Source organism: Paraburkholderia ribeironis (assembly GCF_900019265.1).
Lineage (GTDB): Bacteria > Pseudomonadota > Gammaproteobacteria > Burkholderiales > Burkholderiaceae > Paraburkholderia > Paraburkholderia ribeironis.
The window spans coordinates 171,505-227,694 of record NZ_CYGX02000027.1; the positions used below are offsets into that span (position 1 = coordinate 171,505).

Sequence of the window (56,190 nt, forward strand, 5' to 3'; positions counted from 1 at the left end):
AGCACTGCGCGCCGCGCAGCGGATGATCGCCAGCGGGGCCGATCGTCTGCTGCCGAGCGCACATCATCGCGCGTTTGCGTATCTGCCGTTCGAACACGACGAAACGCTCGCCAGCCAGCGCGAATCGCTGCGCCTCTTCAAGCAGCTGCAAACGGAGCCGGGCGGCGAGTCTTACTACGGGTTCGCGGTCCGGCACGCGGAAATCATCGAGCGCTTTGGCCGCTTTCCACATCGCAATGCGGTGCTCGGGCGTTCGTCGACCGCCGAAGAAATCGCGTTCCTGCGCAAACCCGGTTCATCGTTCCAGGCGCCGCGCTGACGCGCCTGCGTGCCACGCGTGGCACGCGGCACGGCGGGCCGGCTGCCGGCGCTAGTCGTCGTCCGGCGTGGCGGCCGCCGGCGTGCGCTCGAACACTCGCAACAATTCATTCGTGTCGCCCGGCCGCGCGCCCGACCAGAACAGGCGCCAGTCGCCGGCCGGCGGACGGGCGTTGTCGCGACGGCTTTCGTCGATCAACCACGTGCACTCGGTGGTGCGGGGGTCCGTGGTCGGTCGATGTTCGATGCCGATGTAGTAGTAGAGCATCGGTGCCTCCGACTCGCCGAGACCGGTGCTCGCCATGCAGTCGCCATCGTTCCACTCGAAGTTCATTCTGGTGCCGAGCTCTTCGAACACCGAGCGGTAGCTCTTCGCATAGTCGAGCCAGGGCAGCAGCAACGTGCTCACCAGCCCCCACACGAGCAGCGCGCCCGCGCACCAGCTCAGCACGCCGCGCCATTTGCCGGTGTACTTGAAGACCGGCAGCAGCCACAGCCAGCCGAACGTCATCAGCAGCGCAGCCGCGATCAGCCCGGGTCTGACCGGCAGCACCCAGTCGAGCGGCAACCAGCGGCCGAGCAGGTGCAGCGACGCGTGCGTGTGCGCCGGACTGCTCATGATCGACCAGATGATCCACGCGAGCGCCGCCGCGCTGCCGAACAGCACGCGGCTCATGATGTCCCAGCCCGCATGCAGTCGCTGCGGCAGGCTTTCGACACCTTGCATCGCCAGCAGCGCGAGCGGCGCGATAAACGGCAGGATGTACAGTTCGCGCACTGTCGCCGAGCTTTGCAGCACGGCGAAGCCGGTGCCCGCGAAGATCACCGGCAAGGCCACGCGCGGATCGCGCCAGCGCCGCCACGCACCGCCGGCGAGCGCGGCCAGCGCGAGCGGCACTACCGGAAAGCCGACGCTCAGCACAGTGCGCAGCACGAACAGGCGGCTCTCGTTTTCGGAGCCGAGTTCCGCCACCGAAAAACCGAAGAAGCGCCCGATGTTGTTGTCCCACAGCCAGACCTTGAACAGCGCTTCGGAGCGCAGATAGAAGCAGATTGGCCAGATCAGCGCGAACGGCGCGCAGGCCAGCGCGGCGATGCCGAGCGCGCCGGCGAAGCTGCGGGTGCGGCAAGCCGGATACAGCACCAGCACTGCGCAGGTAGTCGCGCCGAACACCAGCGGCACGAACAGGCCCTTGGCCAGTAGCGAGACGCCGACGCCCGCGCCGAACATCGTCGCGCCGCTGACGATCGCCTGACGCCGCTGCCGTGCGTCGGCCGGAGCCAGGCGCGGGTCGTCGCGCAGATGCACGAGCACCAGTTCGAATAGTCCGCAAAAGCCGATCGCGGCGCCGGCCATCAGCGCCACGTCGGTCATCATGTCGTGCACGTGTTTGACGACCACGAGCGTGCTGGCGAACAGCGCAAGCGCGCCGATCACGCGCAGGTCGAACCAGCTCGACGCGGCGAGCGCGCGGCGCGCGACGCGCGCCGTGTAGTAAAGCGTCAGTCCGGCAAACAATGCGCTTGCAAGCCGCGCTGCGTCGTGCAGCGGCAGATAGCGGCCGAACATCCAGGCGAAACCGGCGGCGACCCAATCGTAGATCGGCGGCTTTTCGACGAAAGGTTGGCCGGCATTGGTCGGCACGATCAGATCGCCGGTGTCGAGCATGTGCTGGACGATGCCGAACGTATAGGTCTCGTCCTGCTTCCACGGATCATGGCCCAACGTGCCCGGCAGCAGCCACGCGCACAGGATCGCCAGCGCGACGAGCCAGAGCAGCGGACGGATCGCGGCGAGCGCGCGCCAGCGGCGGATGGCGCCTGCGGTGCGACCGGCGTTGTCGGCGCTACCGGCGCTATCGGCACTATCGGCGGCGGGGCCAGCAGAGGCGGCGGCACCGGACGGCGCGGATGTCGTCGCCGCGACATGGTCCGCGCGCCAGCGCGCGGAGGGTTTTTCTTGCATGAACAGTCTCTGGTCGCCGCACACGGCGGCATGGGCCGCGCACTGATGTTTTGGCTGTGGTTCTGGCTGTGCGTCACGTGCGGCTGCACGCGATCCGCAGCGATTGTAGTCCCGCAATATTACGGAGGTTTACAGGCGAGGCGCGACGAATTGTCGGTATAGGCGCGCTGGCGCTCGCTGGCGCTCATTGACCGTCGAATCGACGGGAATTCGTAGGGGGAGAAAGGGCGGGACGCAAAGGTGCGGCCGCAGCCGCACGTGCAGAACGGCGGTGCTCAGCGGCCGCCGGCAACGTCGAGCAGCGCGCCCGTCACGTACGACGCGGCGTCGCTCAACAGCCAGACGATCGATTCGGCCACTTCGTCGGCGCTGCCCGGACGACCGAGCGGCGTGGTCGCGCCGAGCTGGGCGGCGCGCTCGGGTTTGCCGCCGCTCGCATGAATCTCGGTGTCGATCAGGCCGGGGCGCACCGCGTTCACGCGCACGCCGCGCGGACCGAGTTCTTTGGCGAGACCGAGCGTCAGCGTGTCGACCGCGGCTTTCGAACCGGCGTAATCGACGTATTCGTTCGGCGAGCCGAGCCGCGCCGCCGCCGACGAAACGTTGACGATCACGCCGCCCGCGCCGCCGCGATCCGTCGACATGCGTCGTGCGGCTTCGCGCGCGCACAGATACGCGCCGAGCACGTTGACGTCGAACACGCGCTGCAGACGGGGGAGGTCCATGTCGGCAAGCTGGCTCGACGGCGCGACGATGCCGGCGTTGTTGACGAGCGCATCGAGCCGGCCGAACGTTTGCTGCAGCGTGTCGAACATCGCGATCACCTCCGCTTCGTTCGCGACGTCGCCGGCGATCGGCACCGCGCGGCCGCCGGCGCGCTCGACTTCGGCGACCGTGTGCTGGGCGGCGGCGAGATTGCGCGCGTAATTCACGCCGACGCACCACCCACGCGCACCGAGCAAACGCGCGGTCGCGCGGCCAATGCCGCGGCTGCCACCAGTGACCAGAACGGCCTTCGTCATCGCAACCTCGTCGTCAGGAAAGAGCCGGCGCGGCTGGCGCAACCGGCGTTGCAGATACTGTGGGAGCGCGAGCGCGAGCGCGGTGCGGTGGAATCAGCGCGGAACGCGCTGAAACCGCGCTCACACCGCGCTCACACCGCGCTCACACCGCGCTCACACCGCGCTCACACCGCGTCGCGCTTGACCGCCCACTTGTCGCTGCCGGGTGGCTGATAGCGTTGCAGCTTGCCGATCAGCGCGCCAGGCTCGGCATCGATCTGCACGATGTCGAAATAGGTCTGGCGCATGAAGCCTTCGTCCACGGTGTGCCGCAGCAGCGTGATCAGCGGATCGTAGAAGCCGTCGATATTCAGTAGTGCCACCGGTTTCTGATGGTAGCCGAGCTGCGCCCACGTGAAGACCTCGAAGAACTCTTCGAGCGTCCCCGCGCCACCTGGCATCGCGACGAACCCATCGGACAGGTCGGCCATCATCTTCTTGCGATGATGCATGTCGGGCACCACATGCAGTTCGGTCAGTCCGTTGTGGCCGACTTCCTTGTCGACCAGCAACTCGGGGATCACGCCGATCGCGCGGCCGCCTTCGGCCATCACCGTGTCGGCGATCACGCCCATCAGCCCAACCTTGCCGCCGCCGTAGATCAGCGCGAGGTCGGCTTGCACCAGCGCGCGGCCAAACGCACGCGCAGCTTGCGCATACAGCGGTTTGGCTCCCGCGGAGGAGCCGCAATATACACACACCGATTTCATGCTCAAACGTCCTTCGGTTCGTTGCGCGGCGCGGCGCCTTCCCTGGGCGGCAGGTAGTCGTAAAACTCGCGCTTGGGCAGCTTGCCGGACACGAGGTCGTCGAAGATCTGCCGCGAGCGTCCGCGCAGATAAGGCGCCATCAGCGACACGATCTGCACGCTCACCTGGTGCAGCTCCGCGCGAATGGCCTCCTGCTCGTTGTATTTGCGCGGATTCATCACGAACTGATACGACAGCCAGTACGTGCCGATCACGCCGACATTGGTGGCGATCACGTTCATCTCTGCGGGCGTGGCGACCATCTCACCGTCGGCGACGAGCTGCTCGCAGAACTGGCTCGCAAAGCGCACCTTGTGGCTGATGATCTGCTTGAAATGCGTTTCGAGCGTGCGATTGCGCGCGAGCAGGTCGTTCAGGTCGCGATACAGGAACCGATAACGCCACGTGAAATCGACCATGTACTGCAGATACGACCACATTTCGTCGATGGTCGCGCGATGGTCTTCGGGGAAACGCAGACGCTTTTCGATCTCCTGCTCGAACTGGCTGAAGATGCTGTTGATGATGTCGTCTTTGTTGCGGAAGTGGTAGTACAGGTTGCCTGGACTGATCTCCATTTCCTCGGCGATGGTCGTCGTCGTGACGTTCGGCTCGCCGATTTCGTTGAACAGCTTCAACGACAGTTCGAGAATCCGTTCGCGCGTGCGGCGGGGAGGTTTGGCTTCCATGTCGTCCGGCCCTGGTTACGCCGGGTTGGGCGCGCGGCGGCGTGCCGCTGCTGCGTGTTCCACCCGGATGCGGTTGGTATTATGAGCGCCCCCAAAACCTGTCGGTGTGCGACAGGCCCCCTGAGGGGCAAGAAAACTGAGGGGCCGCCCGGCGTTTTCTTGTGAGACTATCGGGCGATTATAAACCGAGCGTTCTAATACCAAGCGGCTAGCCAGGGTTTTCATGCGTTGCGCCGGCTCCCGCGCAGCCCCACGCCCTTCAATGTTTCAGGTCGACACGCTACGCGCGTGTCATCCCCATGCGTCAATCCAATGCACGACGAGCGGTCCGACGATCAGCAGCCACGTCATCACGCACATGCCGAGCGTGACCATCACGGCCGCGCTGCCGAGGTCTTTCGCGCGGCGCGACAGTTCATGGCGTTCGAGCGAAATCCGGTCGATCGCCGCTTCCACGCTCGAATTCAGCAACTCGACAATCAGCACCAGCAGCACCGAGCCAAGCAGCAGCACGCGCGCCACCGGCTCGACCGGCACCAGCAGGGCGCAGGGAACCAGGATCGCGGCGAGCGTGAGCTCCTGACGAAACGCGCTCTCCTCGCGAATGGCAACGCGAAACCCGGCGAGCGAATTTTTCATCGCGTGCCATGCGCGGGTCAGGCCGCGATTGCCCTTGTACGGATTGAACGGCAGCGGCGCGAGCGGATCGTCGGGGCTGAGCGGTTCGTGCGGCGTGTCGCTGGCGACGCGCTTCGCGTGACGGCCGTTCAAACCATGCTCGGGGTCGGCACGATCCGGTATGACGGGTTCGCTGACATCGCCAAACGGCTCGGCGTTCGCGCCATCGCGCTCGGCATCGACGGCGCGCAGCGCGCCGTTCGACGCGCGCCTTGCGGTGGATGGGCTGGGTCGCATGGACGGCTGCGTGCGTCGCATCACGCGGCGGCGCCTTCCTCGCGATACGACGTGTGCGGCAGCGGTTTCAGATGCGCGGCGAATTGCGCGGACGCCGCCGCCCACGAGTAGCGCTCGGCCCATGCGCGCGCCACGCTGCGATCGATCTTCAGCGCTTCGAGGCAGGCCTCGCGCAGATCCTCATGCATCGCGCCCGCGCCGCCGTCGCCGAGCACGTCGATCGGACCGGTGACCGGATAGGCCGCCACCGGTGTGCCGCACGCGAGCGCTTCGAGCAGCACGAGCCCGAAGGTGTCGGTGCGGCTCGGGAACACGAAGACGTCCGCTGCCGCGTACACCTTCGCGAGTTCGGCTTGCGTGAGCACGCCGAGATAGTTCGCCTGCGGATAGCGCGACTTCAACTCGGCGAGCGCCGGACCTTCGCCCGCGACCCACTTTGAGCCAGGCAGGTCGAGTTGCAGAAACGCCTCGACGTTCTTCTCGACCGCCACGCGTCCCACATAGAGGAAGATCGGCCGCGCCGAGTTGAGCACCTTCGAGTCCATCTGGTGAAAGATCTCCAGGTCGACGCCGCGGCTCCACAGCACGACATTCGTGAAGCCGAACTTTTCGAGGTCGCGCTTGACCACGGGCGTCGGCGCCATCACGGCCAGCGACGGCTTGTGAAACCAGTGCAGGAACTTGTAGGTCGCGGCGAGCGAAATGCCGAAGCGCGCCTGCACGTACTCCGGAAAGCGCGTGTGATAAGCGGTCGTGAAGGGCAGCTTGTGGCGCAGCGCATAGGCGCGTGCGGCCATGCCGAGCGGGCCTTCGGTGGCGATGTGCAACGCGTCGGGCGCGAAGCGGTCGATGCGCTCGCGCAGCTTGCGGCGCGGCAGCAGCGACAGGCGGATCTCGGGGTAGGTCGGGCAGGGGATGGTTCTGAATTCGAGCGGCGTCAGCAGGTCGACGTGATGACCGAGCGCGGTGAGTTCGCGCGTGGTGTTTTTCAGCGTGCGAACGACGCCATTGACCTGCGGTTCCCATGCGTCGGTGACGATCATGATCTTCATCGGTTTCGGCCCAGTGGAAGTTGAGGGGCTAGGCGGTCGCCCGGGCCTTCTGCGCGCCGGCTTGCGGGGCGCGCAGCGTGGTCCAGTAGATCACCTTGAGTTCGCCTTCGTACGTCTCGACGAGCGCCGACAGACTCTCGACCCAGTCGCCGTCGTTGCAATACAGCACGCCGTCGATCTCGCGCATCTCGGCTTTGTGAATGTGCCCGCAGACCACGCCATCGCAGCCGCGGCGGCGCGCTTCGTCGGTCATCACCTGCTCGAACGACGAGATGAAGTTCACCGCGTTTTTCACCTGGTGCTTCAGGTACTGCGACAGCGACCAGTACGGGAAGCCGAGCCGGCTGCGGATCCGATTGAACCAGCGGTTCAGGACCAGGATCATCGTGTAGAGCGTGTCGCCGAGATAGGCGAGCCACTTGGCGTGCTGGATCACGCCGTCGAACAGATCGCCGTGCACGATCCACAGGCGCTTGCCGGCCAGCGTGGTGTGAAACGCCTCGCCGCGCACGTGGATGTCGCCGAACGCGAGGTCGCAGAACTGGCGCGCGGCTTCGTCGTGATTGCCGGGCACGTAGATGACCTGGGTGCCTTTGCGCGCTTTGCGCAGCACTTTCTGCACGACGTCGTTGTGCGCCTGCGGCCAGTACCAGCCCTTCTTCAACTGCCAGCCGTCGATGATGTCGCCGACCAGGTACAGATACTCCGACTCGTTGTGGCGCAGGAAGTCGAGCAGATAGGGCGCCTGGCAGCCGCTGGAACCGAGATGGATGTCGGATAGCCAGATGGTGCGATAGCGGTGCGGGTCGGCGTGTTCGTCGTCAGGCTGGCCGGCGTGCGCGCTGAGCGGGGGCGCCACCGGCAACGGCAAGCCGTGCTGGCCGGGGTTCGGGTGCGGGCGGAACGCGACGGTGTCGACGCTCGGGCCGGTCTGGCGGAACAGGGAAGTCGCGGACGTCTTGGGGTCCATGGCTCACGCGTCGGGTTGCGGTGCCCGTATTGGGCCAGGCGCGCGTGACTGCGCCATGACAGTCATGAGAAGTTCTTATTACTGCGGGCTTGTTGTTGCGGGGTTAATGCGGGGGGCTTATTGCGGGGGGCGGGCACCACTTGCGCGGCGCAACGGTTCAGCGCGTGACTCCGATCACGCGTGTGCCGGCGAGCCGGTCATGCAGGAATCGCCGCTGCGGATCGAAGCGGCCAGTGGCGGCCCACAGCACGAACCAGAGCGCGGCGATCGCGAGCGTCTGCGGCAGGCGCAGTCCCAGCAGCGGATGCAGCGCGAGCGGCGGCAGGAACCACAGCCATGTGAGCACGTAGCGGACGATCGCCCGGCCGGTGGACAGCGGTGAGCCGTCGGCGGCGACGACCCGCAGGCGCCAGGTTTTCATCGGCAGGGTCTGGCCGCCGTGGGTCCAGAACCAGACGAAGTACAGACCGACCACGAGGCCGATCCATGCAGCAAGCATATTGTGATGGGTCAGCCCGTTGCGTTGCTGAGTCAGCGTGCTGAACAGATAGCCGGCGAAGAACACCACGCCGAACAGCAGCAGCGCTTCGTAGCCGAGCGCCGCGAGGCGCCGTCGGACGGTGGGGGCGATGCCGGGTGCGGCGGCTGGCGGTGGCGCGGTGGTCAGCGGCTGGGGCACGGCGTGGGCGGGGGGCGGGTCAGGAGCCGTTGAAGATCGACGGCGCTTCGGCCGGCGAGACTGGCACCGGCGTGGCGGGCACGAAGCTGCCCGCGGCCGGAATCCCCGGCATGGCGGCCGGGGCCGGCGGCGTGGCCAGTGGCACGGCGCTCGCCGCCGCCACTACGCTGCTTGCACCGTGCTCGCGCGCATTGACGAGGCGATCGAGTCCCTTGATTTCGTGGTGCGCCGACGGCGGCGCGCTGACGATGCTCGGCCGCCGCTTGCGCTCGCTGGCGGCCAACCGTTCCTTCTGTTCCTCGGGCAACAGCTGATAGGCCTGCCACGCGTTCTGACGGGCCTCGCGCGGCAATTCCTTCGACACCTGGTAGTTTTCACGTGCGACGCGCCGTTGATCGGGCGTCATGCGCACCCATTCGCTCATGCGGTCATGCAGGCGCTTTTGCGCGTCGGGCGACATCTTGGGATAGCGCGACGCAATCTTGATCCATTTTCGTTTGCGTTCGTCGCTGAACGAATCCCACTGGGTTTCGAACGGCGCGAGTGCGAGATGCTCGGCCGGCGTCAGGCGCGACCACGCCATTGGGCTGTTGCTGCCGGGCAGGCTGGGCAATTCGACGGCAAGCGCCGGGGCGGGCGCCCTGACGGCGGCATTGCCGCCCGCCGCGGGGCCGCCGGCCGGTGACAGGCTCGGGTGGAAGCGCGGATACGTGGCGGCGAACGACACCAGCGCTGCGATCGTGCATCCGAAAACAACGGCGAGGCCGCGCTTGTAACTCACCCGAAGGATCTCCCGCTCAGTGGGCGCGTGAAAGGTACGCGTTGAAACCGTGGTCAAGGTAGGCATTGAGCGGCAGGTCGTCGCTCAGCATCGCGGCATCGATATCGGCGAGTTCGGCGGTGCGCTGCTGGTCTTCCCAGTAGGCAATCCCGACAAGACTCACGATCAGTGCGACGAGCGGCCAGGCGAGCGCGAAGCGGCGCAGCGGCGAACGGCGGCGCCGCGGGAAATCGACTTGCGGCATACCGGCCGGCATGCCGGCGAAAGTAGGCACGAATACCGGCGCGCTCACGGTTTCGGGCTTCCTGCGGGCAAGCGCGGCACGGCGCGCCGCGGCGAGTCGATCGACGGTAGCGGACGGAATGCTGGCGGCGGTTTCGTCGAGCGCGCGGCGCACCTGGCGCGCGAACTCGAGTTCTTTGGTTTCGAGGGAGCTCATAGGGTGATTCCTTTGGCCTTGAGCGCTTGCGCCAGCGTGTGGGCGGCCCGCGAGCAGTGCGTTTTCACGCTGCCTTCGGAGCAGCCCATCGCGGCGGCAGTCTCGGCGACATCCATATCCTCCCAATAACGCATGAGAAACGCCTCCCGTTGACGTGCCGGCAACTTCTGGATTTCGTTGTCGATCAACTGCAAGACCTGTTCGCGTTCGAGCTTCTGCTCGTTGCTCTCGGCGCCGACCGAGCCTGGTTGGGCCTCGAAGGTCTCCAGCGGGTCGAATTCGTCGTCGTCGGCACTGCCCAGCGACGAGAACAGACTCACCCACGTATTGCGCACTTTGGCACGACGGAAATAGTCGTGCATCGCATTCTGCAGAATACGCTGAAACAGCAGCGGAAGTTCGGCCGCGGGACGATCGGCATATTTTTCGGCGAGCTTGATCATCGCGTCCTGCACGATGTCGAGCGAGGCGTCGTCGTCCCGCACGGCGTAGACCGTCTGCTTGAATGCGCGCCTTTCGACGCCCGCCAGAAAATCGGCGAGTTCCTTGTCTGATGCCATCCGTTTTGGGGTCGGCGCAGCGGAAGTGCGCGTAATCGGTCGAAAAATGTCGTAAAACTCGCGGATGCTAACAAACTTTTGCGCCGTCTGGGGCGAAAGGTGGTCCTGCCTTGCATCCGAATATCAGGACCGTGGTCGATTCCGGTCAATATCGGGACGTGGGGGCAGTTCGGCAGGCAATATTTGCTTGACCGCGTGCGCATCTGCAGCTATCTTCGCTGGTTCGCAACATAAGTGACTTGTCTCAATTGAGGTGTGGCCCAAGAAGCCCGCCTGTCAACTGGACGCGCCGCTTGAACCCGAGCCACAAGCCCGGCAGAGAGCACCCGATCAATTTTTTGCCGAAAATTCGAAAGGTGAATAAATGAATATGCCCAGCGCGGAATTCTCCACGTCGGATACGACTCCCCCTCACGAAGCTGACTCTATCGGCGCCACCGTGCTCATGAAGGCACTGGCCGACGAAGACGTCGAGTTCATCTGGGGCTATCCCGGCGGCTCGGTACTCTACATTTACGACGAGCTGTACAAGCAGGACAAATTCCAGCACGTCCTCGTGCGCCACGAGCAGGCCGCGGTCCACGCCGCCGACGCATATGCGCGTTCCACTGGCAAAGTCGGCGTGTGTCTCGTCACTTCCGGCCCCGGCGTCACCAACGCGGTCACCGGCATCGCCACCGCGTACATGGACTCCATCCCGATGGTGGTGATCAGCGGCCAGGTGCCGACCGCCGCGATCGGCCAGGATGCATTCCAGGAGTGCGACACGGTCGGCATCACGCGTCCCTGCGTGAAGCACAACTTCCTCGTGAAGGACGTGCGCGACCTCGCCGCCACCGTCAAGAAAGCGTTTTACATCGCCCGTACCGGCCGCCCCGGCCCGGTGCTGATCGACATTCCGAAAGACGTGTCGAAGGCGCCTTGCCAATATGAGCCGATCAAAAGCGTTTCGCTGCGCTCGTACAATCCGGTCACCAAGGGCCACTCCGGCCAGATCCGCAAGGCGGTCTCGCTGCTGCTGTCGGCCAGGCGCCCGTACATTTATACCGGCGGCGGCATCATCCTCGCGGACGCATCGCGTGAGCTGAACCAGTTCGCCGATCTGCTCGGCTATCCCGTCACCAACACGTTGATGGGGCTGGGCGGCTACCGCGCGAGCGACAAGAAGTTCGTCGGCATGCTCGGCATGCACGGCACGTACGAAGCCAACATGGCGATGCAGCACTGCGACGTGCTGATCGCAATCGGCGCGCGCTTCGACGACCGCGTGATCGGCGACCCGGCGCACTTCGCGTCGTGCCCGCGCAAGATCATCCATATCGACATCGATCCTTCTTCGATCTCCAAGCGCGTCAAGGTCGACATTCCGATCGTCGGCGACGTGAAGGAAGTGCTGAAGGAGCTGATCGAGCAGCTGCAGACGGCCGAGCATGGCCCGGACGCCGCGGCGCTCGCCGACTGGTGGAAGGACATCGAAGCCTGGCGCGCGAAAGACTGCCTGAAGTACGACCGCAAGAGCGAGATCATCAAGCCGCAGTACGTGGTGGAAAAGGCGTGGGAGCTGACCGACGGCAATGCCTTCGTGTGTTCCGACGTCGGCCAGCACCAGATGTGGGCGGCGCAGTTCTACAAGTTCAACAAGCCGCGCCGCTGGATCAACTCCGGTGGCCTCGGCACGATGGGCTTCGGACTGCCGGCGGCGATGGGCGTGAAGATGGCCCACCCCGACGACGACGTGCTCTGCATCACGGGCGAAGGCTCGATCCAGATGTGCATCCAGGAGCTGTCGACCTGCAAGCAGTACGACACGCCCGTGAAGATCATTTCGCTGAACAACCGCTATCTGGGCATGGTGCGCCAGTGGCAGCAGATCGAATACAGCAAGCGCTATTCGCATTCGTACATGGATGCGCTGCCGGACTTCGTGAAGCTCGCCGAAGCGTATGGCCATGTCGGCATGCGTATCGAACGCACGGCCGACGTCGAGCCGGCGCTCAAGGAAGCGCTGCGCCTGAAAGATCGCACGGTGTTTCTCGATTTCCAGACCGATCCGACCGAAAACGTCTGGCCGATGGTCCAGGCCGGCAAGGGCATCACCGAGATGCTCATGGGTTCGGAAGATCTATAACGACGGCGTATTTGCGTAAATCGAGCGCCGGCTTCGCCATGCACGCCTTCAAAAAAGGCGCGGGCGGACGAAGCGGCGCCGACCCGCTCGCAGACATCGACAAAACATCTGGAAGAAGCGAAACATGAGACACATCATTTCCGTCCTGCTGGAAAACGAACCGGGCGCGTTATCACGCGTGGTTGGTCTCTTCTCGGCACGCGGCTACAACATTGAAACCTTGACGGTGGCTCCGACCGAAGACCGTTCGCTGTCGCGCATGACCATCGTCTCCATTGGCTCGGACGACGTGATCGAACAGATCACGAAGCATCTGAACCGCCTGATCGAGGTGGTGAAAGTGGTCGACCTTACCGAGGGCGCCCATATCGAGCGCGAGCTGATGTTGATCAAGGTGAGGGCGGTCGGCAAGGAGCGTGAGGAGATGAAGCGGATGTCGGACATTTTCCGCGGCCGCATCATCGACGTCACCGAAAAAACCTACACGATCGAACTGACGGGCGCGGCCGACAAGCTCGACGCCTTCATCGAAGGGATCGACTCCACGGCGATTCTCGAAACGGTCCGCACGGGCAGCTCGGGCATCGGCCGCGGCGAGCGCATCCTGAAGGTTTGACGCGCGGGGCACACGTCTCGATCGCGAGGCCGGGCAGCGCGTCATGGGTCCGGCCGGCAACACACTTCGCAGTATTAGAATTTCATTGATTCACCGAATTTAGCCAAGGAACCGACATGAAAGTTTTCTACGACAAGGACGCCGACCTCTCCCTGATCAAGGGCAAGCAGGTCACCATCATCGGCTATGGCTCGCAAGGCCATGCGCACGCGCTGAACCTGAAGGAAAGCGGCGTGAACATCACGGTCGGTCTGCGCAAGGGCGGCGCATCGTGGAGCAAGGCCGAGAACGCCGGCCTGCAGGTCAAGGAAGTGGCGGAAGCCGTCAAGGGCGCGGACGTCGTGATGATGCTGCTGCCGGACGAGCAGATCGCCGACGTCTACGCGAAGGAAGTGCACGCCAACATCAAGCAGGGCGCGGCGCTCGCGTTCGCGCACGGCTTCAACGTGCACTACGGCCAGGTGATTCCGCGCGCTGACCTCGACGTCATCATGATCGCGCCGAAGGCGCCGGGCCACACGGTGCGCGGCACCTACTCGCAAGGTGGCGGCGTGCCGCACCTGATCGCGGTTGCACAAGACAAGTCGGGCGCAGCACGTGACATCGCGCTGTCGTATGCAGCGGCGAACGGCGGCGGCCGTGCCGGCATCATCGAAACCAACTTCCGCGAAGAAACCGAAACCGACCTGTTCGGCGAGCAGGCCGTGCTGTGCGGCGGTACGGTCGACCTGATCAAGGCTGGCTTCGAAACGCTGGTGGAAGCGGGCTACGCGCCGGAAATGGCGTACTTCGAGTGCCTGCACGAACTGAAGCTGATCGTCGACCTGATCTACGAAGGCGGCATCGCGAACATGAACTACTCGATCTCGAACAACGCCGAATACGGCGAATACGTGACGGGTCCGCGTATCGTGACGGCTGAAACGAAGAAGGCGATGAAGGCCGTGCTGACCGACATTCAGACGGGCGAGTACGCGAAGAGCTTCATCATCGAAAACAAGGCCGGCGCACCGACGCTGCAATCGCGCCGCCGTCTGACGGCCGAGCACCAGATCGAACAGGTCGGTTCGAAGCTGCGCGCGATGATGCCGTGGATCGCGAAGAACAAGCTGGTCGACCAGTCGAAGAACTAAGCGACTCGACGCAGAGGTCCGGCCCGGCGCATCGCCGCCTCGGCCGGACAAGTCAAAAAGCCGCCCAGGGGTGCTGAACCCGGGGCGGCTTTTGCTATCCTACGGTTTTACAAAAATACAGAAGCCATCCATGAATTACCCTCATCCGATCATCGCGCGAGAAGGCTGGCCGTTCATCGCCATCGCGGCCGTCGTTGCATTACTGGTTCACGCCTTCGCGGGGTTCGGCTTTGCATGGCTGTTCTGGCTGATCCTGATCTTCATCGTGCAGTTCTTCCGCGACCCGGCCCGTCCGATTCCCACCCAGGCGAACGCGGTGCTGTGCCCCGCGGACGGCCGCATCGTCGCCGTCGAAAGTGCGCACGATCCGTATGCGAATCGTGAAGCGCTGAAGATCAGCGTGTTCATGAATGTCTTCAACGTCCACTCGCAGCGCTCGCCGGTGGATGGCGCGATCTCCAAGGTCGAATATTTCCCCGGCGCGTATCTGAATGCCGCGGTGGACAAGGCGTCGCTCGAAAACGAGCGCAATGCGGTGGTGATCGAAATGGCCGGTGGCCAGACCGTGACGTCGGTGCAGATCGCCGGTCTGATCGCGCGCCGTATTCTTTGCTACGTACGGGCAGGTGAGCCGCTTACCCGTGGCCAGCGCTATGGATTCATCCGCTTCGGCTCGCGCGTCGACGTGTATCTGCCGGTGGGCAGCCGCCCGCGCGTGTCGATTGGCGAGAAGGTGTCCGCGTCGTCCACGATCCTCGCTGAACTATAAAGCGGCAGACAGGAGGTTTTCGGAATGGCCGCATTCAAACCGCGTCGACCTCGCAACAGCGGACCGCTACCGCGGCCGTTTCGCCGCAACAAGCCGATCGTGACGGAGGCGTCGCCGGCTGTCGATAGCCGGCGCGCGCAGCGTCAGCAGTTCCTCAGAAAACGCGGCATTTATCTGCTGCCGAACGCCTTCACGACGGCCGCGCTGTTCTGCGGTTTCTTCGCCGTCGTGCAGGCCATGAACGTGCGCTTCGAGATCGCGGCCATCGCGATCTTCGTCGCGATGGTGCTCGACGGCATGGACGGCCGCGTCGCGCGCATGACGCATACGCAGAGCGCGTTCGGCGAGCAGTTCGACAGCCTGTCGGACATGGTGTCGTTCGGCGTTGCGCCCGCGCTCGTGATGTACGAGTGGATCCTGAAGGACCTCGGTCGCTGGGGCTGGCTCGCGGCGTTCGTCTACTGTTCGGGCGCGGCGTTGCGGCTGGCGCGCTTCAACACCAACATCGGCGTGGTCGACAAGCGTTTCTTCCAGGGCATGCCGAGCCCGGCCGCCGCCGCGCTGATCGCCGGTTTCGTGTGGCTCGCCACCGATAACCGCGTGCCGCTGAAGCTGGTCTGGCTGCCGTGGGTCGCGTTCGTGCTGACCATCTACGCCGGCGTGACGATGGTGTCGAATGCCCCGTTCTATAGCGGCAAGGCGCTGGATGTGCGGCATCGCGTGCCGTTCGGCGTGATTCTGCTGGTGGTGGTGGCCTTCGTGCTGGTGTCGTCCGATCCGCCGCTGATGCTGTTCGGCCTGTTCGTGCTTTATGGTCTGTCCGGCTACGTGTTTTGGGGTTATCAGGCGTTGCGGGGCAGGGGGAATCCGGCCCGTTCAGTAGCGCGGGACTGATAACGGCCTGGCATCGCGCAATCCGGCGGCGGCAGGAAAAACGGCATCCTTCGGGCTGCCGTTTTTCATTTGACGAGTCCGTCCCGCGGTGCCTCGCCGGCAGGTCTGACGCCAATTGCGTGGCGGCGGGAATGCCGCTATAGTCGTCGGATGACTGTGTTCACATCCGCTTCCGGGCAGCAACACGATGCTCGACAAACCGGCGTGCCAGTGCCGGCGCGGCTAGCGCATTGAGCGTCGCCAATCGTTTTGCCCTCCACCTGCCTCGTCTACGGTTGAGCGTCGCCAGCGGTGGCGCGAACACCCCAATTCCAAGATCCGATACCCCCATCTGAACGACTCCCGAGGAGACCCGACATGTCCGACAAACTGATCATTTTCGACACCACGTTGCGTGACGGCGAACAATCGCCCGGCGCGTCGATGACGAAGGAAGAAAAAATCCGCATCGCGAAGCAGCTCGAACGGATGAAAGTGGACGTGATCGAAGCGGGCTTCGCGGCCAGCTCGAATGGCGATTTCGATGCGATTCATACGATCGCGGGCCTGATCAAGGACAGCACGATCTGCTCGCTCGCCCGCGCGAACGACAAGGACATTCAGCGTGCCGCCGACGCGCTCAAACCGGCCGGTCATTTCCGCATCCACACTTTCATCGCGACGTCGCCGCTGCATATGGAAAAGAAGCTGCGCATGACACCGGACCAGGTGTTCGAGCAAGCGAAGCTGGCGGTGCGTTTCGCGCGCAAGTTCACCGACGACGTAGAGTTCTCGCCGGAAGACGGCAGCCGCTCGGACATGGATTTCCTGTGCCGCGTGCTCGAAGCGGTGATCGCGGAGGGGGCGACCACCATCAACATCGCGGACACAGTCGGCTATGGCGTGCCGGAACTGTATGGCCAGCTCGTGAAGACACTGCGCGAACGCATTCCGAACTCGCACAAGGCGGTGTTCTCGGTGCATTGCCATAACGACCTCGGCATGGCGGTGGCGAATTCGCTGGCCGGCGTGCAGATCGGCGGCGCGCGTCAGGTCGAGTGCACGATCAACGGTCTCGGCGAGCGCGCGGGCAACACGTCGCTCGAAGAAATCGTGATGGCGGTGAAGACCCGCAAGGATTACTTCGGCCTCGACGTCGGTCTCGATACAACCCAGATCGTGCCGACCTCGAAACTGGTGTCGCAGATCACCGGGTTCGTCGTGCAGCCGAACAAGGCGGTGGTCGGTGCAAACGCGTTCGCCCATGCTTCCGGCATTCACCAGGACGGCGTGCTGAAGGCGCGCGACACCTACGAAATCATGCGCGCTGAAGACGTGGGCTGGAGTGCGAACAAGATCGTGCTCGGCAAGCTGTCGGGGCGCAATGCGTTCAAGCAGCGTTTGCAGGAACTCGGCGTCGCGCTCGACAGCGAAGCGGAACTGAACGCCGCGTTCGCGCGCTTCAAGGAACTGGCCGACCGCAAGTCGGAAATCTTCGACGAGGACATCATCGCGATCGTTACCGAGGAATCGGCCGAAGCGCAGGAGAAGGAGCACTACAAGTTCCTGTCGCTGGCGCAGCATTCGGAAACCGGCGAACAGCCGCACGCGAAGATCGTGTTCTCGGTCGAAGGCAAGGAAGTCACCGGCGAAGCGCATGGCAACGGCCCCGTCGATGCCACACTCAATGCGATCGAAATGGAAGTGGGCAGCGGTTCGGAGCTGCTGCTGTACTCGGTCAACGCGATTACCACCGGCACGCAGGCTCAGGGTGAAGTGACCGTGCGGCTGTCGAAGAGCGGGCGCATCGTCAACGGCGTGGGCACGGATCCGGATATCGTCGCGGCTTCCGCGAAGGCGTATATCTCGGCGCTCAACAAGCTGTATTCGAGCGCCGACAAGCTGAATCCGCAGCGCTCGGAGTGACGCTTCGCGGTGCCGCCGCCGTGGCGCCGTGACGAACCGTCGAACAAAAGCCCCGCGCCGTAAAGGCGCGGGGCTTTTCTTTTGTTTTGCCGGGCAGGTCATCGTGCACGCGGCCAAGTCATTGGCATTGCGAGGCGCGCATTGCGGCGCTATCGGCGGACTTGCGCCGGGCTATTCCGCGGCCGTGCGCCGCATCGACCAGCCGCGTGCGGCGCGCGCCTGTGCCCGAACCTGATGCCGCACTTCGAAGGCGATCCCGCGGCGCGGCGCATCGGCCTCGAACGTGTCGAGCAGATCGCGCACGTCGTGGTCGACGAAATCGGCGCGCGTCGCATCGACGATCACGGTCGCGCCGTCGGGAATCTGCCGCAGGTAGTGCTTGAGCGGCACCTTGCCGAGAAACGACACGTCCTTGCGAAACGACAGCAGGTAATGATCGCCATGTTGCGCGAGCACGATCGGGCCGCGCAGGTTCGCATACAGCGCGAGCAGCACGCTGCACAGCATGCCGAGCACGATGCCGATCAGCAGATCGGTCGCGAGCACGCCGGCCAGCGTGACGATGAACGGTGCGAACGGCGCGAATCCCTGCCGCGCGAGCGCGACGAACAACGACGGTTTGGCGAGCTTCAGGCCCGTGAAAATCAGGATCGCCGCGAGGCACGCGAGCGGAATCAGATTGATCACGCCGGTGAGTGCAAATACGCTGACGAGCAGCAATACGCCGTGAAAGATCGCCGACAGCCGGCTCTGCGCGCCCGCATGCACGTTGGCGGAACTACGCACGATCACCGACGTGATCGGCAGGCCGCCGATCGCACCTGCGATCAGATTGCCCACGCCCTGGGCCTTCAGCTCGCGATCCGCCGGCGCGGGACGTCGCTCGGGGTCGATCTGCTCGACCGCTTCCAGGCTCAACAGCGTTTCGAGACTCGCGACGATCGCCAGCGTGATGGCCACGCGCCAGACGTCGGGATTGACGAGTTGGACAAAGCGCGGCCCGAAGTCGACCCATCCGAGCGCAACCTGGAGCGCCGCGAACGATGCCAGCGACGGCAGTGCGACCCGATGCCCGGCGGGCGGCGCGAGCGACGGCGCCAGCAGACTCAACAGCAAGGTCGCGCCTATGCCCAGCAGCACCACCGCGAGCGGCGCCGGGATCAGGCGCACCAGCTTGAAGCGGCGTAGCGCGCGGGTTTCCCAGCCGATCAGGACCGCGAGCGAGAGCAACGTGATCGAACAGGCGATCAGCGAGATCGAACCGAACGGTGTCGGGATCGTGCCGGCCGCTCCCGCGATGGTTTGCATATCTAACGAATCGTCCGCGTCGAACAGGCCGAACGCGATGGGCAATTGCTTGACGATCAGCAGCACGCCGATCGCCGCGAGCATTCCCTTGATGACCGGCGACGGCACATAGGCGGCGAACCGGCCGGCCTTGAGCATACCGAAGCCGAACTGGATCGCGCCGGACAGCAGCACGGCCAGCAGGAAGGCCGAAAAGCTGCCGAGTTGCGCGATGCCATCGACGACGATCACGACCAGGCCCGCCGCCGGTCCGCTCACGCTCAGGCGCGAGCCGCTCAGCACGGCCACCACCAGACCGCCGACGATGCCCGACACCAGCCCGGCAAACGGCTCGACACCCGATGCATTGGCGATGCCCAGGCACAGCGGCAGCGCCACCAGGAAGACGACCGTGCCCGCTAGCAGATCGCGCTGAAAGGTGGGGAAAAAAGCTCGAAGGTTCATGGTATCGGTGCGGTGAGAGGGGACGGAAATGGGTGAAGGCTTCGGGAACGGATTCGGAAGCGGATTCGGGTCCTGCTCCGAAGCCCGCTGCGGTTCGAACCACGTTGCCGCAATCTGCGGGGCTATATGCGATGCACTCGGTGGCGTACTGAGCTGCGCACGCAGCGACACGCGTGCCCACACGCGCGGCGACGCACTAGGCAACGCTATGAACGGCGGTCGTGCAGGTCATCGCGTCGTCGGCTTCGTAGCCGGACGTGACGACCTTGATGCGCCCATCGTCGAGCGCGAAGACCCAGCCGTGGATGAGCGGCGCCGGTTCGGCTTGCCGCACGATCGGATTCGCGCGCAACTGGCGCACCTGTTCGAGCACGTTCAGTTCGGCGAGGCGGTCGACACGCTCATGCTCGCTCGCGCGAGCGTCCAGCGCTTCACGATGCGTGTTCGCAAGGGCGCAGAGCGGCGCGATCCGGCGATTCACATGCGGCAGCCCAGGGTCCGGCGGCAGCAGCGCCGCGCGCACGCCGCCGCAACCATAGTGGCCGCAGACGATCACATGCCCGACCTTCAGCACCCGCACCGCATATTCGAGGACGCTCGCGGAGTTGTCGTCGTCGGGATCAAAGAGGTTCGCGACGTTGCGGTGGACGAACAGATCGCCGGGCTCGCAATGTGTGATGGTTTCGGCGGGCACGCGGCTATCCGAGCAGCCGATCCACAGTACATGCGGATTCTGGCCTCGCGTCAGATCGCGAAAAAAGCCGGGGTTGCGCGCGACGGTTTCATGAGCCCAGGCGAGGTTGGCAACCAGCAGGCGTTTGGGACGGTTCATCGAGAGCGGCTCCGTAAGAGAGGGCGCATTGATTCGGGACTGCGGCACGCCTTGTGCGTGGCGGGCAGTCGAGGTGCCGCGCCGGATCAATTCTTACGAAAGCCTTTCTATCAAAAAATAAATCCGCCGTGCGCGAAATAAATTCGCACGCATGCGTCATAAAAAAAAAGCCGCCTGGGGAAGGCGGCTTCGTCGACGCTGGCGCATTGCAGGCGCGCTCAGAACATGTTGCGGCGATCCGGCTGGTGCAACGGGTCAGGCGTCTTTTGCGTGAGCCGCACAATGCCCTGCTCGTCGAAATAGAAGCTGTACATCATGTACCAGACGTTGTCTTCCAGGTAGCGGTAGGTCCAGACCTCGCGCTTCATCAATGGGAAGTACGACGTTTCGACCGGCCGGCCGAAATTCACCAGCACGTCGCTCCTGGTCCATTTGCCGATTTCGGCACGGTAGAACTCGTTCGGTTGCAGCACCTGGCGCACGTTGACGATCTTGCCGGCCGCGTCGATGTCGGCGGCGGTGGTGGTTTCGCCCATCGGCTGGGTCGGCCACATCAGCCGCTTGCCGCCGTCCGGCAAGTCGTAGGTTTCGCGCGGCGGACCGAGGCGCGCGATGATGGTCGATTGATCCGCCCCTTGCTGGTATTGCTGCCAGGGCTGCGCGCAGCCGGCCAGCGCCAACGCGCTCAGGCAGACCAGCGCCGCGCGCCGCAGACGTCCGCCGGTAGACGTTGCGGGTGAGGCCGCCGGGGCGTGATGGCGGTTGAACATGGTTTCCTCCGATCGCGTATGAGTAGCGGTTTTTATCATCGAGACGCTTATTTTGACACGCGCTGCGGCGCAAGACCGGCGCGTCGTGCAGGCCTGTGTGCCTGCTACGGTAACGGTCGCGCCGGCTTGCCTATTCCGTGCGGGTCGTCCTATGATCCGCGCTTCGACGACTCAAGCGGGGCAGTGACGATGGCGATGTGGCAACGGGCGGCGGCAGTCGCATTGACGGCGATCTGGGCGGCCACGGCGGCTTGTGCGGCAAATGCGGCGGCGGGGGCGACAGCCACGACAGGCGCAGCAAGCACGGCGTTGGCGAACTCCTCAGCGAGCCCGCCAGCGAGCGCGACAGTCAGCCCGCCAGCGAGCCCGCCAGCGAGCCCGCCAGCCAGCCCGCCAGCCAGCCCGACAGCCAGCCCGACAGCCAGCCCGACAGCCAGCCCGACAACGAACGCCGCCATCAAGCCCACCGGCAAACCCACCGGTACGCCAATCCAGCTTGCGCTGATCGAAGGCATGTCCGGCCCGTTCGCGAACGCGGGCGCGGCGGTCGAGCGCAACCTGCGCTTCGGCGTTGAGCAGGTGAATGCGCATGGCGGCGTGAAGCTCGCCGACGGCGCGCATCCGTTCGAACTGGTGGTGCTGGACAGCAAGGGCGGCACCGAAGAGGCGCTCACGCAACTGCGCGCGGCCGCCGACCGCCATATCGGCTACATCATGCAAGGCAATAGCTCGGCGGTCGCCGCCGCGCTGATCGGCGCGATCGACAAGCAGAACAGCCGCGAACCGGGCAACCGCGAACTGTTCCTCAACTATTCTGCCGACGACCCCGCGCTGACCAACGCGAACTGCAGCTTCTGGCACTTCCGCTTCGACGCGCACGCAGGCATGCGCATGGATGCGCTGGCCGACGTGATCCAGCGCGACAAGGCGGTGAAGAAGGTGTATCTGCTGAATCAGGATTACAGCTTCGGGCACGACGTCAGCAGCCTCGCGCGTTCGGCGCTGGCGGTGAAGCGCCCGGATATCGCGGTGGTCGGCGACGAATTTCATCCGATTGGCCGCGTGAAGGATTTCGCGCCCTACATCGCGAAGATCCGCGCGAGCGGAGCGGACGCCGTGATCACCGGCAACTGGGGCAACGACCTGACGCTGCTCGTCAAGGCTGCGCGTGAACAGGGGCTGGACACCCGGTTCTACACGTTTTACGGCAACAGCCTCGGCGCGCCGGCCGCGCTGGGCGACGCGGGCGTCGGCCATGTGATCGCGGTCGCCGACTGGCATCCGAACGTGGGCGGCGCCGCTTCCGATGCGTGGTACGGTGCGTTCCGCGCCCGTTTCCCAGCCGCTCAGGACGATTACCCGGTGCTGCGCATGCCCCTGATGATCGAAACCCTGGCCGCGGCGATGACCCGCGCCGGCAGCGCCGATCCGACGGCCGTCGCGAAAGCCCTCGAGGGGATCCGTTTCGACAACGGCTTTCACGCATCGTGGATGCGCGCCGATGACCATCAACTGATTCAGCCCCTTTACGTGATGGAAATGGCTAAAGCCGGCGCGCCGGGCGTGCGTTTCGACAACGAAGGCTCAGGCTACGGATTCCGCACGGTGTTGGCGTTGCCGCCCGGGCGCACCGTTGTGCCGACCGTCTGCAAGATGCAGCGGCCGTGAGGCGCGCCGCGCACACGATCCGCTCCGGTGCAGCGGGGTTCGCGGCCGGACCGGCCTGTGCTACAATACGCGTCCCGTTGTGGAGCAGGGTTTAAAGCAGGGTTGTTCCCCTGCCACGCACACGGGGTAGTCCACGGCACGGCCTTTCTTCCGTGACCGCCTGTCTAGTTCTCAAGGAAATTGACATGTCCGCAGTTGATACAAGCAAGAAGTCCGAAGTCGTCGCGCAATTCGCACGCGCAGCTAACGACACGGGTTCCCCCGAAGTTCAGGTCGCGCTGCTCACGACCCGCATTAACGAACTGACCGGTCACTTCAAGGAACACTCGAAAGATCACCACAGCCGCCGCGGTCTGCTGCGCATGGTGAGCCGCCGTCGCAAGCTGCTCGACTACCTGAAGGGCAAGGACGCGGATCGTTACCGCAGCCTGATCGAGAAGCTGGGTCTGCGTAAGTAATCGGCCAGTCGTTCAGCAAGATGCCTGTGTCAGTACCCACTGATACAGGCATTTTGTTTTTGCACGGTGCGCTTCATGTGACGCGCACCGCCTGTGGTCCGCAGTGGCGTGCCGGTGCATGCGGCGAGTGCAGGAAAGAGCAGTATCAGCAGTAGAAGCAGTACAACAGGCAAGGAAACACGGCCGGGCTTCAGGGCAGAGTTTTGTGTCATTCCAGCGGTTCGCGCGCATCGGGCGTGGTTCTCTGGAATGGCATAACACGACTCTTCCCGTGTGGCGCCGGTCCCGGCGTTGCCGCGCCGCTTCTGGTCCGCGCGGCATTACGATGAGGAAAAGCAATGACTATGTTCAACAAGATCGTCAAAGAATTTAAGTGGGGGCAACATAACGTTCGCCTCGAAACCGGCGAAATCGCTCGTCAGGCAAGCGGCGCGGTGATCGTCGACGTCGAAGACACCGTCGTGCTGGCTACCGTGGTCGGTGCCAAGACGGCCAAACCGGGCCAGGACTTCTTCCCGCTGACGGTCGACTACCTCGAAAAGACCTACGCCGCCGGCAAGATTCCGGGTGGTTTCTTCCGCCGCGAAGGCCGTCCGTCGGAAGGCGAAACGCTGATCTCGCGCCTGATCGACCGTCCGCTGCGTCCGCTGTTCCCGGAAGGCTTCTACAACGAAGTCCAGGTCGTCGTGCATGTCCTGTCGCTGAATCCGGAAATCCCCGCCGACATCCCCGCGCTGATCGGCGCGTCGGCGGCGCTCGCCGTGTCCGGTCTGCCGTTCAACGGTCCGGTCGGCGCAGCACGCGTGGCCTACATCAACAACGAATACGTGTTGAACCCGACGCGTCCGCAAATGAAGGAGTCGGCGCTCGACCTAGTCGTCGCGGGTACGGAGCGCGCGGTGCTGATGGTCGAATCGGAAGCGCAGCAGCTGAGCGAAGAAGTGATGCTCGGCGCCGTGGTGTTCGGCCATGAGCAGATGCAGATCGCGATCGACGCGATCCACGATCTGGTCCGCGAAGGCGGCAAGCCGGAATGGGACTGGCAACCGGCGGCGAAGAACGAACCGCTGATTGCACGCGTGACGGAACTGGCGCAAGCCGACCTGCTCGCGGCTTACCAGATCCGTGACAAGCAGGCGCGTTCGACCAAGCTGAAGGAAGTCTACGCAGGCACGTCGGCCAGGCTCGAAGAAGAAGCAGCGGCAGCGGGCACGGTGGCAGCCGACAAGGCAACCGTCGGCAACGTGCTGTTCGACATCGAAGCGAAGATCGTCCGTAGCCAGATCCTGAACGGCGAACCGCGTATCGACGGCCGCGACACGCGCACCGTGCGTCCGATCGAAATCCGTACCGGCGTGCTGCCGCGTACTCACGGTTCGGCCCTGTTCACGCGCGGCGAAACCCAGGCACTGGTGGTCGCGACGCTGGGCACGAAGGGCGACGAGCAGAACATCGACGCACTCGAAGGCGAGTACCGCGAACGCTTCATGCTCCACTACAACATGCCGCCGTTCGCGACCGGCGAAACGGGCCGCGTCGGTTCGCCGAAGCGCCGTGAAATCGGTCACGGCCGTCTGGCCAAGCGCGCGCTGGCTGCGTGCCTGCCGAGCGCCGACGAGTTCGGCTACTCGATCCGTGTGGTGTCGGAAATCACCGAATCGAACGGTTCGTCGTCGATGGCTTCGGTGTGCGGCGGCTGCCTCGCGCTGATGGACGCCGGCGTGCCGATGAAGGCGCACGTCGCCGGCATCGCGATGGGCCTGATCCTCGAAGGCAATCGGTTCGCCGTGCTGACCGACATCCTCGGCGACGAAGATCACCTCGGCGACATGGACTTCAAGGTGGCGGGTACCGAACAAGGCGTGACCGCGCTGCAGATGGACATCAAGATCCAGGGCATCACGAAGGAAATCATGCAGGTCGCCCTCGCGCAAGCGAAGGAAGGCCGTATGCACATCCTCGGCAAGATGACCGCGGCGGTATCGGGTGCGAATACGCAGTTGTCGGAGTTCGCACCGCGCATGATCACCATCAAGATTAACCCGGAAAAGATCCGCGACGTGATCGGCAAGGGTGGCTCGGTGATCCGCGCGCTGACCGAGGAAACCGGTACGACGATCGATATTTCGGACGACGGCGTCGTCACCATCGCGAGCACGAGCAGCGAGGGGATGGCCGAAGCGAAGAAGCGTATCGAGAACATCACGCTGGAAGTCGAAGTGGGCCAGGTGTACGAAGGCACCGTGCTCAAGCTGCTCGATTTCGGCGCGATCGTGAACATCCTGCCGGGCAAGGACGGTCTGCTGCATATCTCCGAAATCGCCAACGAGCGCATCAAGGACATCAACGACTACCTGAAGGACGGCCAGCAGGTGAAGGTCAAGGTCATCCAGACGGACGAGAAGGGCCGCGTGCGTCTGTCGGCCAAGGCGTTGCTGAACGAAGCCGCGAATGGCGCGCCGCAAGGCGAACCGACGCCGCAGTAACGCGGTAGCGGGGCAACGGCCGGCAGCGCAGATGCGCGCCGGCCGTTTTTCATGCAGGATGGATTGCCTTGCAGACACACAGCAGCATGGCGAGGCGGGTACCCTATTTGCTTGGGGTGCTAGGCCGAAGGTCGAACGAATCGTGTCGCGGCCAGCAAGCAGCGTATGCAGTGCAATCCATTCTTGGAGTTGACGCAGATGAAAGCGATCGAAATCACCGAATTCGGTGCGCCGGACGTCCTCAAGTTGGCCGAGCGGCCGACGCCGCAGCCCAAAGCGGGCGAGGTGCTGATCAAGGTGGCGGCATCCGGCATCAATCGTCCGGACGTGTTCCAGCGCAAGGGCGGCTATGCGCCGCCGCCGGGCGCGTCGGATCTGCCGGGGCTGGAGGTGGCGGGCGAGATCGTCGGCGGTGCGATCGACGCGAGGAACAACCCGTTTGGTCTGAAGATCGGCGATCGCGTGTGCGCGTTGCTGGCCGGCGGCGGCTACGCGGAGTACGCGAGCGCGCCGCTGTTGCAATGTTTGCCGGTGCCGGCGGGTCTGTCGGATGTCGAGGCCGCTTCGCTGCCGGAAACTTTCTTCACGGTGTGGAGCAACGTGTTCGACCGTGCGCAGCTCGGCCGCGGCGAAGGCGCGCCGAACGAGACGTTGCTGGTGCAGGGTGGCTCGAGCGGCATTGGCGTGACGGCGATCCAGATTGCGCACGCGCTGGGCTTTCGCGTGTTCGCGACCGCCGGCTCGGATGACAAGTGCCGCGCATGCGAGGCGTTGGGCGCCGAACGCGCGATCAACTACAAGACGGAAGATTTCGTCGAAGTGATCAAGTCGTTGACCAACGACCGTGGCGTCGACGTGGTCCTCGACATGGTTGCGGGTAGCTATGTGCCGCGTGAGCTTACGGCGTTGGCCGACGGCGGGCGCATCGTGCTGATCGCGTTGCTGGGCGGCGCCAAAGCGGAACTGAATCTGAACGAAGTGTTGCGACGCCGTTTGACCATTACGGGTTCGACGCTGCGTCCGCGACCGATCGAATTCAAGGCGAAGATTGCCGCGCAGCTCAAGGAGCAGGTGTGGCCGCATCTCGAAGCGGGTCGCATCAAGCCGGTGGTGCATCGGGTGTTTCCGGCCGCGCAGGCTGCCGACGCGCATGCGCTGATGGAAAGCAGCACGCATGTCGGCAAGATCGTGTTGACTTGGGGTCAGGACGCTTGACACGGCCGGTTTGACCCGATCCACCCCACGCAGTAAAATTACGCGTTTTGCGCACGCCGAACGAACCGCAAGGCGGACTGTTAGCGCAAACAAGGTTCGCCGCCCAAGACAAGACGAGACGATGTTGAAACAACAACGAGCCAAACTGGTAGTGGGTAACTGGAAGATGCACGGGCGTCTCGCCGCGAATGCCGCGCTGTTGCAGGCGGTGGTGCAAGGCTCGGACGAAATGCCGGCCGACGTGCGCGTTGGTGTATGCGTGCCGAGTCCGTATCTCGCGCAGACTCAATTGTTGCTGGAAGGCAGCCGGGTTGCGTGGGGCGTGCAGGACGTTTCCGCGTTCACGCATGGCGCCTATACCGGCGAGGTGGCTGCGCCGATGGTAGTGGATTTCGGCGCCACGTTCGCGATCGTCGGACACTCGGAGCGCCGTGCCTATCATCGTGAAAGCGCCGAGCTGGTTGCGGTGAAAACGCAGCGCGCGCTGGAGGCGGGTTTGACGCCGATCGTCTGCGTGGGTGAAACGCTCGAAGAGCGCGAAGCCGGTTCGACCGAGCGGGTGGTCGGCGCGCAGCTGGATGAAGTGCTGGCGAAGCTGTCGGTGCAAGAGGCAGCGCGCCTCGTGGTCGCATATGAGCCGGTCTGGGCGATTGGCACCGGCAAGAGCGCGAGCTCGGAGCAGGCGCAGGCAGTCCACGCGTTCCTGCGTGCGCGTCTGGCGGCAAAGGGCGCGGCGGTGGCGGATGTGCCGCTGCTGTACGGCGGCAGCGTGAAGCCGGAAAATGCGGAAGAATTATTCCGTCAATCGGATATCGACGGCGGCCTGATTGGCGGCGCGTCGTTGAAAGACCAGGATTTCCTGGCGATCTGCAAGGCCGCGGCCGCGACGAGCGTCGCCGGTTAAGCAGGGCGCTTCGGCGAGGACCGTCCCGTCCCGCGCAACACATCGTGTGCGGCGCGGTTAAATAAAGACTCAGGTGAGTGTGATGCTGTATTTGAAAACATTGATTATCGTCGTTCAGCTGTTGTCGGCACTCGGGGTCATTGGCCTTGTCTTGCTGCAGCACGGCAAAGGCGCCGATATGGGCGCCGCTTTTGGCAGCGGCGCATCGGGTAGTCTGTTCGGCGCGACCGGCTCGGCAAACTTCTTGTCACGCACGACGGCTGTGCTCGCAGCGCTGTTTTTTGTCACGACGCTGGCGCTCACTTACCTCGGTGCGTATCGGGCGAAGCCTTCTGCTGGCGTGCTGGGCGCGGCGGTCACTGCACCGGTCACTGCTGCTGCGCCTGTCGCTGGCTCGCCTGCGGTGGCAGCATCGCCTGCGACCGTGCCGGCCACTAACGTGCCGAAATAAATTTTCGTTCAAAGTACTTTTGTGCGTTGAACAATCTGTTTAAACAAGTTAGAATTCAAGTCTTGAAGCGATTCGCGGGTTTTACAAGTTGTTTTCCCGGATTGCATGCAGTGCCGACGTGGTGAAATTGGTAGACACGCTATCTTGAGGGGGTAGTGGCGAAAGCTGTGCGAGTTCGAGTCTCGCCGTCGGCACCAAAATGTTATCTAAATGCCAGCCGCTTGCTTCGCTTCGGCTGGCATTTTCACTTTCAGGGCACGGCTTGCGTTGGGCTTGCAGCATGTGCGTTTCGGAAGTGATTTCGCGTCAGGAGTGCTATGCTCCTGACGGCACTCAGAACCAACCGATTGAGGATAGTCTTGAACCTCGCAGCCTATTTCCCCGTCTTGTTGTTCCTCATTGTAGGCACCGGTTTAGGCGTAGCACTGGTCAGCATTGGCAAGATCCTCGGTCCCAACAAGCCCGATACCGAGAAAAACGCACCCTACGAGTGCGGCTTCGAAGCATTCGAAGATGCGCGCATGAAGTTCGACGTGCGCTACTACCTCGTCGCCATTCTCTTCATTATTTTCGACCTTGAAACCGCGTTCCTGTTCCCGTGGGGCGTGGCCTTGCGTGATATCGGCTGGACCGGCTTCATTGCAATGATGATTTTCCTGCTCGAGTTCCTGCTTGGCTTCGCCTACATCTGGAAGAAGGGCGGCCTCGACTGGGAATGATGGATTAATCGCCGGTTTGCGTGGGTGGCCATGGCTTGCCACCCTGTCTGGAGTGGAAAGCAAATGAGTATCGAAGGGGTCTTGAAGGAAGGGTTTGTCACCACTACGGCAGACAAACTGATCAACTGGACGCGCACCGGCTCGTTGTGGCCGATGACGTTCGGTCTTGCGTGCTGTGCGGTCGAGATGATGCATGCGGGTGCTGCCCGTTATGACCTCGACCGTTTTGGCGTGGTGTTTCGTCCGAGTCCGCGTCAGTCGGACGTGATGATCGTCGCCGGCACGCTGTGCAACAAGATGGCGCCCGCTCTGCGCAAGGTCTACGACCAGATGGCCGAGCCGCGCTGGGTGATCTCGATGGGCTCGTGCGCTAACGGTGGCGGCTATTACCACTACTCGTACTCGGTAGTGCGTGGCTGCGACCGCATCGTGCCGGTCGACGTCTATGTGCCGGGCTGCCCGCCCACCGCGGAAGCGCTGGTGTATGGCGTGATCCAGTTGCAGGCCAAGATTCGCCGCACCAACACCATCGCCCGTCAATAAGGCCAACGCCTCCCCCACAATATGGCAAGCAAACTCGAGTCCCTGAAAGCGAACCTCGAGGCGGCCTTTGGCGGCCTCCTGCTGAGCACCACCGAGGCAGTCGGTGAGTTGACGATCGTCGTGAAGGCAAGCGACTACCTCAACGTGGCAACGCGTCTGCGTGACGACCGCTCGCTCGGGTTCGAGCAGTGCATCGATCTGTGCGGCGTCGACTATCAGACTTATGCCGACGGCGCTTACGACGGTCCGCGTTTCGCGGCCGTTCTGCATTTGCTGTCGGTGCAGAACAACTGGCGTTTGCGCCTGCGCGTGTTCGCACCGGACGACGACATGCCGATCGTGCCGTCTGTCGTCGAAATCTGGAATTCGGCCAACTGGTACGAGCGCGAAGCATTCGACCTGTACGGCATCGTCTTCGAAGGCCATCCGGACCTGCGCCGCATCCTGACCGACTACGGTTTCATCGGTCACCCGTTCCGTAAAGATTTCCCCGTCTCCGGCTACGTCGAAATGCGTTACGACCCGGAAGAGAAGCGCGTCGTCTATCAGCCTGTGACGATCGAGCCGCGGGAAATCACGCCGCGCGTGATCCGCGAGGATCGCTATGGCGGTCTGAAACACTAAGAGAACGCCATGGCAGAGATCAAGAACTACACGCTCAACTTCGGTCCTCAGCATCCGGCAGCGCACGGCGTGCTGCGTCTCGTGCTCGAGCTCGACGGCGAAGTCATTCAGCGCGCCGATCCGCACATCGGTCTGCTGCATCGCGCGACCGAAAAGCTCGCCGAAACCAAAACGTTTATCCAGTCGGTGCCGTACATGGACCGTCTCGACTACGTGTCGATGATGGTCAACGAGCACGGCTACGTGTTGGCGATCGAGAAGCTGCTCGGCATCGATGTGCCGGTGCGCGCGCAATACATCCGCGTACTGTTCGACGAAATCACGCGCGTGCTGAACCACCTGATGTGGATCGGCTCGCACGCGCTCGACGTCGGCGCAATGGCCGTGTTCCTGTATGCGTTCCGCGAGCGCGAAGACCTGATGGACGTGTACGAAGCGGTGTCCGGCGCACGGATGCACGCGGCCTACTATCGTCCGGGCGGCGTCTATCGCGATCTGCCGGACGCTATGCCGCAGTACAAGGCGTCGAAGATCCGCAATGCGAAGGCATTGTCGAGGATGAACGAGAACCGTCAGGGTTCGCTGCTCGATTTCATCGACGATTTCTTCACGCGCTTCCCGAAGTACGTCGACGAGTACGAAACGCTGCTCACCGACAACCGGATCTGGAAGCAGCGTCTTGTCGGGATCGGCGTGGTCAGCCCCGAACGTGCGCTGCAACTCGGCATGACCGGTGCGATGCTGCGCGGTTCGGGCATCGAGTGGGATCTGCGCAAGAAGCAGCCGTATGAAGTCTACGACAAGCTCGATTTCGACATTCCGGTTGGCGTGAACGGCGACTGTTACGACCGCTATCTGGTGCGCGTCGAAGAAATGCGCCAATCCACGCGGATTGCGAAACAGTGCATTGAGTGGCTGCGCAAGAATCCGGGCCCTGTGATGACCGACAACCACAAGGTTGCGCCGCCGTCGCGCGTCGGCATGAAGTCGAACATGGAAGATCTGATTCACCACTTCAAGCTGTTCACGGAAGGCTTCCACGTTCCCGAAGGTGAAGCGTACGCCGCTGTCGAACATCCGAAGGGCGAGTTCGGCATCTACCTGATCTCGGACGGCGCCAACAAGCCGTATCGCCTGAAGATCCGCGCACCGGGCTATGCGCACCTGGCCGCGCTCGACGAAATGGCGCGCGGTCACATGATCGCCGACGCCGTGACGATCATCGGCACGCAGGACATCGTGTTCGGCGAAATAGATCGCTAGGACGTATTCATCGGCGCGCGCCTCCCGATATTGCAGCGGGGTGCGCGTCAAGCAAAGGAACGCCGGGTCTGTCGCAGCATGATGTGAGCGACAGGTTTTCGTTCGGTAGGAATTGAAAGAGTCGTGTCTGAAAATGATCTCAGCTGAAGGCCTGAAAGAAATCGATCGTGCGATCGCGAAGTATCCCGCCGATCAGAAACAGTCCGCCGTGATGTCGGCGTTGGCCACTGCTCAGGAAGAGCATGGCTGGCTGTCGCCCGAACTCATGCAGTTCGTCGCGGACTATCTCGGCATGCCGGCCGTCGCCGTGCAGGAAGTGGCGACCTTCTACACGATGTACGAGACCGCGCCGGTCGGCAAGTACAAGATCACGCTCTGCACGAACCTGCCGTGTCAGCTCGGCCCGGACGGCGGCTCAGACAGCGCCGCTGAATATCTGAAGCAGAAGCTCGGCATCGACTTCGGCGAAACCACGCCCGACGGCAGGTTCACCCTGAAGGAAGGTGAGTGCATGGGTTCGTGCGGCGACGCGCCGGTGATGCTGGTGAACAACCATCGCATGTGCAGCTTCATGAGCCGCGCGAAGATCGACCAGCTGCTCGAGGAACTTTCGAAATGACGTCTTTACACGATCGTCACATCAAACCGCTGATTCTCGCCGGTCTGAACGGCGACAACTGGCATCTCGAAGACTACGTGGCGCGCGGCGGTTATGCCCAGCTGCGCCGCATTCTGGAAGAAAAGATTCCGCCCGAGCAGGTGATCGCCGACGTCAAAGCGTCGGGTCTGCGCGGCCGTGGCGGCGCGGGCTTTCCGACCGGTCTGAAGTGGAGCTTCATGCCGCGTCAGTTTCCGGGGCAGAAGTACCTGGTCTGCAATTCGGACGAAGGCGAACCGGGTACGTTCAAGGATCGCGACATCCTGCGCTTCAATCCGCACTCGCTGATCGAAGGCATGGCGATCGGCGCGTACGCGATGGGCATCACGGTTGGCTACAACTATATCCACGGCGAAATCTGGGAAGTCTACAAACGCTTTGAACAAGCGTTGGACGAAGCTCGCCGCGCCGGGTTCCTCGGCGAGAACATCATGGGTTCGGGCTTTTCGTTCGAGCTGCATGCGCACCACGGTTACGGCGCCTACATCTGCGGCGAGGAAACCGCGCTGCTCGAATCGATCGAAGGCAAGAAAGGCCAGCCGCGCTTCAAGCCGCCGTTCCCGGCGAGCTTCGGCGTGTACGGCAAGCCGACCACGATCAACAACACCGAGACGTTCGCCGCTGTGCCGTTCCTGCTCGCGGTCGGTGCGCAGAATTACCTCGAGATCGGCAAGCCGAACAATGGCGGCACGAAGATTTTCTCGGTTTCAGGCGACGTCGAGCGTCCGGGCAATTACGAAATTCCACTCGGCACGCCGTTCGCGAGGCTGATGGAACTGGCCGGTGGCATCCGCGGCGGCAAGAAGATCAAGGCCGTGATTCCTGGCGGTTCGTCGGCGCCGGTGATTCCGGGCGAGATGATGATGCAAACCGACATGGACTACGACTCGATCGCCAAGGCCGGCTCGATGCTCGGGTCGGGCGCGGTCATCGTGATGGACGAGACGCGTTGCATGGTGCGCTCGCTGCTGCGCCTGTCGTATTTCTACTATGAGGAATCGTGTGGTCAGTGCACGCCTTGCCGTGAAGGCACGGGCTGGCTGTACCGCGTCGTCCATCGTATCGAGCATGGGCTCGGCCGTCCGGAAGATCTGGATCTGCTGAACTCGGTCGCGGAAAACATCATGGGCCGCACCATTTGCGCGCTCGGCGACGCCGCGGCCATGCCGGTTCGCGGCATGCTCAAGCACTACTGGGACGAATTCGAATATCACGTTGCCCACAAGCATTGCCTCGTCGGCGGTCATGCCGGCGCGGCAGCGGCGTCGGAAACCGTGGCTGCCTGAGTTGGCCGAGCCGCCGACCAGATAAGCACCAGACGAACACGTCAACCGAGAAATTCATCGTCTGAAACGGGCGATGAACAGGCGAACGATTGAGCGGTAACAGGTTAAGGAAGATTGACCATCATGGTTGAACTTGAAATAGACGGCAAGAAGGTAGAGGTGCCTGAAGGCAGCATGGTGATCCAGGCTGCGCATAAGGTCGACACATACATTCCTCACTTCTGCTATCACAAGAAGCTGTCGATTGCGGCCAACTGCCGGATGTGTCTGGTCGATGTCGAAAAGATGCCGAAGGCCGTGCCCGCATGCGCGACGCCGGTATCGCCCGGCATGGTCGTGCGCACCAAGTCGGATAAGGCCGTGAAGGGCCAGCAAGCCGTGATGGAATTCCTGCTGATCAACCATCCGCTGGATTGCCCGATCTGCGACCAGGGTGGCGAATGCCAGTTGCAGGATCTGGCCGTGGGCTACGGCAAGTCGGCATCGCGCTATAGCGAAGAAAAGCGCGTGGTGTTCCACAAGAACGTGGGCCCGCTGATCTCGATGGAAGAAATGTCGCGCTGCATTCACTGCACGCGGTGCGTACGGTTCGGCCAGGAAGTGGCCGGCGTGATGGAACTCGGCATGCTGGGCCGCGGCGAGCATTCGGAAATCACTTCGTTCGTCGGCAAGACGGTCGACTCCGAACTGTCGGGCAACATGATCGACCTGTGCCCAGTCGGCGCGCTGACCAGCAAGCCGTTCCGCTACAGCGCCCGCACGTGGGAGCTGTCGCGCCGCAAGTCGGTGAGCCCGCACGATTCGGTCGGCGCGAACCTCGTGGTGCAAGTGAAGAACAATCGCGTGATGCGCGTTCTGCCGTTCGAAAACGAATCCATCAACGAATGCTGGATCTCGGACAAGGACCGCTTCTCGTACGAAGGCCTGAACAGCCCCGAGCGTTTGACTCAGCCGATGCTCAAGCAAGGCGGCAAGTGGGTCCCAACCGACTGGCAGACCGCGCTTGACTACGTGGCGAAGGGTCTGAAGGGCATCAAGGGCGACCATGGCGCGAACGCGCTGGCGGCGCTGGGCAGCGCTCACAGCACGGTCGAAGAACTGTTCCTGTTGAAGCAGCTGGCGCAAGCGGTCGGCACGCCTAACGTCGATTTCCGTCTGCGTCAGGCGGATTTCTCGGCGCCGGTCAATGGTGCGCCGTGGCTCGGCACGACGATCGCCGATCTGTCGAACGTCGACGCCGCATTGGTGATCGGTTCGGATCTGCGCCGCGATCATCCGCTGTTCGCCGCGCGTCTGCGGCAGGCGGCAAAGAGCGGCGCGAAGCTCACGCTCGTGCAAGCTAGCAACGAAGACGCACTGATTCCGCAAGCGCAGCGCGTGGTGGCGGCGCCATCGGCATGGCTCGACGCGCTCGCGGGTATCGCCGGCGCGATCTCGGAAGCCAACGGCGTCGCGTTGCCGGAGGCGTTTGCCGGCGCGCAGCCCACGGAGGCCAACAAACAGGTCGCCAAATCACTCGCCACCGGCGAGCGCCGCCTCGTGCTGCTCGGCAATGGCGTGGTCCGTCATCCGGACTTCGCGGTGCTGCATGCCGCCGCGCAGTGGATCGCGGACGCGACCGGCGCGACGCTCGGCTTCCTCTCGGAGGCGGCCAACACGGTCGGCGCGCACCTCGTGAACGCGCTGCCGGGCGTAGGCGGTCTGAACGCTCGCGAAGCGTTCGAGCAACCGCGCAAGGGTTATCTGCTGCTGAACGTCGAGCCGGAGTTCGACACGGCCCATCCGGCGCAGGCTCTGGCCGCGCTGAAGCAGGCCGAAATGGTCGTCGTGATGTCGCCGTTCCAGACGGGCGCCGACTACGCCGACGTGCTGCTGCCGATCGCACCGTTCACGGAAACGGCCGGTACTTTCGTCAACGCGGAAGGCACGGTGCAGACGTTCAACGGCGTCGTGCGTCCGCTCGGCGACACGCGTCCGGCATGGAAGGTGTTGCGCGTGCTGGGCAGCCTGCTCGGCGTGCCGGGCTTCGAATTCGACACGGCGGAAGAAGTGCGCACCGCAGCTTTGGGCGACGGTGAAATGAGCTCGCGCCTGTCGAACAGGACGGGCGTCGCGGTTGCACGTGGCAGGTCGGCGAAGGCAGCGGAAGGCAAGTTCGAGCGTATTGCGAACGTGCCGATCTATCATGCCGACGCGCTGGTGCGTCGCGCGGATTCGCTGCATCTCACTGCGGCGGCACGCGTGGCGAACTCGGCCGGTCTGCCGGCTGCGCTGTTCGACAAACTGGGTTTGAAAGAAGGCGACGCAGTGCGCGTGCGCCAGGGCGAGCAATCGGTGCAGTTGCCGGCCGTGCGCGACGCGAATCTTGCGGAGACGGTCGTCCGCGTATCGGCAGCCACGCCTGCCGGTGCAGCGCTGGGCAGCCTGTTCGGTGAACTGGTGGTGGAGAAGGCGTAAATGAGCTTGTTCGATACGATCAACTCGGGCGGCGCCCAGCTCCTCGGTGTGGCATGGCCCACGGTGTGGGCGCTGGTGCGCATCCTGGTGGTGGCTGTCGTGATCCTGCTGTGCGTGGCTTACCTGATTCTCTGGGAGCGTAAGCTGATCGGCTGGATGCACGTGCGTCTCGGCCCGAACCGCGTGGGTCCCGCAGGTCTCCTGCAGCCGATCGCCGACGTGCTGAAGCTGCTGCTCAAAGAAGTGATCCAGCCGGCTCAGGCAAGCCGCTGGATCTACCTCATCGCGCCGATCATGGTGGTGGTGCCGGCCTTCGCGGTCTGGGCGGTGATTCCGTTCCAGGCGGGCGCGGTGCTCGGCGATATCAACGCCGGTCTGCTGTACGCGATAGCGATTTCGTCGATCGGCGTGTACGGCGTGATTCTGGCCGGTTGGGCGTCGAACTCGAAGTACGCGTTCCTCGGCGCGATGCGCGCCGCGGCGCAGATGGTCTCCTACGAAATCTCGATGGGCTTCGCGCTCGTCGTCGTGCTGATGACGGCCGGCACGCTGAACCTGTCGGGCATCGTCGGTTCGCAGGAGCAAGGCTTCTTCGCGTCGCACGGCCTGAACTTCCTGTCGTGGAACTGGCTGCCGCTGCTGCCGATGTTCATCGTGTACTTCGTCTCGGGCATCGCCGAAACGAACCGTCACCCGTTCGACGTGGTGGAAGGGGAGTCGGAAATCGTCGCTGGCCACATGATCGATTACTCGGGTATGGCGTTCGCGCTGTTCTTCCTCGCCGAGTACATCAACATGATCGTGATCTCGGCGTTGGCGGCAACGCTGTTCCTCGGCGGCTGGAGTGCACCGTTCGGCTTCCTGTCGTTTATCCCGGGTGTCGTCTGGCTCGTCGCCAAGGTTTTCTTCCTGTTGTCGGTGTTCATCTGGGCGCGCGCCACGTTCCCGCGCTACCGCTATGACCAGATCATGCGTCTGGGCTGGAAGGTTTTCATTCCGGTCTGCGTGGTGTGGCTGGTGGTGGTCGGCTTCTGGATCATGTCGCCGTTGAACATCTGGAAATAAAGGGCGGATGAACTCATGACCGCAATCCAAAACTTTTTCAAGACCTTCTTCCTGACGGAACTGATCAAGGGCCTTGCACTGACCGGACGCTATGCGTTCCAGCGCAAGATCACAGTGCAGTTCCCGGAAGAGAAGACCCCGATCTCGCCGCGTTTTCGCGGCCTGCATGCACTGCGCCGCTATGAAAACGGCGAAGAGCGTTGCATTGCCTGCAAGCTGTGCGAAGCGGTGTGCCCGGCGCTCGCCATCACGATCGAATCGGAAACGCGGGCGGACAATACCCGTCGCACGACGCGCTACGACATCGACCTGACCAAGTGCATCTTCTGCGGTTTCTGCGAAGAAAGCTGCCCGGTCGATTCGATCGTCGAGACGCACATTCTCGAGTATCACGGCGAGAAGCGCGGCGACCTGTACTTCACGAAGGAAATGCTGCTGGCCGTCGGCGATCGCTACGAAGCGGAGATCGCTGCGAACAAGGCAGCCGACGCACCGTATCGTTGAAGCGCTTTCCCGTTGAGACGGTAAAAGCGGCAGTAAATGCAGCACTAAAAGCAGTAACACGGCCTGTTGTCGGGCCGAACGCCGCGGCCTGACGCCGCGGCACGGCGCACCTGTGCGACGGTTCTGGCGGTTTCGCCCGCTTTTGCTAACCACGCGTGCCAAAGAACAATGCCTGACGATGGCCTAACGATGAACCGGTAATCATGGAATTCACGACCGTACTGTTCTACATCTTCGCGCTGCTCCTGGTTGTTTCGGGGCTGAAGGTGATCACCTCGCGCAACCCGGTGGCGTGCGCACTGTTTCTCGTGCTGGCGTTCTTCAATGCAGCGGCGATCTGGATGCTGCTGGAGGCCGAGTTCCTTGCGATCCTGCTGGTGCTGGTCTACGTCGGCGCGGTGATGGTGCTGTTCCTGTTCGTCGTGATGATGCTGGACATCAATCTCGACGTGCTGCGCAAAGACTTCAAACGCTTCGTGCCGATGGCCACGGCGGTGGGCGCGATCATCGTGATCGAAACCGCGCTAATCCTGTGGCACGGCTACGGCGCGACCAGCACGGCGCTGCGTGACACCGCGTCGGCCGCGAACGGCATGGGCGACTGGTCGAACACCCGCCTGATCGGCAAGGTCATCTACACCGACTACATCTTCGCGTTCGAAATTGCCGGCCTCGTGCTGCTGGTGGCGATCATCGCGGCGATCGCGCTGACCACGAGCCACAAGAAAGACAGCAAGCGCCAGAACGTCAGCGAGCAGGTCAAGGTGCGCGCTCAGGACCGTGTGCGCGTGGTGAAGATGGCGTCGGAAAAAACCGCGGCAACCGTCGCGGCAGAAGAAGCCGCCGCAGCGGCAGCAGCGGCCGACTCGGCCTCTGCTAAAAACAGCTGAGCGGACAGGAGATAGAAATCATGTTGACCCTTGCTCATTACCTTGTCCTCGGCGCGATCCTGTTTGCGATCAGCATCGTCGGCATTTTCCTGAACCGCCGCAACGTCCTCATCATCCTGATGGCGATCGAGCTGATGCTGCTCGCAGTGAACACCAATTTCGTCGCGTTCTCGCATTACCTCGGCGACGTGCATGGCCAGGTCTTCGTCTTCTTCGTGCTGACGGTCGCAGCAGCGGAAGCGGCAATCGGCCTCGCAATTCTGGTGACCCTGTTCCGTAGTCTCGACACGATCAATGTCGAGGATCTCGATCAGCTCAAAGGTTAATTTCAGGAAAAGCGGTTATGTCCACGATACTCAATGAAAACCTGTTGTTGGCAATTGCGCTGGCACCGCTCGCCGGTTCCCTGATTGCAGGACTGTTCGGTAAAGCGGTAGGGCGAGCCGGTGCGCATTCGGTCACGATCCTCGGCGTCACGATCTCGTTCATCCTGTCGGTCATCGTGTTCTTCCAGGTCATGGACGGCGCGAGCTTCAACGCAACCGTTTATCAATGGATGACGATCGGCAAGACGCAGTTCGAAGTCGGCTTCCTGGTCGACTCGCTCACCGCGATGATGATGTGCGTGGTGACCTTCGTGTCGCTGATGGTGCACATCTACACGATCGGCTACATGGCCGACGACGACGGCTACCAGCGCTTCTTCTCGTACATCTCGCTGTTCACGTTCTCGATGTTGATGCTCGTGATGAGCAACAATTTCCTGCAGCTGTTCTTCGGCTGGGAAGCGGTGGGTCTGGTGTCGTATCTGCTGATCGGCTTCTACTTCACGCGCCCGAGCGCGATCTACGCGAACATGAAGGCGTTCATCGTGAACCGCGTCGGCGACTTCGGCTTCCTGCTGGGTATCGGCCTGCTGTTCGCGTTCGCCGGTTCGATGAACTACGGCGAGGTTTTCGCGAAGCGCACGGAACTCGCGGCTTTGAGCTTCCCCGGTACGGATTGGGGTCTGCTGACGGTGGCCTGCATCTGCCTGTTCATCGGCGCGATGGGTAAGTCCGCGCAGTTCCCGCTGCACGTCTGGCTGCCGGATTCGATGGAAGGCCCGACACCGATTTCCGCACTGATTCACGCGGCAACCATGGTGACGGCCGGTATCTTCATGGTCACGCGCATGTCGCCGCTGTTCGAACTGTCGGATGCGACGCTGTCGTTCATCACGGTCATCGGTGCAATTACCGCGCTGTTCATGGGTTTCCTCGGGATCGTCCAGAACGACATCAAACGCGTGGTGGCTTACTCCACGTTGTCGCAGCTCGGTTACATGACCGTCGCGCTTGGCGTGTCGGCTTACCCGGTCGCCGTGTTCCACCTGACGACGCACGCGTTCTTCAAGGCGCTGCTGTTCCTCGGCGCGGGTTCGGTGATCATCGGCATGCACCACGATCAGGACATGCGCAACATGGGCGGCCTGCGCAAGTACATGCCGATCACGTGGATCACGTCGCTGATCGGTTCGCTGGCGCTGATCGGTACGCCGTTCTTCTCGGGCTTCTATTCGAAAGATTCGATCATCGACGCGGTGAAGCTGTCGCATCTGCCCGGTTCGGGTTTCGCGTACTTCGCGGTGGTGGCGAGCGTATTCGTCACTGCGCTGTATTCGTTCCGCATGTACTTCATGGTGTTCCACGGCAAGGAGCGCTTCCGCGATCCGAAGCATCCGGAGTCGCCGATGGGCGCGGAAGCTGCGTCCCACGCGCATGGTGCACATGGTCATGGCCACGGTCACGACGACCACGCTCACGAACCGCACGAAACTCCGTGGGTGGTGTGGTTGCCGCTGGTGCTGCTGGCGATTCCTTCGGTGGTGATCGGTGCGATCGCGATCGGTCCGATGCTGTTCGGCGACTTCTTCCAGCATGGCGTGGCGTTCGACAAGGTGATCTACATCTCCGAAAACCATCCGGCGCTGCATGAGATGGCCGAAGAGTTCCAGGGCTGGGCGTCGATGGGGCTGCATTCGGTTGCGGGCCTGCCGGTCTGGCTGGCGCTCGCGGGCGTGGTGGTCGCCTGGTTCCTGTACCTGGTGCGCCCGGACCTGCCGGCTGTGATCAAGCGTGCATTCGGTCCGATCTACACGTTGCTCGACAACAAGTACTACATGGACAAGATCAACGAAGTCGTGTTTGCGCGGGGCGCCGTGGCAATTGGCCGTGGTCTCTGGAAGGAAGGCGACGTCGTCGTGATCGACGGTATCGTCAACGGCAGCGCACGCTTTATCGGCTGGTTTGCCAGCGTGATCCGCTTCCTCCAATCCGGCTACATCTACCACTACGCGTTCGCCATGATTATCGGCATGTTGGGGCTCCTGACCCTGTTTGTAACGCTCGGCGGCAAATAAGGCGAGGGACACTAATGCACGCTTATCCGATTCTCAGTATCGCGATCTGGTTACCGATCCTCTTCGGTCTCCTGGTACTCGCCATCGGCTCCGACCGGAACCCGGCTCCCGCGCGCTGGATCGCGCTGATCGGCTCGGTTGCCAGCTTCATCGTGACGATCCCGCTGATCACCAGCTTCGATCCGGGCACCGCCGATCTGCAGTTCGTCGAGCAGGGCACCTGGATCGAACGCTTCCACATCATGTACCACCTCGGTGTCGACGGCATCTCGATGTGGTTCGTCGTGTTGACCGCATTGATCACGGTGATCGTCGTGATCTCCGCGTGGGAAGTGATCACGAAGAACGTCGCGCAGTACATGGCGGCGTTCCTGATCCTGTCGGGCATCATGGTCGGCGTGTTCAGCGCGGCCGACGGCATGCTGTTCTACGTGTTCTTCGAAGCGACGCTGATTCCGATGTACATCATCATCGGCGTGTGGGGCGGGGCGAACCGCGTGTACGCGGCGTTCAAGTTCTTCCTGTACACGCTGGCCGGCTCGCTGCTGATGCTGGTTGCGTTGCTCTACCTGTACATCGAAACCGGTTCGTTCGACCTCGCCATGTGGCAGCACACGCAGATCGCGATGACGCCTCAGGTGCTGCTATTCATCGCGTTTTTCCTGGCGTTCGCCGTGAAGGTGCCGATGTGGCCGGTGCACACGTGGTTGCCTGACGCTCACGTGGAAGCGCCGACCGGCGGCTCGGTCGTGCTGGCCGCGATCATGCTGAAGCTTGGCGCGTACGGTTTCCTGCGTTTTTCGCTGCCGATCACGCCGGACGCGAGCCACTTTCTGGCGCCGGTCGTCATCGCGCTGTCGCTGATCGCGGTGATCTACATCGGCCTCGTCGCGATGGTGCAGGCCGACATGAAGAAGCTGGTCGCGTATTCGTCGATCGCGCACATGGGGTTCGTCACGCTCGGCTTCTTCATCTTCAATCAACTCGGCGCGGAAGGTGCGATCGTGCAGATGATCTCGCACGGTTTCGTGTCGGGCGCGATGTTCCTTAGCATCGGCGTGCTGTACGACCGTATGCACTCGCGACAGATCGCCGATTACGGCGGCGTCGTCAACGTCATGCCGAAGTTCGCGGCGTTCATGATGCTGTTCGCGATGGCCAATTGCGGCTTGCCGGGCACCTCCGGGTTCGTCGGCGAGTTCATGGTGATTCTGGCCGCTGTCCAGCACAACTTCTGGATCGCGAGCGGTGCGGCGGTCACGCTGATTCTCGGCGCGGCCTATACGCTGTGGATGTACAAGCGTGTGTACTTCGGCGCGACCGCCAACGATCACGTGAAGAGCCTGCTCGACATCAACCGCCGCGAATTTTTCATGCTGGCAGTGCTCGCCGCACTGACGCTGTTCATGGGCCTGTATCCGAAGCCCTTTACCGATGTGATGCACGTATCCGTGGAAAACCTCCTCTCCCACGTTGCGCAGTCGAAGCTGCCGTTGCCTCAGTAACGCCGAGCGGAGGAATTTAAAGACCATGCAAAACGCCCCTATGACTGCTCTGTTGCCCGACGCACTGGTGATGTTCGCCATTGTGATCGCGTGGCTCAACGACACGTTCGTCGGCCAGACCGGTCGCCGTACCACCTATCTCATCGCGTTCTGGTCGTCGCTGGTCGCAGGCGTCTGGTTCGCGATCAACGCGTTCGACCCGCAAGTGCACTACTTCTTCGATCACATGTACGTGGTCGACCCGTTCGCCAACCTGATGAAGGCTGTGGTGACGCTTGGCTACGCCGTGAAGGTCGTTTATTCGCGCCGTTACCTCGATGATCGCGGGATGTTCCGCGGCGATTTCTTCCTGCTGGGCATGTTCGCGTTGCTCGGCCAGCTCGTGATGATCTCGGGCAACAACTTCCTGACGCTGTATCTCGGTCTGGAACTGATGTCGCTGTCGCTGTACGCGGTGATCGCGTTGCGTCGCGACGAGGCGCCGTCGAACGAAGCCGCGATGAAGTACTACGTGCTTGGCGCGCTGGCTTCCGGCTTCCTGCTGTACGGTATCTCGATGCTGTACGGCGCGACCGGCTCGCTCGACCTGAACGAAGTGTTCAAGGCGGTCGGCACGAGCCACTACGATCCGGGCGTGCTGCTGTTCGGCGTGATCTTCATCGTGGCGGGTGTGGCGTTCAAGATGGGTGCGGTGCCGTTCCACATGTGGGTGCCTGACGTGTATCAAGGTGCCCCGACGGCGATGACGCTGCTGGTCGGCGGCGGCCCGAAGGTCGCGGCATTCGCGTGGGGCCTGCGCTTCCTCGTAATGGGCTTGCTGCCGCTCGCGGTCGAATGGCAGCAGATGCTGGTGATTCTGGCGGCGCTGTCGCTGATCGTCGGCAACATCACCGGTATCGTGCAGCGCAACGTCAAGCGCATGCTCGCGTACTCGGCGATCTCGAACATGGGCTTCGTGCTGCTGGGCCTGCTGGCAGGCGTGGTCGACCAGAAGACCACGGGCGCGGCCAGCGCGTACGGCTCGGCGATGTTCTACAGCATCGTCTACCTGATCACGACGCTCGGCACCTTCGGCGTCATCATGCTGCTGGCACGCCGCGATTTTGAGGCGGACACGCTCGAAGATTTCAAGGGTCTGAATCAACGCAGCCCGGTGTTCGCGTTCGTGATGATGATCATGATGTTCTCGCTCGCCGGCATTCCGCCCGCAGTCGGCTTCTACGCGAAGCTCGCGGTGCTGCAGGCGACCATGAACGCAGGGTTGACCTGGCTCACGGTGCTGGCGGTGATCACGTCGCTGTTCGGCGCGTTCTACTACCTGCGTATCGTCAAGCTGATGTATTTCGACGAGCCGCAAGACAAGTCGGTGATCGTCGCCGACACCGGCACGCGCGCGTTGCTCGCGGCCAATGGCGTCGTGGTGCTGGTGCTCGGTATCGTGCCGGATCCGCTGTTGCGTGCCTGCTTGCAGGCTATCCAGCACACGCTGCTGCTCTGATGTCGGCAGCGGGTTGGTTTATCGTGCTGTTGGCGCTGGTTGGCGCCAACCTGCCGTTCGTGAATCAGCGCCTGTTCGCCGCCGTGCCATTGAAAGCGGCGAAGAAGAGTGCGTGGATCCGCATCGCCGAATTGATCGTGCTGTACTTCGTGGTCGGCGCACTCGGTTTTCTGCTCGAAGCGCGAGCCGGGAACCGCTTCGAACAGGGCTGGCAGTTCTACGCGATCACGTTCGCGCTGTTCGTCGTGTTCGCCTTCCCTGGCTTTACCTTCCAATATCTCGTCAAACGCCGCTGACGGCGTCTCGCCGTCGCGCACCAAGCTGTTCCGAGGTCCGCATATGGCTGAAGTTCCCAATCACGACGACGCGCTGACCGAGACTTGCATCGACAGCAAGACGGTGCATCAAGGGCCGTTTCTGACGGTGAAGTGCGACACCGTTCGCCTGCCGGATGGCAAGCACGCGACCCGCGAATACGTTCAGCATCCAGGCGCCGTGATGGTGATTCCGTTGTTCGACGACGGCCGCGTGTTGCTGGAAAGCCAGTATCGCTATCCGATGGGCAAGGTCATGGTCGAGTATCCGGCCGGCAAGCTCGATCCGAACGAAGGCGCGCTGTCCTGCGCGGTGCGCGAGATGCGCGAGGAAACCGGCTATACCGCGCGTGAGTACGTGTATCTGACGCGAGTTCACCCGATCATTTCCTACTCCACCGAGTTCATCGATATTTATCTCGCACGCGGTCTGACTGCGGGCGAGCGTAACCTGGACGACGGCGAGTTTCTGGAGCTCTTCACGGCGACGGTGGCGGAGGTGTCCGAATGGGTGCGTACCGGCAAGATCACCGACGTGAAGACGATCATCGGCACGTTCTGGCTGGAGAAGGTATTGTCGGGCGCATGGCCGATGGCGGCGCCGCAGTAGCGCGCTCGGGCGCGCGGCGCGCAACTGATCAGGCTCTGTAAGAAAGCCCCTGTTGGTCGATGACCGGCAGGGGCTTTGTCATTGCGAGCGTCTTAAAAAAGATGTCTTGGTCCTATGCCATCCGGCAGGCTCCCGGTGCGGTTGTTGTAAGGCTAGTATGAATCTCCGGTTGTGGCGTTTGCGATCCATTTATTTCGGATAACGAATGATATGCATCGGAGTACATTTCAGGCGAATTGGCAAAGTTGTCACTTGACAACCTGGTTTCCGCCAGCTAAATTGGAGGGTATCAATGGCCCGAGGAAGTCACGCCAAGAAAGAGATCGAGGCGGCGTTGGTCTATGCGGAGAAGAACGGTTGGCGCGTTCAAAGCGGCGGCAAAGGCCACGCTTGGGGAAAAATTTACTGTCCTTACAACGACGCGGAATGTCGTTGCGGAGAGTTTTGCATATCGAGTGTCTGGAGTACGCCGAAAAATCCCGGCAACCACGCAAAACACTTGCGGCGCATTGTCGACAATTGCACGGCTCGCCGGTAACGCGGCCGTGACCGGCTGAAGTTCGGGGCTGGCTAAAGGTAGGAGGTAGTGTATGGAATATGTGTTCACATTGAAGTACCGGCTCTCTGCGGAAGATTGCGATTCCGACGAGATCGTCGAGCGTCTGGGCGAAGCCGGGTGCGACGACGCCACCGTGGGCGTCGGGCAACCGGGCCGCATCGCGCTGCTCTTTTCTCGCGAAGCGGAGTCCGCGTTCGAGGCTCTGGTCAGCGCACTCAAAGATGTCAAAAGTGCAGTGCCGTCCGCGCGCCTTGTCGAGGCGGGTCCCGATTTCGTCGGCCTCACCGATGTCGCCGAGCTCGCCGGCGTGTCGCGACAAAACATGCGCAAGCTGATGCTGAGCCACGCAATCGACTTCCCGGCGCCGATCCACGAGGGCAGTGCATCGGTGTGGCATCTGTCTGACATTCTTGATTGGCTCACCGAGCGTGGCGGGTATGACATCAAGGCGGACGTGATAGCTGTCGCCAAATCTGCGAAGCAGATCAACCTTGCGCGGGAAGCGCGTGAACTCGAACCGCGCCTTAACCGCCAGCTCGAAAGTCTCGTCGCATAGAATAGAAGAGCGCGGGCTCGATACGATCGGCGAACCCCTTCAACGTCCGGGCCAGCGCCGCTCATGCGCCGGATACCTTCGGCAGCCGTTTGCGCAAAGCGTTAAAATCGCGCACCGCGTCCGATTTCTCAGCGGTGCATAGCATCCGCGCGTCGTCGGTGAAAAATTACGAACGACCGTTCACAAAATTCCGTTTTGCGCTAAACTGGCACGCAAGCCCTGATTCCACATGAAGGTCCTCGATTTACAGTGTCCGCATGGCCATCGGTTCGAAGGCTGGTTCGCTTCGGCTGATGACTTCGAATCGCAGCAGTCCCGCAAGCTCGTCGAATGTCCGATCTGCGGTGCGAACGAAGTAAGCCGTTTGCCGTCGGCACCGCGCCTGAATCTCTCCGGTGCGACCGATACGCAGGTACCGGCGGGCGCGCGGGAGATGCAGGCGCGTGTGATGCGCGCATTGCGCGAGGTACTGGAAAAGACCGAGAACGTGGGCGACCGCTTCGCCGAGGAAGCGCGGCGCATTCATTACAACGAAGCGCCCGCACGCAATATTCGCGGTGTCACGACACCGGAGGATGCGCTCGCCTTGGTCGAAGAAGGCATCGAAGTGATGCCGCTGCCGGTCCCGGCTGCCCTGAAGGAACCGCTGCAATAGCGCAGTGGCTCCCTGGCGCCAGGCGGTTGCGGCCAGGAGACACTACGCATGAATCTTGACTACTCCCCCGCTGACGACGCGTTCCGCGCCGACATCCGCGCCTGGCTCGAAGCGAATCTGCCTCGCGAGCTAAGCGACAAAGTACTCAATCACAAGCGTCTCGCCCGCGAAGACTTCGCGAGCTGGCACAAGCTGCTCGGCACGCGCGGCTGGTCGGCGATCGCGTGGCCGCGAGAATATGGCGGTCCAGGCTGGGACGCGACCCAACGGCATATCTGGGAAGAAGAATGGGCGCGTATCGGCGCGCCGTCCGTGCTGCCTTTCGGTGTGTCGATGGTAGCGCCGGTGCTGATGAAATACGCCAGCGAGGCGCAAAAGCGCCATTATTTGCCGCGTATCCTCGACGGCACCGACTGGTGGTGCCAAGGCTATTCCGAGCCGGGTTCCGGTTCCGATCTGGCTTCGCTGCGCACACGCGCCGAGCGCGTCGGCGACCATTACGTGGTCAACGGCCAGAAAACCTGGACCACGCTGGGTCAGTACGCCGACATGATGTTCTGCCTCGTGCGCACCGATAGTGGCGCCAAGAAGCAGGAGGGCATCTCGTTCCTGCTGATCGACATGAAAACGCCGGGCATCACCGTGCGGCCGATCATCACGCTCGATGAAGATCACGAAGTCAACGAAGTGTTTTTCGAAGACGCGAAAGTGCCGGTCGAGAATCTGGTCGGCGAAGAGAATCGCGGCTGGACATACGCGAAATACCTGCTCGGCCACGAGCGCACTGGCATCGCGCGCGTCGGCGCTTCGAAACGCGAACTCGTTTTCCTGAAGCGTCTCGCGCTGAATCAGAAAAAGAACGGCAAACCGCTGCTGCAAGATCCGGTGTTCGCCGCGAAGGTTGCGAGTCTTGAGATCGAGTTGATGGCGCTTGAAGTCACCGTGCAACGCGTGGTCGCCAATGAGACTGGCGGACGCGGGCCGGGGCCGGAGGCGTCGATGCTGAAAATCAAGGGTACGGAAGTGCAGCAGGCGCTGACCGAACTGATGTTCGAAGCCGTTGGGCCGCTCGCCGCACCGTTCGACGTGCCGTTCCTCGAAGGCGAACGCGCGCATAGTCTGGCCGGCGACGACGATGCCGCGCCGCTGGCCGCGTACTACTTCAACTTCCGCAAGACGTCGATTTACGGCGGCTCGAACGAAATTCAAAAGAACATCATCGCGCAGATGATTCTCGGACTTTGAGGAGCGGCGCATGGACTTCACTTTCAACGACGAACAACAGCAATTCGCTGACGCGCTGCGCCGCTATCTGGACAAGAGCTACGGTTTCGAAGCGCGTCAGGCGATCGTGCGATCGGAATCCGGCGTGTCGGATACGCATTGGGCAGCTTTCACCGAGCTGGGGCTGACCGCGTTGCCGGTGCCGCAGGCGCAGGGCGGCTTCAGCGGCGGCCCGATCGACATGCTGGTGGTCATGCAGGAGCTCGGCCGTGCGCTGGTCGTCGAGCCGTATTGGGCGACGGCGGTCGGTATCGAGGCGCTACGCATCTCCGGTACGGGTCAGGGCGAGGACGCGGCATTGCTCGAACGCGCAGCGCAGGGCGAGAGCCGGCTCGCCGTGGCGTTTCACGAGCCGCACGCGCGCTACGATCTGTTCGAGCTCGCAACGACCGCGCGTGGAGAGGGCGATCGGCAGACACTGACTGGCACCAAGTCGGTAGTGCTGCATGGCGCGCAAGCGGATCACTGGATCGTGCCGGCCCGGTTGAGTGGCGAGCTCGCGCTCTTTGTCGTGGCGCGCGATGCAAGCGGCGTGAAGGTCACGGATTACCGCACGATCGACGGCCAACGCGCGGCGACGCTCGAATTCAACGGCACGCCCGCGCGCCGGCTTGGTGGCCAACACGCCGGTGCGGCGGCGCTCGAGCATATTGCCGACTACGGCACGTTGCTGCTGTGCGCGGAAGCAATCGGCGCGCTCGACGCGCTGAATGCCGCCACGGTCGACTACACCAAAACGCGTCAGCAGTTCGGCCAGCCGATCGCACGCTTCCAGGCGTTGCAGCACCGCATGGTCGAAATGCTGATCCACGCCGAGCAGGCGCGTTCGATCACCTACCTCGCGGCGATGCGTTACACCAGTGAGAATGCCGACGAGCGTCGCCGCGCAGTCTCCGCGGCGAAGGTTCGGGTCGGGCAGGCGGCACGTTTCGTCGGTCAGCAGGCGGTTCAGTTGCACGGCGGCATGGGCGTCACGAACGAGGTGGCGGCGGCGCATCTGTTCAAACGTCTCGCCATCATCGAAACCACGCTGGGCGACGTCGATCACCATCTCGCGCGCTTCGCCGCGCTGCCCGGCTTTGTCGCGACCGAAGCCTGACAGCCCGTTCAAGCGGATAACAGCAACCATGTTGCATGGGACCAGAGTAGGTGCTTTGCATGGGACCAGAGTAAGCGCTGAAGCGCTAACTCTGGCCGACAGCTGAAGCGCTTACTCTGGCCGACAGCTAAAGCGCCAACTCTGGTCGACAGCTTTGCATGGGATGGGAGTAAGTGCTGAAGCACTAACTCCCATCGACAAAGGAGATGAACCATGGGGTTCAGTTTCGAGGACATGGTGGCCGGCACGACCACTGAAGTCGGCAAGCACACGTTCACGCGCGAAGAGATCGTCGAGTTCGCGCAGAAGTTCGACCCGCAGCCGTTTCATCTCGACGAAGCCGCGGCCGCCGAGTCGCCATTTCGCGGACTGGTGGCGAGCGGCTGGCATACCTGTTCGGTAATGATGGGCATGCTGGTGCGCAACGTGCTCGCGGGCTCCACGTCGATGGGCTCGCCTGGTATCGACGAGATTCGCTGGTTGAAGCCGGTGCGCGTGGGCGACACGATCACGATGATGAACGTCGTGGTCGACAAGCGCGTGTCGGAGAGCAAGCCGGATCGCGGCATCGTGTCGACCCGCTGGGAGGGGCTCAATCAGCACGGCGAAACGGTGATCACGGTGCGCTCGAAGGGCATGTTCGGCTTGCGCAATCCGGGAGCCGCATCATGACGAGTGGCGCGGCGGTTAGCGTAACGGACAGCGCGGCGCCGGTCGCGACGTTCGGCAGTGCGGCGGCGTTGCGTGCGCGGGTCGGCGCAGAGCCGCTAGTCAGCGAGTGGTTGACGGTCGATCAGGCCAAAGTCGATCGCTTCGCCGAGGCTACCGGCGATCATCAATGGATTCATGTCGACCCGGAGCGGGCCCGCCGCGAGTCGCCGTTCGGCGGTCCGGTCGCGCATGGCTTCCTGACGCTGTCGTTGATTCCGGCGCTGCTGGGCAAGACGGTCGTGCTCGAACAGCGCATGGGCGTCAACTACGGATTGAATCGCGTGCGGTTTACGTCGCCGGTACCGGTCGGCTCGCAGTTGCGCGCGAAATTCGCGGTGGAGTCTGTCGAAGATATCGACAACGCCGGCGCGCAGGTCGTGTGGGCGGTGACGGTGGAACGCCAGGGCAGCGACCGGCCAGTGTGTGTCGCGGAGTTCATCACGCGGCATTACTTCTAACGGCCTGGCGCCTGCGCGTCGAGAAAAACGCGAGCGGCATGTATGCCGGCTCGCGTTTTTTCGTGGCAATGGCCAAGGCCAGTACCGTTGACGCGGCGAATCTAATGTTTCGCGTATTGCGTCGCACCGAACAGCACTTCCCTGGCCTTGTCGTCCATCAGTGGCACGCGTGCGGACGCCAGCACTTCGACGCCACGTATCACGGCAGGCCGCGCGGCAATCTCTTCGTGCCAGCGTTGCACATTCGCAAACGTATCGAGTTCGATACCCTGGTTTTTCCACGAACGTGTCCACGGAAACGCAGCGATGTCCGCGATCGTATAGTCGTTGCCCGCGAGGTAGCGCGTCCTGCCGAGTTGCATGTCCATCACGCCATACAGACGCCGCGCCTCGTTGGTATAACGATTGATCGCGTATTCGATCGGCTCGGGCGCATAGACGCGGAAATGGTGTGTTTGCCCGAGCATCGGACCCAGCCCGCCCATCTGGAACATCAGCCATTGCAGCACGGCATAACGCGCGGCTGGATCGGTTGGCAGAAATTTGCCGGTTTTCTCGGCGAGATAAATCAGGATCGCGCCCGACTCGAACAATGCGAATGGCCGTCCGTCAGCGCCTTTGGGGCCTTCGGGATCGACGATCGCGGGGATCTTGTTGTTCGGACTGATCGCGAGAAACTCTGGTGTGAACTGGTCACCCGCACCAATGTTCACACCGTGCACGGCGTAGGCGAGGCCTGTCTCCTCGAGCATGATGTGAACCTTGTGTCCGTTCGGGGTCGCCCAGCTATAGACATCGATCATCCTGGCTCCTTGTTCGTGAAAACGGCGCCGAAAGATGGCCGCCGCGATTGACGAAAAATTAGAGCATAGATCTGACGATGCTGCTGGCGGCGCCGTGAGCCACGCGCGATAGCGCGACTCCGGCGTCGCGCGCCGCTTTCAGTCCAGCATGCGCCGACCCACGCCGACACCCTTTAAAAACGTGTGACCGGCATCTCCACGCGAGCCGCCGCGCCGGCATCCATGTGGCGCGCGAGTTCGAGCTTGGCGATCGCATTACGGTGGACTTCATCAGGGCCATCGGCGAAACGCAGCGTGCGTGCCGACGCGTAGGCATACGCGAGCGGGAAGTCGTCGCTGACGCCGCCGCCGCCGTGCGCCTGGATCGCCCAATCGATCACCTGACACGCCATGTTCGGTGCGACCACCTTGATCATCGCGATCTCGCCGCGTGCCCCCTTGTTGCCGACGGTGTCCATCATGTACGCGGTCTTCAGCGTCAGAAGCCGCGCCTGCTCGATCATGCAGCGCGCCTCGGCGAGACGCTCCTGCGTGACGCCTTGCGCGGCGACCGGCTTGCCGAATGCGACGCGCTGCAGCGAGCGCTTCGCCATCAGTTCGAGCGCGCGCTCGGCGAGGCCGATCAAGCGCATGCAGTGGTGGATGCGCCCCGGTCCGAGGCGGCCTTGCGCGATCTCGAAGCCGCGGCCTTCGCCGAGCAGCATGTTGGTGGCGGGCACGCGCACGTTGTCGAGCGTGATTTCCATGTGACCGTGCGGTGCGTCGTCGTAACCGAACACGGTGAGCGGGCGGTGCACCGTGATGCCGGTGGCATCGGCAGGGACCAGGATCATCGACTGCTGTTGATGACGCGGTGCCTCGGGATCGGTCTTGCCCATCACGATGTAGACCTTGCAGCGCGGATCGCCCGCGCCAGACGACCACCACTTGTGGCCGTTGATCACGTAGTAGTCGCCATCGCGCACGATGCTGGTCTGGATATTGGTCGCATCCGACGACGCCACTTCCGGCTCCGTCATCAGGAACGCCGAACGTATCTGGCCTTGCAGCAGTGGTTCGAGCCACTCGCGCTTGTTGTCTTCGCTGCCGTAGCGCTCGATCGTTTCCATGTTGCCGGTGTCGGGCGCGTTGCAGTTGAACACCTCGGGCGCCCAGGGCACGCGGCCCATGATCTCGCACAGCGGCGCGTATTCCAGATTCGTCAGTCCGGCGCCGCGTGTGGAATCAGGCAGGAACAGGTTCCACAGGCCGGCGTCGCGCGCCTTCTGTTTGAGTTGCTCGACCAGTTCCGTCGGCAGCCATGCATTGCCGCTCTGGCGATTGCGTGCAATCTCTGCGTAGAACGCGTGCTCGTTCGGATAGATGTGCTCGTCGAAGAAGGCGAGCAGTTTCTCGCGCAACGCCTGAACCTTCGGGGTGTAATCGAAATTCATCTGGGACCTCGCGGATAACGGACAGCGGATGACATTGGAACGGGGCGCGTAGTCTGGAGCGCACAGCCGGGGCGCGCAGACCGTGCATGTAGCCCGGCGCCGCACGACCCGGCGCGCGACTGCTACCGCACCTTCTGCGCGTAGCGCCAGGCAAGCTCGGCCATCGGCTTCGCGCGACGCCCGGCATCGAGCGCTTGCGCGCTCGCCGCGGTGCCGTCGACGACGCGCTTCATGATCCCCTGCAGGATCGCGGCGATGCGGAACATGTTGTACGCCAGATAGAAATTCCAGTCGCCGTGAATCTCGAAGCCGGTGCGCTGGCAGTAGCGTTCGACATACTGGGCCTCGTCGGGAATGCCGAGAGCCGCCCAATCCAGACCCGCGATACCGCGGAATTGCGCCGGATCGACATGCCACGCCATGCAGTGATACGCGAAGTCGGCGAGCGGATCGCCAAGCGTCGACAACTCCCAGTCGAGCACTGCGAGCACGCGCGGTTCGTGGGGATGGAAGATCAGATTGTCGAGCCGGTAGTCGCCATGCACGACCGATGCGCGCCCACCCGTTTCGGTCGGCATGTGCTGCGGCAGCCATTCGATCAGGCGTTGCATCGCGTCAATTGGTTCGGTCTCCGATGCAATGTACTGCTTGCTCCAGCGGCCGATCTGGCGCGCAAAGTAATTGCCCGGCTTGCCGTAGTCAGCGAGACCGACGGCCTCGACGTCGACGCTATGCAGCGCCGCGATCACGCGGTTCATTTCGTCGTAGATCGCCGTGCGTTCGGCAGGGGTCATGCCCGGCAGCGACTGATCCCACAACACGCGGCCGGCAACGAACTCCATCACGTAGAACGCGCGGCCGATCACGCTTTCGTCCTCGCATAGCGCAAGCATGTGCGCGACCGGCACGTCGGTGTCGGCCAGCGCATGCATCACGCGATACTCGCGTTCGATGGCGTGCGCCGACGGCAGCAGCTTTGCCGCTGGCCCGGGCTTCGCGCGCATCACGTACGAGCGGGACGGCGTGACCAGCTTGAACGTGGGATTGGACTGGCCGCCGGCGAATTGTTCGAGCGTAAGCGGGCCGGCAAAGCCATCGACATGCTGGGCCAGCCACGCGGCAAGCGCGTCGGTGTCGAAGCGTTGCCGCTCGTTGACCGGGCGCGTGCCCTCGAAGGCCGAATAATCTGGTTTGTGTGCGCTTTCGCCTGCCGGTGTGGCTTGCACCATGTGTCTCCTCCAGTTCGGTTCAGCTACGCGTATATTGAATGAATTGTGCGTAGAGCATTTCCATCGTGGTGTTGCGGACGTCGCGATGCAGCGGCGACGGCGGTGAATAGTTGAGTGCGCGCAACACCCAGTCTCGCGGTGCGGCGCCAACGTCGAGCGCGTTGATGCAGCCGGTTGCCTGCGACAGATGGCCGAAGAACGTGCGGCCGCCCGCGGTGATCGCATGCGACAGGATCGCGCGATTCACGCCGCCATGCAGGACCAGCAATACGGTGTCCCACGAGCTGTCCTCGCGCAACGCCGCGACCGGCGGTAAAACACGATCGAACAATGCGCCGATGGTTTCGCCGTCGAGAAAGCGCGTGCTTTCCGGCACGACGCCGTCGAACACGCCAAGAAACGCCGCCTCCATATCCTGCAGCGGAATGTTGCCAAGCCTGCCGCCGCGAATCTCCTGCCACGCTGGCTCGATCTCGAGCTCGATCTGCTGGCCCGTCTCGGCCAGCACGCGCCGCGCGGTTTCGACCGTACGCGGCAAGCCGCTGACGATCACCCGATCGAAGCGGACCTGCTGTTCGGCGAACACGCGGCCCGCCGCGCTCGCCTGCTCGCGGCCGTTCGCGTTCAATGGCACGGTTTCAGGATCGATGGCGCGGCCGGAGTCGTCGAAGTAAGTCACGTCGCCATGACGCATCAGGAAGATACGGCGACGTTTGGGCAGTTGGTAGTCGGGCATGATCCGTGGGTCTCTCGCGGTTTATTTGTAGACCGGCGCGCGTTTGTCGAGGAATGCGGTAATGCCTTCGAGGCCATCGCGGTGATGCAGCGAGGCGACGAAGCTGTCGCGCTCCGCGACCAGATGTTCTGCGAGCGGCTGCGTGCCGGCGGCGCCGATCAACCCTTTGATGCGCGCGACCGAGTTGGGCGAAATCTTGCCAAGCGCGTCGGCCCAAACGATGGCGGTGTCGCGTGCGGTGCCCGCTTTGGCCAGCTTGTTGACGACGCCGAGTTCGTGCAGACGCGCGGCGCCAATCGGCTTGCCTTCGATCAGCACTTCCGTGGCCAGCTGACGCGGCAGCGCTTGCGCGAGGAACCACGAGCCGCCGCCGTCGGGCGTCAGGCCCACGCGGGCGTAGGACATGGCGAATTTGGCGTCGTCGGCGGCGACGATCAGATCGCACGCGAGCGCGAGCGAAAATCCCGCGCCGGCGGCGGCGCCCTCGACCGCGGCGATCACCGGCTTCGACGACAGACGCAGCGCCGAAATCCACTGGCCAAGCAGGTCGATACTTTCCGCCTGCACCGATGGATCTTTCGCGCGGTTTTCGAGCAGGCGGTTCAGGTTGCCGCCCGCGCAGAAGAAGTTGTCGGCGCCGGTAATCACGACGGCGCGGATCGACGGATCACGCTCGACTGAGTCGAGCGCCTCGATGCCAGCGGCGTACATGTCGGGATGCAGCGCGTTGCGCGCGCCGGGGTTCGACAGCGTGAGGACCAGAGTCGATTCGCTTTCGGTCGGGCGCGAAGTCAGCAGTTCGGCGCTCATGGTTGCGTCTCCGTGTGGATGTCTGCCGCGTCGGGTTGGGTCAGCGACAGGCCGAGTTGCGCTCGCCGCGCGAGCCAGGGCGACGGACGGTAGCGCGGGTCGCCTAGCACGCTGAACATGTTGCGCAGGATCGTGAGGATGAGGGGCGCGCCGAGCGCGTCGCCGAGCGCCAGCGGGCCGCGCGGGTAGCCGAGGCCGAGTGTCACGGCGAGATCGATGTCGGCGGGCGTGGCGATCTGTTTTTGCGCGATGTCGCAGCCGATGTTGACGATCGTCGCCACCACGCGCTGCGCGACGAAGCCGGTGGAGTCGCGGATCACGGTGACGGGCACGCCGTCGGCGGCGAACAGCGCATGCGCGGCATCGCGTGCGGCGCGCGTGGTGGCCGGCGTGGTCATCAGCGTGCGGCGCGCGGCGCCGGTCAGCGGGAAGAGGGCGTCGATCGCGACGACGCGGCTCGCGTCGAGTGCTTCGTCGACCGCGGCCGTGGTCGCATCATGGCCGAACGGCGTGACGACGATCAGCGAGTCCGGCGCGGGCGCGGCGCCGTCGTCGAGCTTCACGCCGGCCTTGCCGATGAGTTCGACGACAGCTTCGCGGGCTTGCGGATAGCGTTGGCTGACCCAGACGCTGCGCGGCAGTCCGGTCGGTGCGGACGGTTCGGCGGGCACCTGCTGCTTGCCGTCGACGTAGCGATAAAAGCCTTCGCCCGTCTTGCGGCCAAGCAGTCCGCCTTTGAGGCGCGTGCCGGTGATCGGCGACGGCGTGAAGCGCGATTCTTCGTAGAACTGATGATAGATCGACTCCATCACCGGATGCGAGACGTCCAGTGCCGTCAGATCCAGCAGCTCGAACGGCCCGAGGCGGAAGCCAGCCTGCTCGCGCATGATGCGATCGATGTCCGCGAAGCTCGCCACGCCTTCGCCCGCCACGCGCAAGCCCTCCGTATTCATGCCGCGGCCCGCGTGATTCACGATGAAGCCAGGCATGTCTTTCGCGCGTACCGGCGTGTGTCCCATGCGGCGTGCGAGATCCATCAGCGCATCGCCGGCGGCGGGGTCGCCGCGCAGGCCGTCGATCACTTCGACGACCTTCATCAACGGTACGGGATTGAAGAAGTGATAGCCGACCACGCGCGACGGGTCGATGCAACCGGCGGCGATTGCCGTGATCGACAGCGAGGACGTGTTGGACGCCAGCACGCAACGGCCGCTCACGACGGTTTCGAGTTCGCGAAACAGCGCCTGCTTCACGTCGAGCTTTTCGACGATCGCTTCGACAACCAGGTCGCAGCCGGTCAGCTCGGCGATTGTTTGCGCGCCGCTGACGTTCGCGAGCGCCGCGAGCGAACGCGCCTCGT

General features: G+C 63.2%; 57 protein-coding genes and 1 tRNA gene (2 of these 58 cut by a window edge). 37 read left to right on the plus strand and 21 right to left on the minus strand.

Annotation, left to right across the window (positions count from 1 at the left end; genetic code table 11):
- Window positions 1-319: the final stretch of a DUF924 family protein gene (locus BN2475_RS13715; protein WP_094780053.1), read on the plus strand. It extends 401 nt beyond the left edge of the window; 319 of the gene's 720 nt are visible here — the last part of the coding sequence; its start codon lies off the left edge, out of view; it ends in the stop codon at window positions 317-319.
- A 51-nt stretch (window positions 320-370) separates the two neighbouring features.
- Here BN2475_RS13715 and BN2475_RS13720 read toward each other — a convergent pair whose 3' ends face one another.
- The 11 genes from BN2475_RS13720 to BN2475_RS13770 all read right to left on the minus strand — a co-directional run bounded on the left by BN2475_RS13720 (window position 371) and on the right by BN2475_RS13770 (window position 10,179).
- The gene (locus BN2475_RS13720; RefSeq protein WP_094780125.1) at window positions 371-2,284 is read right to left on the minus strand and encodes an ArnT family glycosyltransferase; all 1,914 of its coding nucleotides are present in this window, start codon (window positions 2,282-2,284) and stop codon (window positions 371-373) included.
- A gap of 275 nt (window positions 2,285-2,559) precedes the next feature.
- A complete protein-coding gene (locus BN2475_RS13725) occupies window positions 2,560-3,306 on the minus strand; it encodes an SDR family oxidoreductase (protein ID WP_094780054.1) in 747 nt (248 codons plus the stop codon).
- A gap of 164 nt (window positions 3,307-3,470) precedes the next feature.
- Window positions 3,471-4,055, minus strand: coding sequence for an LOG family protein (locus BN2475_RS13730; RefSeq protein WP_094780055.1), 585 nt, complete (start codon window positions 4,053-4,055; stop codon window positions 3,471-3,473).
- A gap of 2 nt (window positions 4,056-4,057) precedes the next feature.
- The gene (locus tag BN2475_RS13735) at window positions 4,058-4,783 is read right to left on the minus strand and encodes a TetR/AcrR family transcriptional regulator (RefSeq protein WP_094780056.1); all 726 of its coding nucleotides are present in this window, start codon (window positions 4,781-4,783) and stop codon (window positions 4,058-4,060) included.
- A 291-nt stretch (window positions 4,784-5,074) separates the two neighbouring features.
- Window positions 5,075-5,698 carry a diacylglycerol kinase gene (locus BN2475_RS13740; protein WP_094780126.1) on the minus strand — a complete coding sequence of 208 codons (624 nt, stop codon included), beginning with the start codon at window positions 5,696-5,698 and terminating at the stop codon, window positions 5,075-5,077.
- 20 nt (window positions 5,699-5,718) lie between these two features.
- A complete protein-coding gene (locus BN2475_RS13745; RefSeq protein WP_094780057.1) occupies window positions 5,719-6,750 on the minus strand; it encodes a glycosyltransferase family 4 protein in 1,032 nt (343 codons plus the stop codon).
- Window positions 6,751-6,778: 28 nt separating this feature from the next.
- Window positions 6,779-7,720 (minus strand): UDP-2,3-diacylglucosamine diphosphatase, encoded by a 942-nt coding sequence (locus BN2475_RS13750; RefSeq protein ID WP_094780058.1) that lies wholly within the window; start codon window positions 7,718-7,720, stop codon window positions 6,779-6,781.
- 157 nt (window positions 7,721-7,877) lie between these two features.
- The gene (locus BN2475_RS13755; protein WP_094780059.1) at window positions 7,878-8,399 is read right to left on the minus strand and encodes an RDD family protein; all 522 of its coding nucleotides are present in this window, start codon (window positions 8,397-8,399) and stop codon (window positions 7,878-7,880) included.
- Between the two features lie 19 nt (window positions 8,400-8,418).
- Entirely contained in the window at window positions 8,419-9,180 is a 762-nt protein-coding gene (locus BN2475_RS13760) for a DUF3106 domain-containing protein (protein WP_094780060.1), read from the minus strand.
- 16 nt (window positions 9,181-9,196) lie between these two features.
- A complete protein-coding gene (locus BN2475_RS13765) occupies window positions 9,197-9,619 on the minus strand; it encodes a DUF3619 family protein (RefSeq protein ID WP_094780061.1) in 423 nt (140 codons plus the stop codon).
- Window positions 9,616-10,179, minus strand: a complete 564-nt coding sequence (locus tag BN2475_RS13770) for an RNA polymerase sigma factor (RefSeq protein WP_094780062.1) — start codon at window positions 10,177-10,179, stop codon at window positions 9,616-9,618. The genes BN2475_RS13765 and BN2475_RS13770 overlap by 4 nt, the downstream gene beginning before the upstream one ends.
- Window positions 10,180-10,543: 364 nt before the next feature.
- Here BN2475_RS13770 and BN2475_RS13775 point away from each other — a divergent pair, with 364 nt between their 5' ends.
- From BN2475_RS13775 to BN2475_RS13800, 6 genes are all read left to right on the plus strand, one after another.
- Window positions 10,544-12,307 carry an acetolactate synthase 3 catalytic subunit gene (locus BN2475_RS13775; RefSeq protein WP_094780063.1) on the plus strand — a complete coding sequence of 588 codons (1,764 nt, stop codon included), beginning with the start codon at window positions 10,544-10,546 and terminating at the stop codon, window positions 12,305-12,307.
- Between the two features lie 124 nt (window positions 12,308-12,431).
- The gene (ilvN, locus tag BN2475_RS13780; protein WP_094780064.1) at window positions 12,432-12,923 is read left to right on the plus strand and encodes an acetolactate synthase small subunit; all 492 of its coding nucleotides are present in this window, start codon (window positions 12,432-12,434) and stop codon (window positions 12,921-12,923) included.
- 116 nt (window positions 12,924-13,039) lie between these two features.
- Window positions 13,040-14,056 (plus strand): ketol-acid reductoisomerase, encoded by a 1,017-nt coding sequence (gene ilvC / locus BN2475_RS13785; RefSeq protein ID WP_008920617.1) that lies wholly within the window; start codon window positions 13,040-13,042, stop codon window positions 14,054-14,056.
- Window positions 14,057-14,186: 130 nt separating this feature from the next.
- Window positions 14,187-14,825 carry a phosphatidylserine decarboxylase gene (locus tag BN2475_RS13790; RefSeq protein WP_094780065.1) on the plus strand — a complete coding sequence of 213 codons (639 nt, stop codon included), beginning with the start codon at window positions 14,187-14,189 and terminating at the stop codon, window positions 14,823-14,825.
- A 24-nt stretch (window positions 14,826-14,849) separates the two neighbouring features.
- A complete protein-coding gene (pssA, locus tag BN2475_RS13795) occupies window positions 14,850-15,719 on the plus strand; it encodes a CDP-diacylglycerol--serine O-phosphatidyltransferase (protein ID WP_094780066.1) in 870 nt (289 codons plus the stop codon).
- A gap of 357 nt (window positions 15,720-16,076) precedes the next feature.
- Entirely contained in the window at window positions 16,077-17,624 is a 1,548-nt protein-coding gene (locus tag BN2475_RS13800; RefSeq protein WP_094780067.1) for a 2-isopropylmalate synthase, read from the plus strand.
- Window positions 17,625-17,795: 171 nt separating this feature from the next.
- Here BN2475_RS13800 and BN2475_RS13805 read toward each other — a convergent pair whose 3' ends face one another.
- From BN2475_RS13805 to BN2475_RS35495, 4 genes are all read right to left on the minus strand, one after another.
- The gene (locus BN2475_RS13805) at window positions 17,796-19,376 is read right to left on the minus strand and encodes a SulP family inorganic anion transporter (protein WP_094780068.1); all 1,581 of its coding nucleotides are present in this window, start codon (window positions 19,374-19,376) and stop codon (window positions 17,796-17,798) included.
- Between the two features lie 196 nt (window positions 19,377-19,572).
- Window positions 19,573-20,208, minus strand: a complete 636-nt coding sequence (locus BN2475_RS13810) for a carbonic anhydrase (protein WP_094780069.1) — start codon at window positions 20,206-20,208, stop codon at window positions 19,573-19,575.
- A gap of 218 nt (window positions 20,209-20,426) precedes the next feature.
- Entirely contained in the window at window positions 20,427-20,978 is a 552-nt protein-coding gene (locus BN2475_RS13815) for a hypothetical protein (protein WP_094780070.1), read from the minus strand.
- Window positions 20,979-21,127: 149 nt separating this feature from the next.
- On the minus strand, window positions 21,128-21,493 hold the full coding sequence (locus tag BN2475_RS35495) for a hypothetical protein (RefSeq protein ID WP_245841305.1): 366 nt from the start codon (window positions 21,491-21,493) through the stop codon (window positions 21,128-21,130).
- Here BN2475_RS35495 and BN2475_RS13820 point away from each other — a divergent pair.
- The 30 genes from BN2475_RS13820 (at window position 21,435) to BN2475_RS13965 (ending at window position 49,819) form a co-directional block, all read left to right on the plus strand.
- Entirely contained in the window at window positions 21,435-22,646 is a 1,212-nt protein-coding gene (locus tag BN2475_RS13820; protein ID WP_245841304.1) for a branched-chain amino acid ABC transporter substrate-binding protein, read from the plus strand. The two genes, BN2475_RS35495 and BN2475_RS13820, sit on opposite strands and share 59 nt — an antisense overlap.
- Before the next feature lie 185 nt (window positions 22,647-22,831).
- Entirely contained in the window at window positions 22,832-23,104 is a 273-nt protein-coding gene (gene rpsO, locus BN2475_RS13825) for a 30S ribosomal protein S15 (RefSeq protein ID WP_094780072.1), read from the plus strand.
- Window positions 23,105-23,442: 338 nt separating this feature from the next.
- Window positions 23,443-25,590, plus strand: coding sequence for a polyribonucleotide nucleotidyltransferase (gene pnp, locus BN2475_RS13830; RefSeq protein ID WP_174641947.1), 2,148 nt, complete (start codon window positions 23,443-23,445; stop codon window positions 25,588-25,590).
- A gap of 198 nt (window positions 25,591-25,788) precedes the next feature.
- Entirely contained in the window at window positions 25,789-26,805 is a 1,017-nt protein-coding gene (locus tag BN2475_RS13835; protein WP_094780128.1) for an NAD(P)H-quinone oxidoreductase, read from the plus strand.
- Window positions 26,806-26,926: 121 nt separating this feature from the next.
- Window positions 26,927-27,709 (plus strand): triose-phosphate isomerase, encoded by a 783-nt coding sequence (tpiA, locus tag BN2475_RS13840; protein WP_094780073.1) that lies wholly within the window; start codon window positions 26,927-26,929, stop codon window positions 27,707-27,709.
- Between the two features lie 82 nt (window positions 27,710-27,791).
- Window positions 27,792-28,160, plus strand: a complete 369-nt coding sequence (gene secG / locus BN2475_RS13845) for a preprotein translocase subunit SecG (protein ID WP_094780074.1) — start codon at window positions 27,792-27,794, stop codon at window positions 28,158-28,160.
- Between the two features lie 112 nt (window positions 28,161-28,272).
- Window positions 28,273-28,357, plus strand: a tRNA-Leu gene (locus BN2475_RS13850).
- 162 nt (window positions 28,358-28,519) lie between these two features.
- Complete coding sequence (locus BN2475_RS13855; protein ID WP_094780129.1) at window positions 28,520-28,879, plus strand: NADH-quinone oxidoreductase subunit A; 360 nt, start codon at window positions 28,520-28,522, stop codon at window positions 28,877-28,879.
- Window positions 28,880-28,942: 63 nt separating this feature from the next.
- A complete protein-coding gene (locus BN2475_RS13860; protein WP_006052903.1) occupies window positions 28,943-29,422 on the plus strand; it encodes a NuoB/complex I 20 kDa subunit family protein in 480 nt (159 codons plus the stop codon).
- Between the two features lie 21 nt (window positions 29,423-29,443).
- Window positions 29,444-30,046: an NADH-quinone oxidoreductase subunit C gene (locus BN2475_RS13865; protein ID WP_094780075.1), complete on the plus strand. Its 603-nt coding sequence runs from the start codon at window positions 29,444-29,446 to the stop codon at window positions 30,044-30,046.
- Window positions 30,047-30,055: 9 nt separating this feature from the next.
- Complete coding sequence (locus BN2475_RS13870; protein WP_094780076.1) at window positions 30,056-31,309, plus strand: NADH-quinone oxidoreductase subunit D; 1,254 nt, start codon at window positions 30,056-30,058, stop codon at window positions 31,307-31,309.
- A 133-nt stretch (window positions 31,310-31,442) separates the two neighbouring features.
- Window positions 31,443-31,928 carry an NADH-quinone oxidoreductase subunit NuoE gene (gene nuoE / locus BN2475_RS13875; RefSeq protein ID WP_094780077.1) on the plus strand — a complete coding sequence of 162 codons (486 nt, stop codon included), beginning with the start codon at window positions 31,443-31,445 and terminating at the stop codon, window positions 31,926-31,928.
- Window positions 31,925-33,253: an NADH-quinone oxidoreductase subunit NuoF gene (nuoF, locus tag BN2475_RS13880; protein WP_094780078.1), complete on the plus strand. Its 1,329-nt coding sequence runs from the start codon at window positions 31,925-31,927 to the stop codon at window positions 33,251-33,253. Before nuoE ends, nuoF begins: the two co-directional genes overlap by 4 nt.
- Window positions 33,254-33,376: 123 nt before the next feature.
- On the plus strand, window positions 33,377-35,710 hold the full coding sequence (gene nuoG, locus BN2475_RS13885; RefSeq protein ID WP_094780079.1) for an NADH-quinone oxidoreductase subunit NuoG: 2,334 nt from the start codon (window positions 33,377-33,379) through the stop codon (window positions 35,708-35,710).
- Window positions 35,711-36,775, plus strand: coding sequence for an NADH-quinone oxidoreductase subunit NuoH (gene nuoH / locus BN2475_RS13890; RefSeq protein ID WP_094780080.1), 1,065 nt, complete (start codon window positions 35,711-35,713; stop codon window positions 36,773-36,775).
- 15 nt (window positions 36,776-36,790) lie between these two features.
- Window positions 36,791-37,279, plus strand: coding sequence for an NADH-quinone oxidoreductase subunit NuoI (gene nuoI / locus BN2475_RS13895; protein ID WP_094780081.1), 489 nt, complete (start codon window positions 36,791-36,793; stop codon window positions 37,277-37,279).
- A gap of 203 nt (window positions 37,280-37,482) precedes the next feature.
- Window positions 37,483-38,169 (plus strand): NADH-quinone oxidoreductase subunit J, encoded by a 687-nt coding sequence (locus BN2475_RS13900; protein WP_094780082.1) that lies wholly within the window; start codon window positions 37,483-37,485, stop codon window positions 38,167-38,169.
- 20 nt (window positions 38,170-38,189) lie between these two features.
- Window positions 38,190-38,495: an NADH-quinone oxidoreductase subunit NuoK gene (gene nuoK, locus BN2475_RS13905; protein WP_094780083.1), complete on the plus strand. Its 306-nt coding sequence runs from the start codon at window positions 38,190-38,192 to the stop codon at window positions 38,493-38,495.
- Between the two features lie 17 nt (window positions 38,496-38,512).
- Window positions 38,513-40,570 carry an NADH-quinone oxidoreductase subunit L gene (gene nuoL / locus BN2475_RS13910; RefSeq protein WP_094780084.1) on the plus strand — a complete coding sequence of 686 codons (2,058 nt, stop codon included), beginning with the start codon at window positions 38,513-38,515 and terminating at the stop codon, window positions 40,568-40,570.
- Window positions 40,571-40,584: 14 nt separating this feature from the next.
- Window positions 40,585-42,075 (plus strand): NADH-quinone oxidoreductase subunit M, encoded by a 1,491-nt coding sequence (locus tag BN2475_RS13915; RefSeq protein WP_094780085.1) that lies wholly within the window; start codon window positions 40,585-40,587, stop codon window positions 42,073-42,075.
- Window positions 42,076-42,100: 25 nt separating this feature from the next.
- A complete protein-coding gene (gene nuoN, locus BN2475_RS13920; RefSeq protein WP_094780086.1) occupies window positions 42,101-43,573 on the plus strand; it encodes an NADH-quinone oxidoreductase subunit NuoN in 1,473 nt (490 codons plus the stop codon).
- Entirely contained in the window at window positions 43,573-43,869 is a 297-nt protein-coding gene (locus BN2475_RS13925; RefSeq protein WP_094780087.1) for a DUF2818 family protein, read from the plus strand. Before nuoN ends, BN2475_RS13925 begins: the two co-directional genes overlap by 1 nt.
- Window positions 43,870-43,912: 43 nt before the next feature.
- The gene (locus BN2475_RS13930; RefSeq protein ID WP_094780088.1) at window positions 43,913-44,497 is read left to right on the plus strand and encodes an NUDIX domain-containing protein; all 585 of its coding nucleotides are present in this window, start codon (window positions 43,913-43,915) and stop codon (window positions 44,495-44,497) included.
- Window positions 44,498-44,789: 292 nt separating this feature from the next.
- Window positions 44,790-45,035 carry a hypothetical protein gene (locus BN2475_RS13935; protein ID WP_094780089.1) on the plus strand — a complete coding sequence of 82 codons (246 nt, stop codon included), beginning with the start codon at window positions 44,790-44,792 and terminating at the stop codon, window positions 45,033-45,035.
- A 52-nt stretch (window positions 45,036-45,087) separates the two neighbouring features.
- Window positions 45,088-45,612 (plus strand): helix-turn-helix transcriptional regulator, encoded by a 525-nt coding sequence (locus BN2475_RS13940; RefSeq protein WP_094780090.1) that lies wholly within the window; start codon window positions 45,088-45,090, stop codon window positions 45,610-45,612.
- Window positions 45,613-45,841: 229 nt separating this feature from the next.
- The gene (locus BN2475_RS13945; RefSeq protein ID WP_094780091.1) at window positions 45,842-46,267 is read left to right on the plus strand and encodes a DUF1178 family protein; all 426 of its coding nucleotides are present in this window, start codon (window positions 45,842-45,844) and stop codon (window positions 46,265-46,267) included.
- A gap of 48 nt (window positions 46,268-46,315) precedes the next feature.
- A complete protein-coding gene (locus BN2475_RS13950; RefSeq protein ID WP_094780092.1) occupies window positions 46,316-47,512 on the plus strand; it encodes an acyl-CoA dehydrogenase family protein in 1,197 nt (398 codons plus the stop codon).
- A 10-nt stretch (window positions 47,513-47,522) separates the two neighbouring features.
- Window positions 47,523-48,650 carry an acyl-CoA dehydrogenase family protein gene (locus tag BN2475_RS13955; RefSeq protein WP_094780093.1) on the plus strand — a complete coding sequence of 376 codons (1,128 nt, stop codon included), beginning with the start codon at window positions 47,523-47,525 and terminating at the stop codon, window positions 48,648-48,650.
- A gap of 213 nt (window positions 48,651-48,863) precedes the next feature.
- The gene (locus BN2475_RS13960; RefSeq protein ID WP_094780094.1) at window positions 48,864-49,322 is read left to right on the plus strand and encodes a MaoC family dehydratase; all 459 of its coding nucleotides are present in this window, start codon (window positions 48,864-48,866) and stop codon (window positions 49,320-49,322) included.
- Window positions 49,319-49,819, plus strand: a complete 501-nt coding sequence (locus tag BN2475_RS13965; RefSeq protein ID WP_094780095.1) for a MaoC family dehydratase — start codon at window positions 49,319-49,321, stop codon at window positions 49,817-49,819. Before BN2475_RS13960 ends, BN2475_RS13965 begins: the two co-directional genes overlap by 4 nt.
- Before the next feature lie 101 nt (window positions 49,820-49,920).
- Here the strand turns inward: BN2475_RS13965 and BN2475_RS13970 are convergent, their stop codons facing one another.
- The 6 genes from BN2475_RS13970 to BN2475_RS13995 all read right to left on the minus strand — a co-directional run.
- Window positions 49,921-50,622: a glutathione S-transferase N-terminal domain-containing protein gene (locus tag BN2475_RS13970; protein ID WP_094780096.1), complete on the minus strand. Its 702-nt coding sequence runs from the start codon at window positions 50,620-50,622 to the stop codon at window positions 49,921-49,923.
- Window positions 50,623-50,795: 173 nt separating this feature from the next.
- Window positions 50,796-52,055 (minus strand): acyl-CoA dehydrogenase family protein, encoded by a 1,260-nt coding sequence (locus tag BN2475_RS13975; protein ID WP_094780097.1) that lies wholly within the window; start codon window positions 52,053-52,055, stop codon window positions 50,796-50,798.
- 122 nt (window positions 52,056-52,177) lie between these two features.
- Complete coding sequence (locus tag BN2475_RS13980) at window positions 52,178-53,284, minus strand: phosphotransferase (RefSeq protein WP_094780098.1); 1,107 nt, start codon at window positions 53,282-53,284, stop codon at window positions 52,178-52,180.
- 19 nt (window positions 53,285-53,303) lie between these two features.
- Entirely contained in the window at window positions 53,304-54,020 is a 717-nt protein-coding gene (locus BN2475_RS13985; protein ID WP_094780099.1) for a histidine phosphatase family protein, read from the minus strand.
- A 21-nt stretch (window positions 54,021-54,041) separates the two neighbouring features.
- A complete protein-coding gene (locus tag BN2475_RS13990; protein ID WP_094780100.1) occupies window positions 54,042-54,830 on the minus strand; it encodes an oxepin-CoA hydrolase, alternative type in 789 nt (262 codons plus the stop codon).
- Window positions 54,827-56,190, minus strand: the 3' portion of a protein-coding gene (locus BN2475_RS13995) for a 3-hydroxyacyl-CoA dehydrogenase (RefSeq protein ID WP_094780130.1). Its footprint extends 193 nt past the window's final position; 1,364 of the gene's 1,557 nt are visible here — the last part of the coding sequence; its start codon lies beyond the right edge, outside the window; it ends in the stop codon at window positions 54,827-54,829. Before BN2475_RS13995 ends, BN2475_RS13990 begins: the two co-directional genes overlap by 4 nt.

Excerpts from the sequence above, each read along its gene's own strand:
- BN2475_RS13720 (WP_094780125.1), bottom strand. The coding sequence starts at position 2,284 with ATGCAAGAAAAACCCTCCGCGCGCTGGCGCGCGGACCATGTCGCGGCG.
- BN2475_RS13725 (WP_094780054.1), bottom strand. The coding sequence starts at position 3,306 with ATGACGAAGGCCGTTCTGGTCACTGGTGGCAGCCGCGGCATTGGCCGC.
- BN2475_RS13730 (WP_094780055.1), bottom strand. The coding sequence starts at position 4,055 with ATGAAATCGGTGTGTGTATATTGCGGCTCCTCCGCGGGAGCCAAACCG.
- BN2475_RS13735 (WP_094780056.1), bottom strand. The coding sequence starts at position 4,783 with ATGGAAGCCAAACCTCCCCGCCGCACGCGCGAACGGATTCTCGAACTG.
- BN2475_RS13740 (WP_094780126.1), bottom strand. The coding sequence starts at position 5,698 with ATGCGACCCAGCCCATCCACCGCAAGGCGCGCGTCGAACGGCGCGCTG.
- BN2475_RS13745 (WP_094780057.1), bottom strand. The coding sequence starts at position 6,750 with ATGAAGATCATGATCGTCACCGACGCATGGGAACCGCAGGTCAATGGC.
- BN2475_RS13750 (WP_094780058.1), bottom strand. The coding sequence starts at position 7,720 with ATGGACCCCAAGACGTCCGCGACTTCCCTGTTCCGCCAGACCGGCCCG.
- BN2475_RS13765 (WP_094780061.1), bottom strand. The coding sequence starts at position 9,619 with ATGAGCTCCCTCGAAACCAAAGAACTCGAGTTCGCGCGCCAGGTGCGC.
- BN2475_RS13770 (WP_094780062.1), bottom strand. The coding sequence starts at position 10,179 with ATGGCATCAGACAAGGAACTCGCCGATTTTCTGGCGGGCGTCGAAAGG.
- BN2475_RS13775 (WP_094780063.1), top strand. The coding sequence starts at position 10,544 with ATGAATATGCCCAGCGCGGAATTCTCCACGTCGGATACGACTCCCCCT.
- ilvN (WP_094780064.1), top strand. The coding sequence starts at position 12,432 with ATGAGACACATCATTTCCGTCCTGCTGGAAAACGAACCGGGCGCGTTA.
- ilvC (WP_008920617.1), top strand. The coding sequence starts at position 13,040 with ATGAAAGTTTTCTACGACAAGGACGCCGACCTCTCCCTGATCAAGGGC.
- BN2475_RS13790 (WP_094780065.1), top strand. The coding sequence starts at position 14,187 with ATGAATTACCCTCATCCGATCATCGCGCGAGAAGGCTGGCCGTTCATC.
- pssA (WP_094780066.1), top strand. The coding sequence starts at position 14,850 with ATGGCCGCATTCAAACCGCGTCGACCTCGCAACAGCGGACCGCTACCG.
- BN2475_RS13800 (WP_094780067.1), top strand. The coding sequence starts at position 16,077 with ATGTCCGACAAACTGATCATTTTCGACACCACGTTGCGTGACGGCGAA.
- BN2475_RS13805 (WP_094780068.1), bottom strand. The coding sequence starts at position 19,376 with ATGAACCTTCGAGCTTTTTTCCCCACCTTTCAGCGCGATCTGCTAGCG.
- BN2475_RS13810 (WP_094780069.1), bottom strand. The coding sequence starts at position 20,208 with ATGAACCGTCCCAAACGCCTGCTGGTTGCCAACCTCGCCTGGGCTCAT.
- BN2475_RS13815 (WP_094780070.1), bottom strand. The coding sequence starts at position 20,978 with ATGTTCAACCGCCATCACGCCCCGGCGGCCTCACCCGCAACGTCTACC.
- BN2475_RS35495 (WP_245841305.1), bottom strand. The coding sequence starts at position 21,493 with ATGCCTTCGATCAGCGCAAGCTGGATTGGCGTACCGGTGGGTTTGCCG.
- rpsO (WP_094780072.1), top strand. The coding sequence starts at position 22,832 with ATGTCCGCAGTTGATACAAGCAAGAAGTCCGAAGTCGTCGCGCAATTC.
- pnp (WP_174641947.1), top strand. The coding sequence starts at position 23,443 with ATGACTATGTTCAACAAGATCGTCAAAGAATTTAAGTGGGGGCAACAT.
- BN2475_RS13835 (WP_094780128.1), top strand. The coding sequence starts at position 25,789 with ATGAAAGCGATCGAAATCACCGAATTCGGTGCGCCGGACGTCCTCAAG.
- tpiA (WP_094780073.1), top strand. The coding sequence starts at position 26,927 with ATGTTGAAACAACAACGAGCCAAACTGGTAGTGGGTAACTGGAAGATG.
- secG (WP_094780074.1), top strand. The coding sequence starts at position 27,792 with ATGCTGTATTTGAAAACATTGATTATCGTCGTTCAGCTGTTGTCGGCA.
- BN2475_RS13860 (WP_006052903.1), top strand. The coding sequence starts at position 28,943 with ATGAGTATCGAAGGGGTCTTGAAGGAAGGGTTTGTCACCACTACGGCA.
- BN2475_RS13865 (WP_094780075.1), top strand. The coding sequence starts at position 29,444 with ATGGCAAGCAAACTCGAGTCCCTGAAAGCGAACCTCGAGGCGGCCTTT.
- BN2475_RS13870 (WP_094780076.1), top strand. The coding sequence starts at position 30,056 with ATGGCAGAGATCAAGAACTACACGCTCAACTTCGGTCCTCAGCATCCG.
- nuoE (WP_094780077.1), top strand. The coding sequence starts at position 31,443 with ATGATCTCAGCTGAAGGCCTGAAAGAAATCGATCGTGCGATCGCGAAG.
- nuoF (WP_094780078.1), top strand. The coding sequence starts at position 31,925 with ATGACGTCTTTACACGATCGTCACATCAAACCGCTGATTCTCGCCGGT.
- nuoG (WP_094780079.1), top strand. The coding sequence starts at position 33,377 with ATGGTTGAACTTGAAATAGACGGCAAGAAGGTAGAGGTGCCTGAAGGC.
- nuoH (WP_094780080.1), top strand. The coding sequence starts at position 35,711 with ATGAGCTTGTTCGATACGATCAACTCGGGCGGCGCCCAGCTCCTCGGT.
- nuoI (WP_094780081.1), top strand. The coding sequence starts at position 36,791 with ATGACCGCAATCCAAAACTTTTTCAAGACCTTCTTCCTGACGGAACTG.
- BN2475_RS13900 (WP_094780082.1), top strand. The coding sequence starts at position 37,483 with ATGGAATTCACGACCGTACTGTTCTACATCTTCGCGCTGCTCCTGGTT.
- nuoK (WP_094780083.1), top strand. The coding sequence starts at position 38,190 with ATGTTGACCCTTGCTCATTACCTTGTCCTCGGCGCGATCCTGTTTGCG.
- nuoL (WP_094780084.1), top strand. The coding sequence starts at position 38,513 with ATGTCCACGATACTCAATGAAAACCTGTTGTTGGCAATTGCGCTGGCA.
- BN2475_RS13915 (WP_094780085.1), top strand. The coding sequence starts at position 40,585 with ATGCACGCTTATCCGATTCTCAGTATCGCGATCTGGTTACCGATCCTC.
- nuoN (WP_094780086.1), top strand. The coding sequence starts at position 42,101 with ATGCAAAACGCCCCTATGACTGCTCTGTTGCCCGACGCACTGGTGATG.
- BN2475_RS13925 (WP_094780087.1), top strand. The coding sequence starts at position 43,573 with ATGTCGGCAGCGGGTTGGTTTATCGTGCTGTTGGCGCTGGTTGGCGCC.
- BN2475_RS13930 (WP_094780088.1), top strand. The coding sequence starts at position 43,913 with ATGGCTGAAGTTCCCAATCACGACGACGCGCTGACCGAGACTTGCATC.
- BN2475_RS13935 (WP_094780089.1), top strand. The coding sequence starts at position 44,790 with ATGGCCCGAGGAAGTCACGCCAAGAAAGAGATCGAGGCGGCGTTGGTC.
- BN2475_RS13940 (WP_094780090.1), top strand. The coding sequence starts at position 45,088 with ATGGAATATGTGTTCACATTGAAGTACCGGCTCTCTGCGGAAGATTGC.
- BN2475_RS13945 (WP_094780091.1), top strand. The coding sequence starts at position 45,842 with ATGAAGGTCCTCGATTTACAGTGTCCGCATGGCCATCGGTTCGAAGGC.
- BN2475_RS13950 (WP_094780092.1), top strand. The coding sequence starts at position 46,316 with ATGAATCTTGACTACTCCCCCGCTGACGACGCGTTCCGCGCCGACATC.
- BN2475_RS13955 (WP_094780093.1), top strand. The coding sequence starts at position 47,523 with ATGGACTTCACTTTCAACGACGAACAACAGCAATTCGCTGACGCGCTG.
- BN2475_RS13960 (WP_094780094.1), top strand. The coding sequence starts at position 48,864 with ATGGGGTTCAGTTTCGAGGACATGGTGGCCGGCACGACCACTGAAGTC.
- BN2475_RS13965 (WP_094780095.1), top strand. The coding sequence starts at position 49,319 with ATGACGAGTGGCGCGGCGGTTAGCGTAACGGACAGCGCGGCGCCGGTC.
- BN2475_RS13970 (WP_094780096.1), bottom strand. The coding sequence starts at position 50,622 with ATGATCGATGTCTATAGCTGGGCGACCCCGAACGGACACAAGGTTCAC.
- BN2475_RS13975 (WP_094780097.1), bottom strand. The coding sequence starts at position 52,055 with ATGAATTTCGATTACACCCCGAAGGTTCAGGCGTTGCGCGAGAAACTG.
- BN2475_RS13980 (WP_094780098.1), bottom strand. The coding sequence starts at position 53,284 with ATGGTGCAAGCCACACCGGCAGGCGAAAGCGCACACAAACCAGATTAT.
- BN2475_RS13985 (WP_094780099.1), bottom strand. The coding sequence starts at position 54,020 with ATGCCCGACTACCAACTGCCCAAACGTCGCCGTATCTTCCTGATGCGT.
- BN2475_RS13990 (WP_094780100.1), bottom strand. The coding sequence starts at position 54,830 with ATGAGCGCCGAACTGCTGACTTCGCGCCCGACCGAAAGCGAATCGACT.